Source organism: Microcoleus sp. AR_TQ3_B6, assembly GCF_036702785.1.
Classification (GTDB): Bacteria; Cyanobacteriota; Cyanobacteriia; order Cyanobacteriales; family Microcoleaceae; genus Microcoleus.
This window is the reverse complement of the sequence record NZ_JAUBVJ010000002.1, coordinates 205,288-251,193: the sequence shown is the minus strand read 5'-3', so window position 1 is coordinate 251,193 and position 45,906 is coordinate 205,288. Positions and strand designations below refer to the sequence as shown.

41 protein-coding genes and 1 riboswitch (1 of these 42 only partly in view) are annotated in these 45,906 nt (G+C 45.7%); of the genes, 19 read left to right on the top strand and 22 right to left on the bottom strand.

What is annotated here, in order from left to right; genetic code table 11:
- Positions 1-225: 225 nt before the first annotated feature.
- Positions 226-1,650, bottom strand: a complete 1,425-nt coding sequence (locus QUB56_RS02275; protein ID WP_332952774.1) for an NB-ARC domain-containing protein — start codon at positions 1,648-1,650, stop codon at positions 226-228.
- Positions 1,651-2,049: 399 nt separating this feature from the next.
- Here QUB56_RS02275 and QUB56_RS02270 point away from each other — a divergent pair, with 399 nt between their 5' ends.
- Both QUB56_RS02270 and QUB56_RS02265 read left to right on the top strand, forming a co-directional pair.
- On the top strand, positions 2,050-3,417 hold the full coding sequence (locus QUB56_RS02270; protein ID WP_332952772.1) for a peptidoglycan-binding protein: 1,368 nt from the start codon (positions 2,050-2,052) through the stop codon (positions 3,415-3,417).
- Positions 3,418-3,788: 371 nt separating this feature from the next.
- Complete coding sequence (locus QUB56_RS02265) at positions 3,789-4,043, top strand: hypothetical protein (RefSeq protein ID WP_332952770.1); 255 nt, start codon at positions 3,789-3,791, stop codon at positions 4,041-4,043.
- A 23-nt stretch (positions 4,044-4,066) separates the two neighbouring features.
- Here QUB56_RS02265 and QUB56_RS02260 read toward each other — a convergent pair whose 3' ends face one another.
- A complete protein-coding gene (locus tag QUB56_RS02260) occupies positions 4,067-4,195 on the bottom strand; it encodes a hypothetical protein (protein ID WP_332952768.1) in 129 nt (42 codons plus the stop codon).
- 192 nt (positions 4,196-4,387) lie between these two features.
- On the opposite strand from QUB56_RS02260, the gene QUB56_RS02255 reads away from it, so the two are divergent.
- Complete coding sequence (locus tag QUB56_RS02255) at positions 4,388-4,957, top strand: dihydrofolate reductase family protein (RefSeq protein WP_332952766.1); 570 nt, start codon at positions 4,388-4,390, stop codon at positions 4,955-4,957.
- A 3-nt stretch (positions 4,958-4,960) separates the two neighbouring features.
- Here QUB56_RS02255 and QUB56_RS02250 read toward each other — a convergent pair whose 3' ends face one another.
- The 8 genes from QUB56_RS02250 to QUB56_RS02215 all read right to left on the bottom strand — a co-directional run bounded on the left by QUB56_RS02250 (position 4,961) and on the right by QUB56_RS02215 (position 16,097).
- Positions 4,961-5,809, bottom strand: a complete 849-nt coding sequence (locus QUB56_RS02250) for an ABC transporter ATP-binding protein (protein ID WP_332952763.1) — start codon at positions 5,807-5,809, stop codon at positions 4,961-4,963.
- 101 nt (positions 5,810-5,910) lie between these two features.
- Positions 5,911-6,777 carry a methyltransferase domain-containing protein gene (locus tag QUB56_RS02245; RefSeq protein ID WP_332952762.1) on the bottom strand — a complete coding sequence of 289 codons (867 nt, stop codon included), beginning with the start codon at positions 6,775-6,777 and terminating at the stop codon, positions 5,911-5,913.
- 19 nt (positions 6,778-6,796) lie between these two features.
- Positions 6,797-7,237, bottom strand: coding sequence for a hypothetical protein (locus QUB56_RS02240; RefSeq protein ID WP_332952760.1), 441 nt, complete (start codon positions 7,235-7,237; stop codon positions 6,797-6,799).
- A gap of 157 nt (positions 7,238-7,394) precedes the next feature.
- Positions 7,395-7,539: riboswitch (cobalamin riboswitch) on the bottom strand.
- 463 nt (positions 7,540-8,002) lie between these two features.
- The gene (locus tag QUB56_RS02235) at positions 8,003-9,463 is read right to left on the bottom strand and encodes an ABC transporter substrate-binding protein (RefSeq protein WP_332952759.1); all 1,461 of its coding nucleotides are present in this window, start codon (positions 9,461-9,463) and stop codon (positions 8,003-8,005) included.
- Positions 9,464-9,666: 203 nt separating this feature from the next.
- Positions 9,667-11,214, bottom strand: coding sequence for a leucine-rich repeat domain-containing protein (locus tag QUB56_RS02230; RefSeq protein ID WP_332952758.1), 1,548 nt, complete (start codon positions 11,212-11,214; stop codon positions 9,667-9,669).
- 69 nt (positions 11,215-11,283) lie between these two features.
- On the bottom strand, positions 11,284-12,429 hold the full coding sequence (locus QUB56_RS02225) for a leucine-rich repeat domain-containing protein (protein ID WP_332952756.1): 1,146 nt from the start codon (positions 12,427-12,429) through the stop codon (positions 11,284-11,286).
- Between the two features lie 93 nt (positions 12,430-12,522).
- The gene (locus QUB56_RS02220) at positions 12,523-14,619 is read right to left on the bottom strand and encodes an SPFH domain-containing protein (RefSeq protein WP_332952755.1); all 2,097 of its coding nucleotides are present in this window, start codon (positions 14,617-14,619) and stop codon (positions 12,523-12,525) included.
- Between the two features lie 401 nt (positions 14,620-15,020).
- The gene (locus tag QUB56_RS02215; protein WP_332952753.1) at positions 15,021-16,097 is read right to left on the bottom strand and encodes a DUF2207 domain-containing protein; all 1,077 of its coding nucleotides are present in this window, start codon (positions 16,095-16,097) and stop codon (positions 15,021-15,023) included.
- Between the two features lie 153 nt (positions 16,098-16,250).
- Here QUB56_RS02215 and QUB56_RS02210 point away from each other — a divergent pair, with 153 nt between their 5' ends.
- Positions 16,251-16,985, top strand: a complete 735-nt coding sequence (locus tag QUB56_RS02210; RefSeq protein ID WP_332952751.1) for an IS1 family transposase — start codon at positions 16,251-16,253, stop codon at positions 16,983-16,985.
- A gap of 39 nt (positions 16,986-17,024) precedes the next feature.
- On the opposite strand, the gene QUB56_RS02205 is transcribed toward QUB56_RS02210, so the two are convergent.
- A complete protein-coding gene (locus QUB56_RS02205; RefSeq protein WP_332952749.1) occupies positions 17,025-17,498 on the bottom strand; it encodes a transposase in 474 nt (157 codons plus the stop codon).
- Between the two features lie 245 nt (positions 17,499-17,743).
- Between QUB56_RS02205 and QUB56_RS02200 the strand changes: the two genes are divergently transcribed.
- The 4 genes from QUB56_RS02200 to QUB56_RS02185 all read left to right on the top strand — a co-directional run bounded on the left by QUB56_RS02200 (position 17,744) and on the right by QUB56_RS02185 (position 23,037).
- A complete protein-coding gene (locus QUB56_RS02200) occupies positions 17,744-19,648 on the top strand; it encodes a serine/threonine-protein kinase (RefSeq protein ID WP_332952748.1) in 1,905 nt (634 codons plus the stop codon).
- Positions 19,649-19,728: 80 nt separating this feature from the next.
- Complete coding sequence (locus QUB56_RS02195; protein ID WP_332952746.1) at positions 19,729-19,998, top strand: hypothetical protein; 270 nt, start codon at positions 19,729-19,731, stop codon at positions 19,996-19,998.
- Between the two features lie 712 nt (positions 19,999-20,710).
- Positions 20,711-22,057 (top strand): EAL domain-containing response regulator, encoded by a 1,347-nt coding sequence (locus tag QUB56_RS02190; RefSeq protein WP_332952745.1) that lies wholly within the window; start codon positions 20,711-20,713, stop codon positions 22,055-22,057.
- Between the two features lie 314 nt (positions 22,058-22,371).
- Positions 22,372-23,037, top strand: coding sequence for a response regulator (locus QUB56_RS02185; protein ID WP_332952795.1), 666 nt, complete (start codon positions 22,372-22,374; stop codon positions 23,035-23,037).
- Between the two features lie 331 nt (positions 23,038-23,368).
- On the opposite strand, the gene QUB56_RS02180 is transcribed toward QUB56_RS02185, so the two are convergent.
- A complete protein-coding gene (locus tag QUB56_RS02180; RefSeq protein WP_332952743.1) occupies positions 23,369-24,085 on the bottom strand; it encodes a pentapeptide repeat-containing protein in 717 nt (238 codons plus the stop codon).
- 191 nt (positions 24,086-24,276) lie between these two features.
- Positions 24,277-25,476 carry a phosphoglycerate kinase gene (locus QUB56_RS02175; protein WP_332952741.1) on the bottom strand — a complete coding sequence of 400 codons (1,200 nt, stop codon included), beginning with the start codon at positions 25,474-25,476 and terminating at the stop codon, positions 24,277-24,279.
- A 184-nt stretch (positions 25,477-25,660) separates the two neighbouring features.
- On the opposite strand from QUB56_RS02175, the gene QUB56_RS02170 reads away from it, so the two are divergent.
- Entirely contained in the window at positions 25,661-26,074 is a 414-nt protein-coding gene (locus QUB56_RS02170; RefSeq protein WP_332952740.1) for a universal stress protein, read from the top strand.
- A gap of 224 nt (positions 26,075-26,298) precedes the next feature.
- Positions 26,299-27,153, top strand: coding sequence for a ribosome biogenesis GTPase YlqF (ylqF, locus tag QUB56_RS02165; protein ID WP_332952739.1), 855 nt, complete (start codon positions 26,299-26,301; stop codon positions 27,151-27,153).
- A 19-nt stretch (positions 27,154-27,172) separates the two neighbouring features.
- Here ylqF and QUB56_RS02160 read toward each other — a convergent pair whose 3' ends face one another.
- On the bottom strand, positions 27,173-27,988 hold the full coding sequence (locus QUB56_RS02160; protein WP_332952738.1) for an MOSC N-terminal beta barrel domain-containing protein: 816 nt from the start codon (positions 27,986-27,988) through the stop codon (positions 27,173-27,175).
- A gap of 989 nt (positions 27,989-28,977) precedes the next feature.
- Here QUB56_RS02160 and QUB56_RS02155 point away from each other — a divergent pair.
- A complete protein-coding gene (locus QUB56_RS02155; RefSeq protein WP_332952736.1) occupies positions 28,978-29,688 on the top strand; it encodes a carbonic anhydrase in 711 nt (236 codons plus the stop codon).
- A gap of 125 nt (positions 29,689-29,813) precedes the next feature.
- On the opposite strand, the gene QUB56_RS02150 is transcribed toward QUB56_RS02155, so the two are convergent.
- The gene (locus QUB56_RS02150; protein WP_332952734.1) at positions 29,814-31,001 is read right to left on the bottom strand and encodes a tetratricopeptide repeat protein; all 1,188 of its coding nucleotides are present in this window, start codon (positions 30,999-31,001) and stop codon (positions 29,814-29,816) included.
- Between the two features lie 298 nt (positions 31,002-31,299).
- On the opposite strand from QUB56_RS02150, the gene QUB56_RS02145 reads away from it, so the two are divergent.
- On the top strand, positions 31,300-31,569 hold the full coding sequence (locus QUB56_RS02145) for a GlsB/YeaQ/YmgE family stress response membrane protein (protein ID WP_332952733.1): 270 nt from the start codon (positions 31,300-31,302) through the stop codon (positions 31,567-31,569).
- A gap of 232 nt (positions 31,570-31,801) precedes the next feature.
- Here the strand turns inward: QUB56_RS02145 and sppA are convergent, their stop codons facing one another.
- From sppA to QUB56_RS02130, 3 genes are all read right to left on the bottom strand, one after another.
- Positions 31,802-33,619, bottom strand: a complete 1,818-nt coding sequence (sppA, locus tag QUB56_RS02140) for a signal peptide peptidase SppA (RefSeq protein WP_332952732.1) — start codon at positions 33,617-33,619, stop codon at positions 31,802-31,804.
- Positions 33,620-33,992: 373 nt separating this feature from the next.
- Positions 33,993-35,042, bottom strand: a complete 1,050-nt coding sequence (fni, locus tag QUB56_RS02135; protein ID WP_332952731.1) for a type 2 isopentenyl-diphosphate Delta-isomerase — start codon at positions 35,040-35,042, stop codon at positions 33,993-33,995.
- A gap of 243 nt (positions 35,043-35,285) precedes the next feature.
- Complete coding sequence (locus tag QUB56_RS02130; RefSeq protein ID WP_332952730.1) at positions 35,286-35,969, bottom strand: SDR family NAD(P)-dependent oxidoreductase; 684 nt, start codon at positions 35,967-35,969, stop codon at positions 35,286-35,288.
- Positions 35,970-36,048: 79 nt separating this feature from the next.
- On the opposite strand from QUB56_RS02130, the gene QUB56_RS02125 reads away from it, so the two are divergent.
- Positions 36,049-37,158: an S-(hydroxymethyl)glutathione dehydrogenase/class III alcohol dehydrogenase gene (locus QUB56_RS02125; protein WP_332952728.1), complete on the top strand. Its 1,110-nt coding sequence runs from the start codon at positions 36,049-36,051 to the stop codon at positions 37,156-37,158.
- A 195-nt stretch (positions 37,159-37,353) separates the two neighbouring features.
- Entirely contained in the window at positions 37,354-38,205 is an 852-nt protein-coding gene (fghA, locus tag QUB56_RS02120) for an S-formylglutathione hydrolase (protein ID WP_332952727.1), read from the top strand.
- 185 nt (positions 38,206-38,390) lie between these two features.
- On the opposite strand, the gene QUB56_RS02115 is transcribed toward fghA, so the two are convergent.
- Positions 38,391-39,305: a branched-chain amino acid transaminase gene (locus tag QUB56_RS02115; RefSeq protein ID WP_332952725.1), complete on the bottom strand. Its 915-nt coding sequence runs from the start codon at positions 39,303-39,305 to the stop codon at positions 38,391-38,393.
- A gap of 302 nt (positions 39,306-39,607) precedes the next feature.
- On the opposite strand from QUB56_RS02115, the gene QUB56_RS02110 reads away from it, so the two are divergent.
- Positions 39,608-39,976: a Lin0512 family protein gene (locus QUB56_RS02110; protein WP_332952723.1), complete on the top strand. Its 369-nt coding sequence runs from the start codon at positions 39,608-39,610 to the stop codon at positions 39,974-39,976.
- Between the two features lie 471 nt (positions 39,977-40,447).
- Here the strand turns inward: QUB56_RS02110 and QUB56_RS02105 are convergent, their stop codons facing one another.
- Together QUB56_RS02105 and QUB56_RS02100 are read right to left on the bottom strand one after the other, a co-directional pair.
- A complete protein-coding gene (locus QUB56_RS02105; RefSeq protein ID WP_332952721.1) occupies positions 40,448-41,248 on the bottom strand; it encodes a DUF4142 domain-containing protein in 801 nt (266 codons plus the stop codon).
- Positions 41,249-41,316: 68 nt separating this feature from the next.
- Positions 41,317-42,351, bottom strand: coding sequence for a hypothetical protein (locus QUB56_RS02100; RefSeq protein WP_332952720.1), 1,035 nt, complete (start codon positions 42,349-42,351; stop codon positions 41,317-41,319).
- A 537-nt stretch (positions 42,352-42,888) separates the two neighbouring features.
- On the opposite strand from QUB56_RS02100, the gene QUB56_RS02095 reads away from it, so the two are divergent.
- From QUB56_RS02095 to QUB56_RS02085, 3 genes are all read left to right on the top strand, one after another.
- Positions 42,889-43,089, top strand: a complete 201-nt coding sequence (locus QUB56_RS02095) for a hypothetical protein (protein WP_332952718.1) — start codon at positions 42,889-42,891, stop codon at positions 43,087-43,089.
- A 123-nt stretch (positions 43,090-43,212) separates the two neighbouring features.
- The gene (locus QUB56_RS02090) at positions 43,213-43,692 is read left to right on the top strand and encodes a YqhA family protein (RefSeq protein ID WP_332952717.1); all 480 of its coding nucleotides are present in this window, start codon (positions 43,213-43,215) and stop codon (positions 43,690-43,692) included.
- A gap of 201 nt (positions 43,693-43,893) precedes the next feature.
- Positions 43,894-44,136 carry a ChaB family protein gene (locus QUB56_RS02085; RefSeq protein WP_332952716.1) on the top strand — a complete coding sequence of 81 codons (243 nt, stop codon included), beginning with the start codon at positions 43,894-43,896 and terminating at the stop codon, positions 44,134-44,136.
- 705 nt (positions 44,137-44,841) lie between these two features.
- On the opposite strand, the gene QUB56_RS02080 is transcribed toward QUB56_RS02085, so the two are convergent.
- Entirely contained in the window at positions 44,842-45,510 is a 669-nt protein-coding gene (locus QUB56_RS02080; RefSeq protein WP_332952714.1) for a hypothetical protein, read from the bottom strand.
- Between the two features lie 248 nt (positions 45,511-45,758).
- Between QUB56_RS02080 and QUB56_RS02075 the strand changes: the two genes are divergently transcribed.
- A protein-coding gene (locus QUB56_RS02075) for an SAM-dependent methyltransferase (protein ID WP_332952713.1) crosses the window boundary here: on the top strand, positions 45,759-45,906 show its 5' end (the start). 572 nt of this gene lie beyond the right edge of the window; only the first 148 of its 720 coding nucleotides appear in the window; it begins with the start codon at positions 45,759-45,761; the stop codon falls past the right edge of the window.

Sequence of the window (45,906 nt, the reverse complement as noted above, 5' to 3'; positions counted from 1 at the left end):
CCCATCCCACAATAATAATTAAAATTGTAAGTTATTTAATTCGCGATCCTAAGAGCAATCAAAGCCTCTGATATCGGTTTTGAGATGACTGGATAAATTCAGCAGATTGACCGCAGCATAATCTGTCTCGCTTGCTGTTCGATCGCGCAACCAAACTGAAATATTGCCGAGGTGCTGTTTGAGTTGGGCGGCGGCGGTTTCAAAATAGGTTAAAAGGTGTTCAATTCAAGGATACAAAACAAGTTTAATTTGTGCGTCGCGGAGCGAGTTTTGGGTTGGGGATTCAATTAATACATGAGTTTTCAATAAGTTAAGTTTGTTTGTCATAATTTCTTGCTCAACAGTTTGCAGCAAGCGTTCTGTGAGATACTCGACGATCGCAGGCTGTAGCGTTAAACTTGTCGGTGCGGTATTGTCGGGCGATCGCCGATCTTCAATGAGCGATCGCTGGGCCAGCGACTCCAATGCTTCCATCAGTTGCCGTCCAGAAACTTTGGGCAAAATTTCTGATTTTAACTTCGCAGGAGTCGCTCCTTCTCTGTTAATGGCGAGCCAGTACATGATTTGTTGTTGCAGGGTAGACAAGCGCTCGAACTGGCGGTCGAGCAAATCCCAGAAATCGCTAAAAACAGTATTTCCTTGCACTAAAAATGCGTGAACGTCACCGCTAAAAAGTGTTTTAATAGTCGTTGCAGCAAGTTTGAGGGCGAGGGGATTGCCGCCAAAGTAGTTGACAAGATATTGACACTGCAATAGCGTTGCCTTTAATCCTTTAGCGGCGAGGATTTGCTGGCATACTGGCGGTGAAACTCCGAAGAGTTTAAGCGATCGCACTGGTAAATTTTCTCCCGATCGCACAGCAAACCCGCCCGGTTGTTCTCGTCCGGTTAAAATCAGACAACTTTGGTGCGGTTCGTCAGCAATGCGCGCCAATAACTGTCGGTAATCTTCATACCCTTGTTGATATTGTCCGCTGCGATTTCCTGCTTGCAAAATCGACTCCAGACTGTCGAAAATTAACAAACAGCGTTTTTGTCGCAACTGTTCCATGAGAGCATCAATAGAGTTATTGTTGGTGGCTGATAAATTAGTTAAAATCGGTAAAATATTGCTGAGGATAACATCTAAGGTTGGTGCTTGCTGCAAACTCCGCCAAATCACGAATTCAAACTGAGATTGAATTTGTTGAGCGAGTTTGACAGACAGAGAAGTTTTGCCGATACCGCCAAGTCCAAAAATACCGATCAGGCGGGTAGAATTGCTGCTAATCCAAGTTTCTAAAGTTTCTAGTTCCTGTTGCCGGTTGTAAAATTGGGAAACATCGATCGCTTCTCCCCAATCTTGAGTGCTGTTATCTCCTTCGCTAGCCAGCAAGATGGCCGCACTGCCATGCTGGTATCGGCGCAAGACTGCTTGAAGATTTTGCTTTGAGACTTTTTCCCCAAGAATTTGAGAGAGATTTCGCCACAAATGCGAACCGACGTGTTTGATATGATCGAGTTCGTAACCTAAGCGCGCGGCTATCTCTTGATAAGAGTGTCCCTCCCAGGTTTCCAGAAAGACGAGGGATTGAATGTCATTGAGTTTTTGCTTTTTGTTTGCGGATTGTAACAGACTATCAACTAGGGCGATCGCTTCTTCTGCTGTCATAGCGATTTTGATCTCTTAAGTAAATTTACTGAGGTTTCATGACTGCGGTTTGCTTTTCAGGAAAGAAAAGAAATTTACACAATTGAGCGAAATTAATAGGGTTACAAGCCCCAGGTACAGGCTGTGAAGTCAATTCCATTATCTAAATAAAATTTAACATCTAAAATCGATTGACTGCTAGCAGCCTTTAAAGGAATTTACGTAAGTTAACAAAAACTTGTCACTTTTTCTCACCGGCAAGGCGATCGAGAGTTGGTTATTCTTTGAGTTAAGGCAGAACACAACCTATTCAAACTGTTCAGGGTTAAACGGCAGATGTGCGGCATAAGCCGATGGGAAAGAGTATTGTACTGCAACTGTTAGCCGAAACTTTTGAGAAAGATTATTGGAGGTATATACATGGAATTGACCAAGGAACTTGCAAACGAATACCTCAGCCTCTGGGAAAAGTGTGAAATTAATCCAGACTATGCCAGCGATTTGAAGTGGTACATAGACAAGATTGAGAAGAATCAAACTGTTTACAAAACGGTGTCCAACAAGACGGGCATTCCTTGGTATGTAATTGGAGTCCTGCATGGTATGGAGGCTAGTTTTGATTTCAAGAGTCACCTTCATAACGGAGATCCCTTAACCGCACGCACTACCCGTGTACCCGCAGGTAGACCCGAACATGGCACCCCACCATTTTCTTGGGAAGACTCTGCTATTGACGCACTGGAATATGATAGTGCGCTAGGAATAAAGTTTTGGAACCTTCCTACATTATTTTGGTTTTTGGAAGGATTCAATGGTTGGGGCTACCGAGTGGGCAAAGGACGCGACACAACACCACCTTTTCGAAGTGCCTATATTTACTCTGGGACAAAATTTTACGAAAAAGGCAAATATACGGCAGACGGTAAATTCGATCCAGATGCTATTAGTGCTCAAGTTGGTTGTATGGCACAACTTAAAGAGCTAGAAAGCCGAAATCTGATCAGCTTATCACCATCAGGAAACGAAAAGCTTAATGAGAATGTCGTAGGTTCTGTTTCAGCTTGGCAACACATTCTCAATGGTTGTGGCTACCATCCTGTCCTTACTATTAATGGGAATATGGATGCGGCAACTATAGAGATGACCAAGAAGTTTCAGACAGATCTCAGTTTGCCGGTTTCAGGAACAGTTGATTTGGCAACTTGGCAGGCGGGTTTCAATCATAGGAAACTTCCTAGTTGGTCTAATTTAGTACCACCGCTTTCAAAGTTAAAGAATCCACTTCCCGGTACACCTCCAACTGACACAGGCTCTACTTTGTCTTTGGGCGGAATTACGATAAAACTTAACAGTTTCTATAGTAAAGCAAGTAACTACGATGCTGTCTACGATAATGTGATGAGTTGGTACGGGACAACAAGCAACGCATGTGTGGCTTTTGCATCTAGTGCACTTCGATTGTCTGGTTACAAAGTTCCCAAAACAGTTGACAGTCAGGGATTTGGTATCTCATTATGGACGGCTGCCTTCTCTCAATATCTCCAGAACCAAGGATGGACAAAATCAACTAATGCGAATGCGTTACAACCAGGAGACATTGTTTTTACTGATGACGGTGGCTTTGGTGATGGAATTCCTATGCATGTCTATGTCTTTTCTAAGTGGCATGATACGGCTAAGGAAGTTGCATGGGTAATTGACAATCAAGATTTTACACATCGTCGTAACATCTACGATGGTGGAGGGGGATTCAACTTCACACCCTTCGCATACTTTCTGCGTGCATGACAATCGAACTAGCAGATAATACAGGCTGGGCGTTACCCGCCCTACTTGTTTAGACATCTTATTATCGTTGTTTCAGCGCTGTCCCACCAACGATTTACCAGCCAAAATCTACTGCTGTAGGTTGTACTGGACTGATGCTCTAGAGATGTCGCTGGTTTCAGTCATTAGGGTTTAGCATTCATACTGCACGCTCATTGTTTTAGCTCACAATTATCTGACTGTTGTAGGGGCGAGCGCACCTCATCACTCGTTCATCTCCTCACCAAACAAGGGGAAATGAAGGTTACAAGTGCGATCGCTCTTTCCCCCCTAGTTCAGCAATAAATAAGTGATGACTTAGTTGAGTTTAAACCTTTTAGGGAGTTACTCAAATGACACATTCTTCTAGCGTTGAAACTAAACCAAATTCTTCGGAACATGGAAAGGAATTAGCAGAATTCCTTCAGGGAAATAATGGGAAATACTCGACCATGCGAGCCATGAGTTTTATTGCGCTGATTGCAGCGATTGTGTTTGGCGCAATAACAATAACTAGCGATGATGCTGATGGCAAAGAAATTACAATGGCTTTTTTAGTGGCAGCTTTTGCACCAAAAGCTGTTCAAAGATTTGCAGAACGTCCGTAAGTAAAGTTGAGTTAGATGGATGATTAAAGCAGCCGCAGCGCTTGTAAAATCTGTTGTTGCCATTGCTCAAAAGTGTGCATTTTTGAGTAATCGTCTTTCTCCACGATCGCCTTGATTTGCTCGATCGAGCTCGATCGCCACCAATACACCAAGCAGCTAGCTATTAGCCTGACGGTCGCACCTCGTCACTCGTTCATCTCCTCACCAAATAACGGGATATGAAGGTGAAGAGGGCGATCGCCATCTTTCACTTTTTTAAGTTATAGACAAGGCGCCCTTGAACGATATACAATAGAAAGGGTTGGGTCTTTTCATCCGTAAAGGCATTTGAGACGTTACTTTTAATGAAAACTCAATATTACACTTCCGCCAGCTTAGATGGTTTTATTGCTGATTCACACAACTCTCTCGATTGGTTGTTTCAGTTCGGCGAGGCGGGAGACAGCTATCCTAATTTCATCAGCGAAGTAGGGGCAATAGCAATGGGAGCAACTACTTATGAATGGATTCTGAACAATCAGATCGATGAAGGTGCCGATCGTCCCCAAGCATGGCCTTACGAACAACCGGCTTGGGTATTTACCTCTCGGATTATGGCTGCGATCGAGGGGGCAGATATTCGATTTGTGAAAGGGGATGTCTTACCTGTCCATCAAGAGATGGTGGCGGCCGCAGGAAATAAGAATATTTGGCTTGTAGGAGGTGGCGATCTGGTTGGTCAATTTTACGATCGCGGGTTGCTTGATGAAGTAATTGTGTCAATTGCATCGGTGACACTTGGTAGCGGAGCACCGTTGTTACCGCGCCGGATCGCCACACCCCCGCTAAGACTTTTATCCGCGAAGGTTTATGGAGAAGCCTTCGCCCAGTTGCGCTATCAAGTTCCTATCCGGGCCGATGAGACAACTGCTTAATCTTTAAATCAGCCGCCGCGCTTGTAAAATCTGTTGTTGCCATTGCTCAAAAGCGTGCATTTTTGAGCTATCATCTTTCTCCACGATCGCCTTCATTTGCTCCATAAGCTCGATCGCCAGCGGTACGCCAAGCTGCAATTGTTCCAAGACATCGCGCTGAGCAAAAACTGTTTCCGGTGTGCCTTCTAAAATCAATTTTCCTCGATCCATTACAAACACCCAATCTGCCCAGCGGTAGATGAAATCGAGGTCGTGACTTGCCAAAAGAATAGTGGTTCCGGCGCTGTGAATTTGTTGGAGTAAAGCGATCAGTTGTCGGGTGTGACGCGGATCGAGATAGGCGGTAGGTTCATCTAACAGCAGCAGTTTCGGCTTGAGAACCATGATATCGGCGATGGAAACCCGCTTTTTCTGCCCCAAGCTGAGATTGTGAATTGGTTCGCGGGCGAGTTCGCTGAGATCGAATTTGTCGATCGCCTGCTGTACCTGTTGAGCAATTTCGGATTCCCTCAAGCCTAAATTGTACAATCCATAGGAAATATCTTCTTCTACCGTCGCAGCTACTAATTGATGTTCGGGATTTTGAAAGACGAGTCCGATTTGTTGGCGCAGTTGCATCAAAGATTTGCGATCGTAGCAAAACGGTGCGCCTTCCCAGCGAATGATTCCCTGTTGCGGTTGATACAAGCCATTTGCTAACAGAAAAAAGGTAGTTTTGCCGCAGCCGTTTTGACCGATCAGCCCGCAGCGTTTCCCGGCGGGGACTTTGAGGTTTAGATCGTGAATTGCCAATCGGGAACCGCAGGGATAGGAGTAGGAAGTGCGATCGAATTCGAGAATCCATTGAGACATATTTGTTATTTGTTATAGCCTTCCAGGAAGAGCCTGGGAATAAATACCAGGAGGCTCTCCCTCCTACCGATTACCGATTACCAATTACCATTGTATTTGTGTCAGCCTTCATCGGATTTTGACAACTGCCAAAGTTGAAGTTCATAACAGAGATGTTGCTCAAAAAGTTGGCTCGCCTCCAATCCTTCAACCACCAGCTTCTTGAACCAGCGACGAAATATCCAGCGCAGGAATTTGTGGATTGGCGGAACTGCGATCGCAATTAAATCTGCAACATAGATCATCGTATTCAGTCCATACCTGCGGAAAGTATCGACATACAAATCGATAGTCGGCAAAATATGGGAGGAAATATCCTCAGTTTTTACTAAAGTGAATCCAGCCTGCTTTAACGCTGCATGAAGTTCTGTTACAACATGACAATTAGAGAACATTCCCTCTGTATAATTAGCATCAGAGCGCATCATATCGGCAAGCAGCACGTAGCCACCGTGATTGAGGATTTTGGCGGCACCGCTAGCAATATCAACAGCCGACATATACTGGCTACTTTCGCTAAAGAGAATAAGATCGTAGAAATGGGTTGCTTTGAAGTCTTCAAACCTGGTGAGGTGGAAGATTGCCCAATCGCCCGTACACTTAACAAAGCGCTGTTGTTGAAACGGATCGGGTGCGAGTCCTTCCACTGCAAAACCTCGATCGAGCAAATAAGCCGCATTCCCGCCAATCCCGCAGCCCACATCCAGTATGGTATGAGTGCCTTTGGGGATAGCATCCAACAGTTTTACAGTATAAGCTTGCTGAGCGCTGCGCAATCGGGCGATCGTTAGTTCCTCAGCGGGCACAGGTAGAGTTTCCCAATAGCCGTAGTGAAGGTAGGGCGAATCTGTCAGGCCCAAATAGTAATTAAGCGCTGCATTTTGGTAGCGAGTCACCTTAGAAATTTCGATTGATTTTGGCTGCGGCATTCGTAAAATTTAGTAAGTTTTAGGATTTCGGGCAGAGTTGAAATTCTTCCCAGCGCTTGCATACTTGTTCATAGCACTCAACGGTCGAAATTGCCAACTTTTGCAACAAATTGATATCAATCTGACCGTTAGCGATCGACAAAAATATAATAACTTCCTTTGGCTCGTAGCCAGCAATAATAGAGAGCAGATTTGAAACAGTATTTTCCTCTAGTTCTAGTTCTTGCAAATAAGCAGTTGCATGCAATTGGGAAATAAATTGCAGATCGTACTTAATAGTATCTACGCTCCAATTCACAGAACCATTAATGGGAGTATTGATTTTGCAAACAACCAAGCCTCGTCCTCGATGCAAAAAGCCATTCCAAGCAGTATATCCGATCGGCAAAATATTCTGGTGAATAAACAAATTTTGCCAGTAGCCAAAACTACCCTGCCAAACACTATCTTCAATTCGCATTTCTTTTCCATTAAAATAAGACAAGCTTCAGAACACAGATCGAATTAAATCAGCGTTCATCTGTGTTTATCTGCTAATATCTGCGGTAAAAAAAGCCCAATCCAATAATTAAAAAAATAATAAACTCACCATCATCCATACCTCGCAGATGAAAAACATGATTGTAAACAAATCGGCGGGCATCCTGACTCAGAGAAGCAATAATCTCATTACAGTTGCGGGACAGCGCCGGATTCGCACCGAACTTTCCCCCTTGCGTCTGATGACTGTTCCTCATCAGAGCCGATCGATATACGGGAATATTACCACTATTTGGGATATTTGACAAAAAACCGATCCGACATCTGCAACAATTCTTATGAGGAGTAGGGTTTAGGCATCCTGTCGGCCCAATACTTCCTTTTCTATTCTATATTGTGATTCGGTGGGTCGCCCGTCATCATAACAATTTTTCCATTGAGAAATTCATGCCTATCCTGAGAATTGACTTCAGCTTCTAGATCTTCTTCAGCCGTATAGGTTTTGGTTTCAACTGGCGCGATTATACACAACGCTCTCCTTTAATCTACTCATTTTAGTTTATAGTAAAAATTTTGCTAATTCAACAGAAAAGTAGATTTTAATCGTGCTAATAAACAGGCAAGATGCCTGTTCCACAAAGAGGGAATTTTCTTGTGGGGAGTAGGGGTTGGGCAGGAACTCCCACCCCTGAAAGGCTGATTGAGAATGGTGCTCTGGGCGTGAGTCCGATCGCACTTAACAAACTTACCGCAGAGGAACAAAGTTATAGCCAGTGCTTCCACCTTGTTTAACTTGCACTAAAATCGGCTTACCAGCCCGATCGCCCGTGGGCAAAAACTTCACATCCTCGCTCGATCCCGGTGTCGAAAAACTCGCATTTCTGAGTGCTTGTTGCAATCCTTCCCGCGTAGTGCTTTGCCGCAAGCCAGCGATGACAGCTTGAGTCGCGTCAAAACTCGTTGCTGTTCGCCAATTCACAATGCCTCCCCAACGCTGGCGGGCATTTTCTGGGAAAGGGCTGCCGGGATTGGTTTCAGGATGCCAGGGAACGGGCAAAACAAGCCCGTCAACATCTTTCTGTCCGTCTTTTACAGTTTGAAAGGTGTAGAGCGTAGTGCTGCCGTAGAGTGGCAATTTGCCTTGATTGATGCGTGCCAGAGAGATAGCGCGATCGATGCGATCGATGTGGGGTGCTAACATCAATCCTTGTGCACCTTTGCTGACAGCATCGGCGAGGGCATTTTCGGGATTAAAAGAGCTTAATGAAAAGTCGCAAACAGTGGGAACTAACTTACCTCCAGCAGCCGTAAGAGCTGCCACAAATTCATCTTTAAATGATATGTTATCCCGTGCTTCGGAGTCATAACAAATAGCAATATTAGTTTTGCCTGTTTTGACGGCATATTCTGCTAAGGGAGCCGCCATGACGCTAATATTGGGGATTGTCCGAAAGATGTAGCTGCCAAATCCTGATAGATTATTTGCAAAGCTCGTCGGTGTCACCATTACCAGTTTTTCTTGCTGATATATCGGAGCAGCTTCGAGAGATGCGTTGCTAGCATTGTGTCCAATTACTGCTAGTATAGTCGGATCCTTTGTCAATGTCTTTGCAACTTCTCTGACCACTTCTGGACTGTTGTCATCGTTGACAATTTCTACTTGCAGTTTGGCGCCGTTGAGGCCACCGCTAGTATTGATTTCATCCTGAGCTTGCGCGACACCTCGGAGGATTTCTTGGGCGACATTGGGGTTACTACCAATGGGGACGCTGACAGCAATTTTTAAGAAAGAACCTTTGCTGGCTGTGGCATTATTCAAATAGATAATGGTTTCTGGGTCGTTGCGATTCTGTTGCAGCGAAGCCTGAAAATTTTGGACAGCACCTTGGTAATCTCCCTTGGCAAAAGCTTGAACGCCGGCTTCTTTTGCTGCTGTGGTTTGGGATGTTAGCAATATCTGTTTTCCTAAACTGATGCGATTGGCGATCGTTCCCGATGGGCTCGCGCCCGATGGACTCGCGCCCGATGGACTCGCACCCGATGGACTCGCACCCGATGTAGGTGTAGGAGTAGAAGTAGATCTATCTGAACTTTTCGATGTCAATAAACCGGGAAGGAACTTGTACGCGCCAAAGGCAATTAAGCCGAGAGCAACAATAAAAAAGATGGGCGGGGGACTTTTTCTTTGGTTAGTATCTAGGGACATAATTTTTTCTCCTTATATAATTTATACAGACTCTACAGAAAAGCTGCTAACTACAATCAGTATTCAAGAGCTTTCTGTTAAAGTCAATTCATTAAATTCACTAATTAAGTTCATAAAAGTCATATTTGTATTTTTAGGGTCGGCAGGATGCCCAGTCCACAGGAGTTTCATCAAAACTGGCTGTTTGGCTGAACAGTCAATTTTTAGAATACAAAGGGTGTTTCCCAATCACAGATAGACTCTGGCTGGAGAGGGCAAGTTTTGGGTTCGATCGGATTTCCGCTGAGGTTCAGTACATCCAGGCTAGTCAAGGATTGTAACGGTTTGGTGTCAGTAATTTGATTGTCGTTGAGGAACATCCAAGTCAGTTTAGTCAAAGATTGCAAGGGCTTGATATCCGTGATTTTATTGTTGTTGAGCAAAAGCGCATTCAGATTAGTTAATGATTGCAATGGCGTAATGTCGATAATTTTATTGTTGTTGAGTTCGAGTTCGGTCAGCTTAGTCAAGGATTGTAATGGTTGGATGTCGCTGATTTGATTTGTGCCGAGGTTGAGTTCAGTCAGGTTAGTTAAAGATTGCAATGGTTTAATGTCGCTGATTTGGTTGTATCTAAGGTCGAGAACGGTCAGTTTAGTCAAGGATTGCAATGAGGAGATGTCGCTGATTTTATTGTTGCTCAAGTAGAGATTCGTCAGGTTAATCAAAGATTGCAACGGTTTTAGGTCGCTGATTTGATTGTCGAATAGACCGAGCGAAGTCAGGTTAGTTAAAGATTGCAAGGGTGTGATGTCGCTGATTTGATTACCGCTGAGCTCGAGTTCTGTGAGGCTCGAAAGTATCTGATTAGCCGCATCGCACTCATCAATGTCTGCTTGCTTCAACAGCACCTCAATAGTATGTTGAGCTTCTGGACTTAAAGAAGATTTTTCGCGACACAAATCACCAAATGTTCGTCCATTATATTCTGGTTGCTTTTGGGCGACTGACGGGGAAGGTTCATTCGTAGATAATCTTAGGAGGGGAACCGCATTTCCCCTGAGGTTGACCTCAGACAAGTTAGTCAAAGATTTTAAGGGTTGGATATCGCTGATTTGATTTTTGCTGAGGTCGATCAGAGTTAGGTTAGTCAAAGATTGCAATGGTTTGATGTCACTAATTTGATTGTTTTCAAGGTCTAGCAGACTCAGATTAGTCAAGAATTGTAATGGTTTGATGTCTCTAATTTTATTATTGCCCAAGAAGAGCACCATCAGGTTAGTCAAGGATTGCAATGGTTTGATTTCACTGATTTGATTGAGGTTGAGGGCAAGCACAGTCAGGTTAGTCAAGGATTGTAATGGTTTGATATCGGTAACTTGATTAGCGCTGAGGTAGAGATCTGTCAGGTTGGTCAAGAATTGCAACGATTGAATGTCGCTGATTTTATTGGCGGCGAGATTGAGCGCAGTCAGTTTAGTCAAGGATTGCAATGGTTTGATGTCGCTGATTTCATTTTCGCGGAGGTCGAGTTCCGTGATACTGGAAAGTCTTTGATTAGCTGCATCGCACTCTGTAGTCTCAGCTTGCTTCAACAGCACCTCAATAGTATGTTGAGTTTCTGGACTTAAAGAAGCTTTTTCGCGACACAAATCACCAAATGTTTTGTTTGCGGGTTGCGTTTCTGCTGCTAAAACTGAAAGTCCATTTCCCGATAATGCTAGGATGATGAGCGTACTACAAGTAACTGCGATCGACTTTTGTAAATTCATGTGTTTTTCTCCAACTATAAATGTCATATTTTTGTCGCTCTAACTTTCAGAAATGCCAACTTTTCGGATTTAAGGATAATTTAAGGGCTCCCAATTACATATCCCTTCCTGAAGAGGACAAGTTTTGGAAGACATCGGATTTCCGCTGAAGTAGAGATAACGAAGCTTAGTCAAAGATTGCAGGGGTTTGATATCGGTGATTTGATTTTTTTCTAGCTTGAGTGACATTAGGCTAGTTAAAGATTGTAATGGTTTAATATCGCTAATTTTATTGTTACTCATGAACAGATTAATTAGCTTGGTCAAGGATTGTAATGGTTGGATATCGCTGATTTGATTGTTTTCCAGGTCAAGGGTGAATACCTTGGTCAAGGATTGCAATGGTTTAAGATCGCTGATTTGATTGTTGTCTAGGTAAATTTCTGTCAAATTGGTTAAGGATTGCAATGATTGGATATCGCTGATTTTATTGCTACTGAGGGTAAGATTAGTCAGTTGGCTCAAGGATTGCAATGGTTTGATATCACTGATTTGATTATTTCTGAGGGTAAGATTAGTCAGCTTAATCAAGGATTGCAATGATTGGATGTCGCTGATTTTATTGTCACTGAGTACGAGATTAGTCAGGTTAGTCAAAGATTGCAATGATTTTATGTCGTTGATTTGATTGTTGCTTAGGTTGAGCTTAGTCAGTTTTGTCAAAGATTGTAAGGGTTTGATATCGCTGATTTTATTGGTATCTAGGTTAATTTGAGTCAGGTTAGCGAAGGATTGTAAGGCTTGAATGTCGCTGATTTGATTGTTTTGGAGTTCTAGCCGAACCATTCTAGTCAAGGATTGCAATGGTTTGATATCGGCGATCTGATTGTCGCTAAGGTCGAGCCAAGTCAGTCTAGTCAAGGATTGTAATGGTTTGACATCGGTGATTTCATTGCTACTGAGGACGAGATACGCAAAACTCGAAAGTTTCTGATTAGCTGCGTCACATTCAACAGTCCCTGCTTTTTCCAAAAGTGCTTCAACAGTATGTCTAGTTTCTGGATTCAAAGAAGCATACTCGCGACACCAATCACCAAATGTTTTGTTTGCGCTTTGCGTTTCTGCTGCTAAAACTGAAAGTCCATTTCCAGATGGTTCTAGACCGATCGCACTAAAAGCAACTACCACCATCAACATTGACAAATTCACGTATTTGTGTATAACCATAAACGTCATAATTTTGCACCTCTAATTCTCTGAACAGTAAAATCTTAGACAAAAAGCTTTAATAGAGAACAACATTCCTCTCTACAAACTGCACAAATCAACTCAAATATCGTCAAGAAAATCACCAAATTCCCAGTCAGTATCAATTTCATCAACAGCCACAGAATGAGCAACCGGTGAATGATTAGGAGACTCCGGCGACTCCACCGAATGTACTTTTGCTACTGGTGATTCGGCCACAGGTTCCACAACAACAGACTTAGATTTTTTGACATTAATTACAGGTGAATGTACTCCATTTTCTCCATTCTTACTGGTTTCATTCCGCAGCAACATTGCCATCAAACCGTCCAGCAAACCCCCACTACCGCCGTTACCGTTCACTGCGACATCGGGAACAACGCGAACGCTACCATCCGAAACCGCTTGCATCAGTTGCAACAGTGTGTAACTCTGCGTACCCAAAGCGTTGACACCAACTTGATAAGCATCAGCTTTTGCTTGTCCCATCAGCCGAATCCCTTCTGCTTCACCGCTAGCGTGTTCGATCGCAGCAGTTGCACTCAGTTGGGCAATTTTCACCCCTTGTTCTGCCGCCACCACCTGATTTTGAATGTTGGCGATCGCAGTTGCGCGCACCAATTCTTGACGCTGCGACTCTGAAATGCGCTGTACGTCGTAAGTTTTTTCTTGTTCCTGAGCAATTTTGCGATCGGTCAATGTTTGCATCAACTCTGGTGGTGGCGAAATCAAACCGATCAGCGTGTCCACAGCTTGCACGTCGTAGGCCCGCAGGGCTTGACGAACGTGTTCTGCAGCCTCTGCTTGGCGCTCGCTGCGCGCGATCAGGAAATCGAGTATTGTATATTCTTGAGAGGAATTGCGAAAATAATTGCCCACAATTGGACGCAGCACTTGGTCGATTAGATTTTGCATGGAACCTTGCCGCGAAATCACTCTCGGTGCATCCAAAGTACCGACATGAATAATCTGAAAAACTTCTAACTCAAACGTAAATCCGTCAAAAGAAAGCAATTTCAGAGCACTTAATTTGGAGTCGTAGCCGTGTTCTCCACTGAACCGCGATGTGAAGTTTAAAACAACATCGGTAGTAGGAACAAGTTCTACCTTCATCACTTTTGTATTGATCGGATGTTTGCCTGGATAAAGCGGTTCTACCCACACACCTTTATCGCCTTTGTTGACGAGATTGCCGTGGGTAAAAGCCACGCCGCTTACATCTTGGTGCGATTTTCCCACATAGGAAATTACTACGCCTACATAGCCGATCGGTACTTCCGTCATTTTTACCTGTTCTACTTGCACAAACCAGGGGTTCAGGTTCCAAGAACCAGATAGAATCACCTGTTCTTGCAAGCCCCTGCGCCCGCCACCCTTGATGAAAGATTGCGCTTTTTGGAAATTGTCGTGACCGGGAATTATCGGCCCGGCAATTTCACCTTCATCAATCGGAACGCCGTCTAGCACGTTCGCAATTCCCACGCGATCTGGAGCAAGTTTGTATAGTTGAAGTTGCGACGGCTGCATACCCTTTGCAGAGGCATTGGCAGAAGTAATCACCTCAAATACAGCGGTATTGATCCGATAAGTACCAGTGGTGATTATAGCTAGTTGCCGTCCTTTTTCTCCACCGCCTGTGAGAAACTTGCGGGCATTTTGAAAATTGTCGCAATCGACGACTTTGCCTAAAATGCGATCGGGAGGAATCGTGGCTCCGTCATTGGCAATAATTAAACCAATTTCATCTTGAGGAACCACAACAACTGGTTCTTTGCGAATGCTATATTGCCAGGGAAAATAACCAAAATGCCAGCCGGGAGCAAGGGTATCAGCTTGCAAACCTCCTTCGCCCTCGAGAGCAATTAATCTACTGGATGGCAATTTTTTGCTGGAGAATTTCTTAGTAACAATTCCCACTTCTCGTTCGCCGATCGCAATTAATCCCAAAGTCCAGCCAATCTTGGGTAGAAAGATGAAAACTAACAACATTGCTCCTACGGGATAGATCCAAATCGGAATGCTAAATCCTTCTGCTTGGGGTGGTTGAACTTCCTGGGCTTGCGGCGGCGGATTGCTTTGAGCGGAAGTTGGCGGGGCAAAAGCGCCTGCTGCTGCGATCGCGGTTGCGAAAGATACTGCTAATGGTAAAAGTTTGCGAAGCCAATGTGATTTAGTCATAGTTTTTAATCTGCTTTTAGCTAAAATTTACAGAAAACTTGTTAACTACAATCAGTATTCAAGAGAGTTATTTTAAAGTCAACTCATTAAATTCATTAATTAAGTTCATAAAAGTCATATTTATAAGAGGGTTTGTCATAAAGTGCGATCGTTTCATCTCAAAATGAGTGACTAAAATTTCCATCCAATATTTAAAAGCGCTCGTACAATCTGTAAGAAAGTACGATCGCCCCTTATTCCAATCCTGCCCGCTAAACTAACGAAAATACGAAAATTATCAACAAGAGTCCTGGACGCGCGGGTGCTCTGAAACCGGGTTTTTTTCGACAATACTTCGTTACAACCCACAGATTAAGTAAAAACCCGGTTTCTTTGGCTATGATGCGTAAGTCCAGTTGATATTAACCGCCACCACCGCCACCACCGCCACCACCGCCACCACCACCGCCGCCACCACCACCGCCACCGCCACCGCCACCGCCACCGCCACCGCCATCACTGTTATCGCTCAAGATTGGCATTACTTCTTCATACTTGTGACGGTAAGAGCAGTTTCGACAGTTGCAGGTAACTTCCTGCTTTCCTGCACTGGTATATGTAGGCTTCAACAAAACTTTATAAGTCCGTTTGAGCTTGAGTGTTTGGCACTGAGGGCAGCTTCGAGTCTTGATTTCATTGGTTGTCATTAACACAATCACTAAAATGGGAACAGACACCCAAAGAAGCCACATAAAGAAAATTCCAAAAGGCTCAGAGTCAAAAAAGACTTGTTCCTCCGAAGAAGATTGAGATTGATTGCCAATTTGTTGCCAGCGAGGTTGAGGTACATTGAGAATTTGCTGGGGAAATGCAATCTGCACTTCTAATTCTTGCTGCGGTTGAACAGGCTGACTTGCCACAAATTCAAATGTTTTAGGATCTACTTGACGAGGAACTGCTGGCGTACCAAAATTCCTAAAAAATAGAACTTTACCTGACAAAGCTTCTGGTAATTTTACTCTAACTTTTGCGCCATTAATCGGGGCTTTGCGACCTGATGAAATGGCTTTCCAATAAACTTGAGTATCCTGACCATCTAGTTGCAATCCACCTACAACTCGATATTTGATAACAAAAGTATGTGATTCTGGCGCTTTTAATTGATGTTGCCAGCGAATCCAAAGTTGATTGTTTTCATCAGTTCCAGTGCTACTAGGAATTATTTGATTATTTTCGGCAACAGTCACATCTTTGATTTCATCGACCTTATCCAAAGGAATGTAGCGATATCGTTCAGTGTTGTAGTCGGCTGTGAATACATATTTTTGCGTTTCGGTGACTAACATATCTCCGTTAGTCTGAACGTCGATTAGGACGTTGATGTTATCCCAGTAGAATGGTAGTGGTTGGGCCGCTGCATGAGTCACTGTTACCAACAATAGGCTTAATGAAGCCATTAACAAAAAAACTATTTTTTTGATGAGTCGTTTATTTATCATAGGATTTCCACAAGATAAGTGTTGACTACAATAATTCAACAGGTTTCTTGTGAAGTCAATTCATTAAATTCATTAATTATGGGTAGTGCTTTTTTGTAAAGGGCGGAGAAAAATAGTAAAATAGAGCGACGATCGTGAAAGAGGAATGATGGAATGAAATTGGATTTAAGTTGCCCAACGTGTGGATCTGACGACATCATGAAAAATGGGAGAACGCGCAGAGGGAAACAAAATCATAAATGTCGAGACTGTGGAAGACAGTTTGTGGAAGATCCACAGTGGAAACAAAAAGACAAAAACACCATCGGATTGGTAAAATTATTGTTACTGGAAAAAATCCCATTAGCCGGAATAGTAAGAGCAGTAGGTGTGTCAGCAAGCTGGCTCCAAAATTATGTCAACAAATATTATCAACAGGTAGAGCAGCAAGCAGAAGTAGTGCCAAAAGAAAAAGGGAAGCTGACGGTTCAAATGGACGAGTTGTGGTCATTTGTGGACAATAAAGGGAACAAGCAATGGGTCTGGCTCGCAATAGATGCTCGAACCAGAGAAATCATCGGATGTAAAATCGGAGACCGTTCGCGGACATCAGCCAAACAACTTTGGGATTCATTACCAGGGGTATATAAGCAATGCGCCAAGGTGTATACGGATATGTGGGAAGCCTATGAAAAGGTAGTGCCAAGCAAAAGGCATTTTGCAGTAGGAAAGGAGACGGGATTAACGAGTTATATTGAAAGACTCAACAACACGTTAAGACAGAGAATATCAAGGTTAGTGAGAAAGACATTATCATTCTCAAAGAAGCTAGAGAATCATATCGGGGCAATTTGGAACTTCATCCACGAATACAACCAACAAATCAGAAAAAAAATGGGGATTGCATAATAAGATAGATTGTTTTCCTCTGTCCTTTACAAAAAAGCACTACCGTCGATGCAAGTTGATGGGAATCGCCCCAATCTTGGGCAGTTTAATGTGCAAATTCGTCACCGGATTCTCTTTAAATTGAGGAAACAGCAACGACTTAAACTGCCCATACTTCTTGAATCTGGGGAAGCCGAACCCTCTCTCCTGAAAATATTCCCACCCTCTATGCAACTGCTTAATAGCATGCGGTCGAACTTGAGAAGGAACCTCACTCAACTTGGGAAATTCTTTCTTAGCTTTCGGCAAGTTGTTAAGCTGTTGAATTTCGCCCGGGAACTTCAGCTCCGAAGAAATGATGTACTCTTTCTCCAGAGAGCATCTGTCAATCGGACACTTACGACTGTCACACCAATCTTTTATCTCTCGAAGTGCATAGTTAAATGCGCCTCGACAGATTTCCATCCACTCAATGAGTTGTTGCTCTTGAGCGGAGTCTGGATAGATTCGGTAGCGGTGTGTAAGTGTCAGCATTCTACAGTGTTTACTGGTGAGTAGTGTAGCGTTAAATGTTAATTTAAGGGACATCGAGTCCCATAAAATTAACTTGGGGGAGTCCATGTATCCCACATCAAATCAGAGATTATGGTGTGGGTCTTATAGCTCCCCCCAACCCCCACGAAAAGATAAACACTGACACACTATGTCAAGATTAATTCAGCGATCGCCCAAAACTCCCAGTCTCAGTCAAGCGTGAAAATCCGACGCAGCAAGTTCCCATGAACAATCCCATCTACCCCGGCATAACTCTCAACCATCACTACCGCATCGTCCGCGAATTGGGACACGGAGGCTTCGGACGCACCTACCTAGCTGAAGACGCCCACCGATTTAACGAACCCTGCGTTTTAAAAGAATTTGCGCCCCAAGTACAGGGAAGTTACGCTTTACAAAAATCCGAGGAACTGTTCGAGCGGGAAGCGGGAGTGCTCTACAAGCTGCAACACAATCAAATCCCGCGCTTCCGCGAACTCTTCCGCGTCAGTATCAGCGATCGAGGCTACCTATTTCTCGTCCAAGACTACGTGCCCGGTCAAACCTACCGCTTTCTGCTCGACGCCCGCAAGCGTCAGGGTTTGCGGTTTATAGAAGCAGAAATCAATCAACTGCTAATCCAGATTTTGCCCGTGCTCGAATACATTCACTCTCTAGGAGTGCTTCACCGCGACATCTCCCCGGACAACCTGATTCTGCGGCTGTCTGACGGAATGCCAGTGCTCATCGACTTCGGCGGAGTAAAACAAGTCGCCGCCACCGTAGAGTCTCTTTTCGCTGAGGCTAACGGCACTCCCGCCCCCGCGACTCGCATCGGCAAGCTCGGCTACGCTCCCGTCGAACAGATGCAGATGGGCATCGTCTCTCCCCAAAGCGATTTGTACGCCCTGGCGGCCACGGTTTTAGTGTTGCTGACGGGGAAGGAACCGCATCAGTTGCTCGACACCCAGACGCTGCATTGGAACTGGCGGGCGGAATGTTCTCTGTCTCCGAATTTGTCCCTGGTGCTGGATAAAATGCTTGCTCAACAGCCGAGCCAGCGTTACTCCTCGGCTCGCGAGGTAATGCTCGCTCTCTCGGGGAATCCGCCTTTACAGCCACCTTTGCCGCCACCCCCGGATTTTGGGCCCACGCAGCCGCCGGATCTCTCGCCTATACCCGTGCCCGCCCCCGTGCCAAAACTGCCGGGAACTCCGGTGCGAATTGCTGCTATTGGCAATCAGCAAAAGATGCCTGCTTGGAAAATGGTTTTGTTTGTGGTGGCGGTGCTCTCAAGTATGGGGGGAATTGGCTGGTTGGCAGGCAATTCTTTGTTAAATCTGCAATCAAAAGTCCAGAAAGGTTCCCAGCCTGCTAGCCCGAAGCAGCAGCAAGAAGATGCTTTGCAAGATCGCTTTGTAAAGCTCAAAATTGACGATCGATTCTATAGCGGTTACGTCAACCTTGTGGACGAGACTTTCTATGCCAAATACCCCGAATTGGGCGGACGATTGTTAAAAGAAGGCGATGACGATCGCCAATGGCGCGAAAGATGGCAGAAAATCGGCGACGAGTTGCTCGACAAGCTGGAAAACCTCAGCAGCGACGCTAGAGCGCGGTTGGGTACTTACGACACCACCGATCTCGATCGCTGGAAAACAGAGGTTAACAAGCTGAATTTGAGCAGTCGGGCTTTGTACGATTTGGCTGATGCTAGGTTCTTTTATTGGTTTCCCGAACAGCCGCGCGATCGCAATCTCATCGGGAAGCCGATCGGACAAATTTGGCAAGCAATTACCGCTGATGCCCTCACATCTTTGCAAGCTGGAGCAACTGTCGAAAGCGTTGAATTTGGCCGCCGATCGAACACCAAAAGCCTCACAGGCAATCTCAAACCCGGAGAAGGGAAAGCTTACATTGCCCGGTTCGCTCAAAATCAAACTTTGCGCGTGAATTTGCAAGCACCGCGCCAATCTACTCTACTCTCAATTTATACTCCTGGGCGGACAAAGGGCGCGCGAGCTTTGCTGGAAGATGCAGAAGGGCTTAGTTGGTCTGGATTGCTGGATGATGCTGGTTATTATGAATTCGTGGTAGTTTCTCAAGCATCTGAGCCGATCGCTTACCAGTTGAATCTGACGGCCGAATAACTGCTATTGACGCTCTCGAGCCACCCGAGCAATAATAAGGTAATACCGATCGGGTAAGTTATCCTGTTCAAACAAAGAATATGCTGAGATTCGCGATCGTAGCTTTAGTGACTTTTGGATTAGTATTGGTGACTGCACTAGGTTTACATCCGGCCAACGCGACAGTCAGCACTCCCCAATTTTATGCTTGGAACTTTGCCTCTGTAGGCAGTAGCGAGCTTGTTTGTAAAAAGACGGTGGTAGTTCCGCAAGACCAGATAATTCCGTCATCATCAATGCAGGCTGTCAGTATCACTTCTGCCATTGTAGATTCCAAGTTTTGCGCCAATTCCACTAAGCCTGTGAATTAAGGCACATCCTAGTATGATTTCCGGTTATACAACCATAATTAAGTTCTCCGTCTGTCGATTTTAGATTTTAGATTTTAGATTTTAGATTGGCTTCACAGATGAATCTGGCACCGCGAACAATAGTCTAAAATTTTGCTCTCTCCACCACTGTTGTCCTTCGCAAGTATCCGTTTTTGGGCAGGAGCAGGATGCAGCGTCCTGAGGCATCCATCGACAGAAAACAAAAGTCCTAAGTACAAAGACTGCCTAATTATGAGTAATTAACCGGACATCAAATAAGAAATTGCCTGATATCAAATCCCTTAGCATCGGAATAGTAAATTCGAGTTCACTGTTGACGGTTGACTGTTGACTGTTCACGGCGTCAACAGTCAACCGTCAACATCACGGACGGTGTAACCGGAAATGATATGAGTGATTAGCGCCACCGACGCAGTAACAGTGTTGGTGGCATCTTTTTATGAGAAACCACGCTTATTTTGTAATAAAAATTTATCAAACAAGTCTCGCGCCGCAGTTTTCGGCTCTTGAAAGATATCGAAATGTTCCCAATTTTGGCAGTTCTTCTATTGTGACTTAAGAACCGACGGGAAATATTCAGCCATTTGGCTAATCATTTATTGGCTAATTGGCCCAATTACTACTTCCCTAGTTTGAGTATGCTAGAGTTAGTCAGGTTCAGATATATAGTGCCATCTGTTATCTAATTATCATGCTCAAAATTTTGGTGATTGAAGACGACGAATTAATCCGGGAAACTCTTCTGCAACTCCTGGAATCTCACAACTACCGGGTCATTTCAGCCGAGAACGGTCGAGTTGGTGTGCAGATGGCACTTTCGGAGATACCTGATTTAATTTTGTGCGATGTGCAGATGCCGGAACTCGACGGTTATGACGTGTTGCGGACTCTGCGGCAAAACTCGCTAGCTGCAACAATTCCATTTATTTTCCTGACGGCTCAAAGTGAGAAAACCGATTTTCGTAGGGGGATGGAATTAGGGGCCGACGATTACCTGACAAAGCCGTTTACCAAGGCTGAATTGCTAGGAGCCATTGCTTCTCGCGTCTTGAAACGGCAAACTATTACTCAACCGCTGACAGTGGCGCTTCGCCAAGCAGAAGCCAGACTCAAAGATTTAGTTAACGACTCGACCAAGGTTACGAGCCTCTCTCCTGAAAAGTTTGCTCTCGAAGCTTTGCTGCGCCACGCTTTGGCACAAGGTGAGTTTCAGGTATATTATCAGCCGCAGGTGAATATTGCCAACGGCCAAGTTATCGGCGCGGAAGCTTTAGTGCGGTGGCAAAATCCCGATCGAGGTATAATTTCTCCCGGAGAATTTATTCCCTTAGCAGAAGAAACAGGTTTAATTATTCAGATTGGCGAGTGGGTACTGCTTTCAGCTTGCGCTCAAGCCGCGAGTTGGGTGGCGGCGGGGTTTTCGCCTTTTAGAATATCAGTAAATTTGTCTGCCCGGCAGTTGTCGGACCCGGAACTCAAAGCGCGAATCGTGCAAATATTGGAAACTACAGGCTTGGAGCCTGCTAATTTAGAATTAGAAATGACCGAAAGCGCTTTGGTGGAAAATGCGACAGTAGCAGGCGCTACTTTAAACGAACTTAAAGCTCTAGGAATTCGGATTGCTATTGACGACTTCGGCACCGGTTACGCTACTTTAGGATATCTCAAGCAATTTGCTTTTGACAGTTTAAAGATCGATCGAATTTTCGTCCGCAATGCCAACGAAGATACTCAAAATGCTGCGATTACTACAGCAGTAATTTTACTGGGTCACAGTTTGAGTATGACAGTAATTGCTGAGGGAGTGGAAACAGAAGCCGAACTAGATTTTTTGAAACAACATCAGTGCGATATCATGCAGGGATATCTGTTCAGCCGCCCCGAACCAGCACCGATAATTGAAAGTATGTTGATTGCCGACCCGCATTTGTTAGCGCAGCCCCCAGCAGCCGCACCTGCTCGCGTTGTCCCTTTTTTACCTGAGTCCGAACCCGAAAAATCTAAAAACCTTTCCATGTCTGGTCTAGGAATACTGTAAGTGTCACCAAAATTTCTGTATAATAGAAAAAAATTCTTTCTTTTACCTTCAATTTGCTGCAGAAAAGTTGACGTTATATCATAAAAAGTTGTAGCTTTTTTGGAGAGAGGAATAAAAGAAGGAAATTTTAGCCCAACATTCCTTAACTTCTTCCCATTTTATGCGATCGGCGCTCGTAATTGGACTATTTGAGGAATTGTGGCGTCTTGAAATTGCGAGCTTTTATCAACTTGCAGCCGGTAAACTCATTGAAGTTCCTACTTTGGGAGCCGCAGTTTCAAGAACTGTCCAACTGGATTTGGTGCGAGCCTCTCATGGAAAGAATATTAGTAGTTGACGACGAAGCAGACTGTCAAACAGTCTTAGCAATGTACTTGGAAAGTCAAGGATATCGGGTTGAATGCGCTAATTCAGGGGTTGAGGCGCTCTCGATTTTTGAAAATGCCCCCCCAGATTTGGTCATTTCAGATGTCATGATGCCGGAAATGGACGGGTTTGAGTTTTGTCGCCGTTTGCGCACTACCCGTTTGGGACAGTTGGTGCCGTTTATATTTTTGTCAGGTCAAGGCGAGATTGAGTCAAAAGTGGAAGGTCACTCGATCGGCGCTGACGATTATCTGGTAAAACCTTTTCAGTCTGAAGAAATCTTAGCTAAGGTGAAGGCGCAGTTAGAGCGCTCTCACCGCATTCACGCCGAGATTGTGCGATTGCTTCAAACTTCTACCGCTAGGGCGGGGGAGCCAAAAGCTATGGCAGTATTGCCAGCACCTGCACCTTTGCCTTTAACACCAGCCGAGGAAAGAGTTTTTTGGGAAGTTATTCAGGGTTATACTAACAAACAAATTAGCGATCGGCTGTTTATTAGCCCCCGGACTGTACAAGCTCATTTAGGCAGCATTTTCAATAAATTACAGCTAGAAAATCGAGCCCAGCTTGTGAGATTTGCCCTAGAAAAGGGATACAAACCACCGCAAACTTAGCTCAGCTCTTAACCTAGGGTGCGCACCCAGTCAGTCGATTTTAGATTTTAGATTTTAGATTTTAGATTTTAGATTTACTCCACAGATTAATCTTGGAGCTTGAACTAAGGTCTAAAATTTTTATCTTTCCACGACAGTCGATTTGAGATTTGAGATTTGAGATTTACTCCAATTTTAGATTTACTCCACAGATTAATCTGGGGGCGTGAACTAGGGTCAAAAATTTTTATGTTTCCACGACAGAAGTCGGGGGCTTGTATCCGTTTTTGGGCGATGTCAAAAACTCCCGTAGCTGCCAAATTAATCGCGGCTGACGCACTCAGCAGGCAGATTATTCCAAATTCAAAACGCAATAAGGAAAATTAGTGATGACGCAAACCCCCGGTCCCAAATTCGTACCCCGCAAGTTGGCACGTTCCAAATCAGCCTGCCGCACGTTATTAGCTGCATCGATATTTGTACCGCTCAATTGAGCCTTAGGAAGCCTGGTATTTGAGAGAATAGCATTCTGCAAATTAGTATCGCGTATGTCAGCAAAAGACATATCCGCCCCGCTTAAATTGGCACGATTCAAATTAACTCTAAACAGCAGCGATCGCCTCAAATCGGCATTCGACAAATTAGCTTGCAGCAGATAAGCTTCGCCCAGATTCGCATTAAAAAGTTTAGCACCGCGCAAATCAGCATTGGTCAGATTCGCTCGCCCCAAAAAAGCATTAGACAAATCCGCATTCCGCAGATTAGCAGTGTCCAAGTCAGCACCGTACATCTCGGCGTTGACTAAATTAGCATTAGACAAATTAGAATCACTTAAATCCGCTTCCAACAAATTAGCTTCATAGAGATTTGCTCCGCTTAAATCAGCACCTCTTAAATTCGCTCTGTACAAGCTAGCCTTGAACAAATCAGCATTTCTCAAATCACAGCCCTCGCACTCTTTAGTTTCCAGCAATTGCCTAACATGATCTGGATTTTGAGCTTTAACGGGAGCTGCCAGCCCAAACAAAGCCAAACTTGCCGTTACAGTTGCCAAGAGTTTAAGTTTCACAAACAAACCTCACTGCTACTTCAAACAAATTATACTAGCAAACTGTAGACTTTAAACCGATATCCTACTCTCTTTTCTCTTGCTCTGCGTTCTCTGCGCCCTCTGCGGTAAATCTTCAAAAACATGATTCGCAGCCAAGGATTTAGACCTGCTTCCAGCAAGGCGGGCAAAGCCCGCCCTACTTAACTTAATTAAGCCTCATCCAAAGCCGCAACACCAGGCAATTCCTTACCTTCGAGCAGTTCCAAACTCGCACCGCCACCAGTGGAAATGTGGCTCATTTGTTCGCCTAAATTTAACTGTTCCACAGCCGCCACCGAGTCACCACCACCGATAATTGTGGTAGTACCAGTTTCAGTAAGTCCAGCCAAAGAACGAGCAATACCTTCAGTTCCCGCAGCAAACTTCTCCATCTCAAACACGCCCATCGGCCCGTTCCAGATTACAGTTTTGCAATCTGCCAAAGCATCTTGGAAAGTTTTTACTGAATCCGGGCCGATATCCAAACCCATCCAACCTTCCGGGATGCTTTCTACAGGAACAGTTTGAGTGTTAGCCTGCGCATCAAACTTATCAGCAACTACCACGTCAGTAGGTAACAGAAAAGTAACTCCCCGTTCCTTCGCCTTAGCTTCCAAGGACTTAGCCAATTCCAGCTTGTCATCTTCCACCAAAGACTTGCCAACGTTCAAGCCGCGAGCCTTGTAGAACGTGAAAACCATACCGCCGCCCAACAGTAGTTTGTCGCACTTTTCCAGCAGTTTTTCAATGACTCCAATCTTGCTAGAAACCTTAGAACCGCCGATAATAGCAGCCAAAGGACGCTGGGGATTGTCGATCGCACTGCCGAGATATTGCAGTTCCTTCTCCATCAAAAACCCAGCCACAGAAGGACTCAGATACTTAGTAACGCCCTCAGTAGAAGCGTGAGCCCGGTGAGCCGTACCAAAAGCATCATTAACATACAAATCGGCCACAGAAGCTAACTGCTTAGCAAATTCTGGGTCGTTTGCCTCCTCCTCAGGGTAGAAGCGCACATTTTCTAGCAAAAGCACATCGCCATCTTGCATCGCCGCGACTGTAGCAGCGACTTCATCGCCGATGCAGTCGTCAGTCTTTTTGACCTCTTTGCCCAACAATTCCGACAGCCGCACAGCAACGGGCGTTAAGCGCAACTTCTCCGTCACGCCCTTGGGGCGCCCGAAGTGGCTGCACAAAATGACCTTAGCACCCTTGGACGCTAAATCTTGAATTGTCGGCAGAGCAGCCCGGATGCGAGTATCATCGGTGATATTGCCGTTGTCGAGCGGCACGTTAAAGTCCGCCCGCACCAATACCCGTTTGCCCGATAAGTCCGATGCCGATAAATTTGCTACAGTTTTTTTGGTCACAGGATTAACCTCCTAATATGGGTGTTTTTGTCTAATTCCGTTGAAATGGCGGCACTGGTCACTTGCACTTGGGGCCTCGGACGCATTCAACCGCGTCCGTACAAAAAACGGAAGATGAAACAAACGGCACTGATTGGCTCAACGTAAACATTTTATCGGAGTCCGCGTCCGGGAGATGCGCACTATGTTCAAGACTGTCTTATTTCCTGTCGATCAAAGCCGAGAAGCCCGCGAAGCCGCGGAAAAGGTGATCAATATTGTGAAAACCTATGCTTCTCGTTTAGTTATTCTGTCGGTAGTCGAACCCCCAGCCGAGGAGGCCGACTCCCCGGCGCGAGAGGTGATGAGTTCCCCGGAAGCAGTCGCTAAACTGCTGTCTGAGGCCCAATCGATGTTTTCCCAGCAGGGAATCGAAGCTGAAATCATTGAGCGAGAAGGCAAACCGGCTTTCACGATTTGTGATGTGGCTGACGAAATTGGGGCCGATTTGATTGTGATGGGCTGTCGGGGGATGGGTTTAACCGATGATGGGGCGTCTGACAGCGTTACCAATCGGGTGATCAATCTGTCTCCTTGTTCAGTTTTGATTGTGCCTTAAGGAAGGAAGGAAGAAGGAAGAAGGAAGAAGGAAGAAGGAAGAAGGAAAACTCTTTCTTATTACTTATTTCTAGTAGTGTAAGTTAGATGCCCAACAGCTTACTTCTGCCATTTTCCTGATTCCCTCCTTCCTTCGTGCCCTTAAATCCGTTACACTCATCCGTTCCCTGATTATTTCTTGCTTCTTCCTTATTCCTTCTTCCTTATTCCTTCTTCCTTCCTATTATGAAAATTCAATGGTATCCCGGTCACATTGCCAAAGCTGAACGGGCATTAAAAGAACAGCTAAAGCGGGTAGATGTGGTTCTCGAAGTCCGAGATGCCCGCATTCCATTGGCTACTTACCACCCTCAAATGCCGAGTTGGGTGGGGGGGAAGGCGCGAGTATTGGTCATTAACCGCATGGATATGATTGCGCCTCGCGCGCGCGAGGCGTGGGAAACATGGTTTGAGGCCCAGGGGGAAACTGCCTATTTTACTAATGCCGAGCACGGTCAAGGAGTAGACGCTGTGGCGGATGCCGTGCAGAATGCTGGGGTGCAGCTAAATAAAAGAAGGTTCGATCGAGGTATGCTGCCCCGTCCAGTCCGTGCAGTGGTGATGGGCTTTCCAAATGTCGGAAAATCAGCTTTAATTAATCGGCTGTTAGGGCGGAGAGTGGTGGACAGTGCCCGCAGAGCTGGAGTAACTAAATCGCTCCGATGGATTCGCATTTCTGAGGAAATTGAATTATTAGACGCCCCCGGAGTCATCCCAACCCGAATTAACAATCAAGAAAATGCTATAAAATTAGCTATTTGCGAAGATATTGGCGAAGCAGCTTATGACAATCAGGTAGTAGCAGCAGCGATGGTAGATTTGCTCCAAGGGCTGGAGGCGGCTGATGACACGTTGATATCACTATCTGGTTTCAAATCCCGCTATAAATTAGATGCAGCCTCTAGTAATGGTGAAGATTATTTGCACGAGGTAGCAAAAGACAGGTATAAAGGAGATGTCGAACGAACGGCGCGGCAGATGTTAAACGATTTTAGAACGGGTGTGTTGGGTCAGCTTACTTTGGAGTTGCCGCCGACTTGATCGGACTCGTGCCATACAACTAATCAGGAAGGGTATTAAATAGGGATTTGCTGACGCCCAGAATTTGAACTTCATCTCCTATGTGTACAATTTTTTCTGCTGCTTGAGGTGGCACTCGCGTCTTAACTATCAGCCGACTAAAGTGATTAAAAGGCCCTCTCTTTACCAAGTCAGGCATGATTTGCTTCTGCTTGGCTGTTAGTATATTTTTTAAATTTGGATAAGTTTCTTGCGCTGCATAATTTCGCGTAGATAGGAGACACGGCTGACTGGGATTAATACCTTCAAATATTACAGTCCCTATTTTAAATCTGACGATTTCATCAGCTTGTGGGAAAAGTTGGTCTTCCCAAAAAGCAGGGACATCTCCTATTTCAATATTAGCTCGCAAGCGATGGCGCATCTCGTTAACGCAAACTCTCGGTAACCAAGATGCAACTTCGGCAATTGTTTCGGTACTGATAATGCTTGGCCCTGTTGCAGCGGTATCCTGGGGAAAACCTGTCAGCAAGTTTTCAATTAACTTGACGGGGAAACCGAAGTAGTTGCTCAACCAAGATTCTATTCGCGGGCGTTCTCTATCTACATGAAAAAAAAATTCTTGTTCGGTGTCTTGAATTTTCAGGCCGGCAATTCTCTTTTGGATATCAAATGATAAGCGCAGAAAATGAACTCCGCTGTTGCGCTTAGTGTTAACAAATTCTCCTGCTTCATCGCAGATTGCCAAAGAGCGATCGCCTTCTAGAGCTCCGCTGGCAAGAATAGTTGCTTGACTGACAGCTATGCCGTCTAGGGACTTGACCGGATAGATATGAATGCTGGCGACGTAAGACATTTCGATTTATTTATAAATAATTGTTGTTTTAGATAGATTCTAGCATCCTCTGCCGCCAGAAGGATGACCGCAGTTCGCTTTATCAAATAAAAAGGAGCCAGTTTTCTGAAGTTTAAATTTTGCCCGAGCTGCTTGTAAAGATAAAATAAAGAAGTCTGGCTGAGCTTCGGGTAGATATTATTCCATAAAATACAAACAATTGAACCGAGTTGCAAGCAGTCAATCGATTTTAGATTTTAGATTTTAGATTTTAGATTGACCCCACGGATAAATGCGGGGGCTTGAGGATTTTCGATTTGAGATTTTGGATTGATTCCACGGATAAATCACGTGGCGGGTACCACCTTTGAAATTCTTGGTCAACGACCCTGCTCTAAACATACGCTCGCTTAAGGGCTTTGATTTAAACCACAGTTGACAGTCATCCGTACCTGGGTACTGCGTTAACGCTAAGATTTTACAGACCTACTAAAAAGTACGAAGCTAGTTCCTCGACTCGCTTTATTTAGGATTAAACAGATTTATTGGGTTAAATCAGTGTTCTAAATATAGTACCGACTGTAAACTTTGGCGCAAGCTAGCATCACCCCTGTGAATTAGGCTCGAAAGAGCAAACATTATGCGTGAGCGGGTTGCTTCATTTTCCATGGTAATTGCCAAGAGTGAAAGTGCAGTCCATTGATTACACCGCATCTAGCAATCCCCGTATAATGGAAAGATTCACGGCGGTTGAAACCGCCCGGGCGATGCCCTGGCCTTCGACTACCCTCAGGAACCGCGTAGCCGAAGGGTCAATCGATTTTAGATTTGAGATTTGAGATTTTAGATTGACCCCACGGATAAATCCGGGGGCTTGAGGATTTTCGAAAATCGATTTGGGATTGATTCCACGGATAAATCACGTGGCGGGTACCACCTTTGAAATTCGCTTGTCATTTACCGGGCGGGCACTCTTTGACACCCTCGTTTCAAACTTACGGAGTTTTTTTATGACTGAAAGCGAAAGAACAGGCATGATTTCGCGGCGCAATTTAATGTTGAGGGCTGGTGCAGGGATTCTGGCGGCAAGCTTGGCACCTACGCTTTTACAAGCCCAAGACGCCAAGGCCGAGGCAATCTCTGGCATTTCTCCCAAGGGCGCTCTCAAGAAATTGATGGCGGGGAATCAACGCTACATTCAACAAAAGCGGACATTTCCCGACCAAGCTCGTGAGCGAGTTGTAGAAGTAGCAAACGGTCAACATCCGTTTGCAACCATCCTGGCTTGTTCTGATTCGCGGGTTACTCCCGAAATTATTTTCGACCAAGGATTGGGGGATTTATTTGATATCCGAGTAGCTGGAAATTTTCTCGACGATGTGGTTCTCGGTAATATGGAATATGCCGCACTAGAATTAGGCGTTCCGCTATTAGTAATTCTGGGTCACGAACGCTGCGGTGCTGTTAAAGCAGCTTTAGATGGCAAAGCTGTGCCTGGTCACATTAGCACTTTGGTGGCGGCGATTAAACCTGCAGTTGATGCGACAAAAAATCACGGGGGCGATGCCTGGGATAACGCAGTCCGAGCTAATGTGAAAATGAATGTAAATAAGTTAAAATCCTCGTCGCCTATTTTAGCTGCAGCCGTCAAAGCGCGCAAGCTTAAAGTTGTTGGTGCCCGCTACGATTTGGATAGTGGCAAAGTAGAAATAATTGCTTGATTTTGCGGGTAATTTTCAGAAGTTGTAAGGTAGTGCCAAGAGTGCCTACTCCTGGGGCATCGAGGGGCAACCATCGGGGATTGCCCCTACAAATTACTTGGTAATGAGAAAGTAGATATGCAAGTTTAGATTAAACCCATTTCTTGCAGTCCCCGGCGCAGGCGTTCTGCTTCAAATGGGCGGCGCTGTTCGTGAAGGGCGATCGCTCTTTTGAATTCTGCTAAACTTTCTGGCATTTTGCCAATTTTCAACAGCGCTACTGCCAAGTTTTGATGAGCTTCCGCGTGTTCTGGATTGATTTTAATGGCTTGTCGGTAATAGGCGATCGCATCTGCTAAATTTCCGGCTGCCTTCAGGGTAAGTCCCAAATTGTAGTGACCTGCTCCAAAATAGGGGTCAATTTTTAAAGCTGCTTTGTAAGCTTTTTCAGCAGATTTCAAATCTCCTTCATCTTTGAGCAAATTGCCCAAATTATTGTAAGCGCCCAACTTGAGCGCCGGGAGCACATCTGTATTAATTGCGGCTTGATAGTGTTCTTTTGCTTTAACAAATTGCTGCTGCTGGCTATAAGCAATTCCCAAATGATAGTTGAGTTCGTAAACAATAGCATCATCATTTTTGGCAGCAGTCAAGCCCCTGGTTAATAAATTAATTCCCCGACCAATTTGCCCGGTTTCTACATACAAAGCGCCTAATTTGCTACAAGCATAAGCATCGTTCGGATAATAAGCGAGATAGCGTTCCATTGCTGCTTGAGCTTTTTGGAATTTACCTTTGGCTGCGATCGCATCTTTTTGATAACCAGAGTGCCAAATCGCCACATCGGGGAGAGAAGCTATTTTCCATTTTGGTTCCCTGTGCAAAATCTCCGCCACGCTGTCGTCTACCATGGCGTGGTAAGGGCGAGAAAAGCGGATATCGAGGCGATTGCGAAACAAGCGCGACACTAGGGAATAGGGAGATTGAGAGGCACCGATTTCTTGACGGATGAGATTGATGAGCAGCAGCCGATCGCTCTCAATTGCCTGCTTTATTTGAGGTACAATCTCCGGTACCAAAACCTCATCGGCATCCAATACCAAAATCCAGTCGCCCTGGGCGTGCTTGAGACACTCGTTGCGCGCCGCTGCGAAGTCGTCGCACCATTCAAAGTCATAAACCCTCGCCCCGAATTCTCGGGCAATTTCACGAGTGCGATCGCGCGAGCCCGTATCCACCACCACCATTTCGTCAACAACACCCTTAACGCTGTCCAAAGTCCGCGACAGTGTTGCCTCTTCATTCTTCACGATCGTGCACAGAGTCAGATTCATCGGGCGCCCACTTTCCTCATTTCACAGAATTATTGTAATTTTTTTACCAGTAAAACACACAAAGTCCCAGAAAAAATTCTCCTATTTCCCTTTAGCCTTGAGCATAAGTACCTTTCTTTCCTTGAAAAAATGGGTTAACTCTTTTGACAGATTAAGAAGCCTCAAACTCCGACGATTCATGAGAAATCCTACCACTTTCGGTTCCTCCTTACGGTAGAGGTAAGGGCCGGATCGCGGTTGTTATTCTAAGAACATAAGACAAGGCACTAAGAAAGTTAAGCATTCAGGAGAAAAAGAAATGGGAATTATTGCTTGGATCGTTTTAGGACTGATTGCCGGTGCGATCGCCAAAGCCATTTATCCGGGACACCAAGGTGGCGGTTTTCTGGCCACAACAGGCTTAGGAATTGTGGGCGCGTTAGTGGGAGGTTATCTAGGTCAAGTCTTGCTAGGGACGAGCGGGGGAGCTTCCTTCGGAGCATTGACTCTACCCAGCATAGCTTTTGCAGTCGTAGGTGCAGTCGTGGTACTTTTCATCTGGGGATTGTTAACTCAGCGTGCTGCATAACAATTATTGCCAATTTGGAGCCGATAGACTTTTAGGGTATTCAGAAACCCGGTTTCTTGAAGAAACCGGGTTTATCATTTGTTTGTAGGCCCAGGCAGCCTACTCATACCAAATCCGCCTTAAAAACCCGATCGGACTCGGCGGTTGAAACCGCTCAACAGTCAAACTTTCCTCCGAAGAGAGGGGGACTGAAGAATAAAGGGGTAAAAATCCCGGATTGGGTATCAATTCCTTAATCAATCCGCAAATTGAAAGGCAAGCGAACATAAATCCCCTGCGGGTCGTTCATCGACTTAATGGCAGCCAATTCCTCCTGCATTTTCTTCACTTCAGCAGTTAGCGGGTCGAGTTTGGTGGCTGGTTTCAAAACGCGGACGCCTGAAAGTCTTGCCAAAATTTGCTCCTCGAGACTGCGGCGTTTTGGATATTCTTCCAATTGCCAATCGTCGCCAAGTTTCGCTTGCTTCGCCGCCTCTGCGACAGCATCTTCAAGGCCGCCAATTTGATCGACTAAACCCAACTGTTTGGCGGCCGTACCAGACCACACCCTGCCTTGAGCAATTTCTTGTACCTTGTTTTTCGGCAGTTTGCGGGAGTCGGCGACTTTAGTAATAAATCGATCGTAAATGCGATCGACTATCCTCTGAATATTCGCCAATTCTTGAGGATTTTTCGGACGGGAAACCGTGTTAGTATCCGCAAAGCGGGCGGTTTTCACAACGTCCCAAGTCAGGCCGTTGTTAGCAGCCAACTTTTCGGCGTTGAACAGCATTCCAAAAACGCCGATTGAACCAGTAATCGTATTGGGTTCGGCAAAAATGCGGTTGGAACCCATCGAAATCCAATAGCCGCCGGATGCTGCTAAATTGCCCATCGAAACGATAACTGGTTTCTTTTTCCCAGTCAGCATAACTTCGCGCCCAATGACTTCGGCCGCCGTGGCGCTGCCTCCGGGACTGTTGACGCGCAAAACTACTGCTTTTACGTCGTCATCTTCTCGGATTTTCCGCATTTCTTGAGCGATGCGATCGCCTCCTACTTCAGTCGGGCCTCCTTGGCCGTCTACAATTTCTCCCTCGGCGTAAAGTAGAGCAATTTGGTTTTTGTTGTTAGCGCGAGTTGATTTCTTATCTTCAGCAATTCTCGCGTAGTTTTTCAAACTAATTTGCTTGAAAGATTTGTTTTCGCGATCGCTCCCTGTGAGTTTTTTAAGTTCCGTCGCAATTTCGTCAAAGTATACAACTTTATCAACTAACTTGCTTTTGAGAGCTTCGTCAGCCATCAAAATTCCGCCCTTATCTGCAACCGCTTGCAGTTGCCCAACGGTCACTTTGCGGTTTGGTCCGACAGTTGTCAGGTATTCTCCCCACATATCTCCGAGCAACTTTTGAGTTTGCTGGCGATTTTCGGGACTCATTTTTGTGAGCAAAAACGGCTCGACGGCTGACTTGTATTTGCCGACGCGAGTCACTTGCACTCCCAGGCCGTATTTCTCCAAAGCACCGGTGAAAAACATTGCCTGACTGCTAAAACCGTTGATTTCTAGAGATCCGTAAGGATTGACAGCAATTGTATTGGCAACTGAACCGAGGTAATAATCTCGCTCATTCCAGTCCATTTGGTAAGCAAAAATGGGTTTTTTGGCATCTCGGAAACGCTGTAATGCCGATCGAACTTCTTTGAGATTGGCAAACCCGCTGCTGCTCGAATCCGAGCTGCCTTCGAGATAAATGCCAACGATTTTCGGGTCTTTTTTCGCAGATTCGATCGTGTCTAAAACAGTCCGCAGCGTCACTGTATCCCCGCTATCGTCCGAAAGCACATCTTGAATCGCTGCGCTAGTGCTGCGGATTGGTTTGCTGTCAGTGATATTTAAAGAAAGGTCTAATACCAATACAGACTTATCTTTTACTTGCGGACCTGATTCTTTAGACGATGCCGCGACAGCAATTAGCAGTACCAGTCCCCCCAATCCGATGCTGCCCAGCAGCAACAATCCTAGGAAGGTTCCCAGCAAACTTGCACAGGTATATTTTAGGAAATCTTTCATTAGAGAATTGGTAATTTGTAATTAGTCATTAGTCATTAGTTATTAGTCATTAGTTATTAGTTATTAGTCATTAGTTATTAGTCATTAGTTATATCACATCCGGTTAGAGCGGAATGATACCGAGCGTGCAAGCCTCCCCGCACGCGAGCGAGACGCTCGCACTGCACTCGGCAAAATATTATTCCGATGCCACCGGAAACGATATTATTGGTCATTCGTGCAAGTAGGATGTAGCAATTATCCGCTGTCGTTAGTTATTAGCTAATGACTAATGACTGCTGACTAATGACTGTTGACTGCTGACTAATGACTGCTGACTAATGACTGTTGACTGTTGGCTAATGACTGCTGACTAATGACTGCTGACTCACTTTTATCTTAACCTTTCCAACACCCCAGAATGTTTTAACTCATCCAAGTTAGCGCAGCCCGTACAGAACATGACGGTGGCGATTTCTGCAATTAAAACCTCAGCTAGGAGGGCTGCTGCTGATTCCGATGCCGCAGCAGCTTGTAGAAACGGCCGCGCCAGTCCCGCAATATCCGCGCCAAGGGCTAGAGCCTTCGCTGCATCCAATCCGTTTTGCAAGCCTCCAGAGGCAATCAGGGGAACATCCGGCGCTACGGCGCGGGTGCTGACAATGCACTCGGCTGTCGGTATTCCCCAGTCGGCAAAGGTTGCGCCTAACCTGCGCTGCTTGCTATCTTTAGCTCGCTCTCCTTCTATTTTGGCCCAAGAAGTGCCTCCGGCTCCGGCAATGTCGATCGCAGCTACCCCGGCGGCGAGCAATTTCTTTGCCATGTTTCCTGAAATACCGTTGCCGACTTCTTTAGCAATAACTGGTATTGGTAATCGATCGCACAATTTGGCAATTTTATCTAGCAGTCCTTTAAAGTTAGTATCGCCTTCGGTTTGAATGCACTCTTGCAGGGGATTGAGGTGCAAAATTAGGGCATCTGCTTCGAGAATATCAATAATTTTTTGGCACTCTTCCAAACCGTAATTGTAGTTTAATTGAACCGCTCCGATATTGGCAAATAGCAGAATATCTGGAGCGCGGCGCCGGACGGCAAATGTAGGCGCCAGTTGAGGATTTTCTACGGCGATTCGCTGGGAACCGACTCCCATTGCCAGTTTGTATTCTTGAGCGACATCGGCGAGGCGATAATTGATTGTCTGGGCTAATTCTGTGCCACCGGTCATCGAGGAAATTAGCAGGGGAACGGCTAGTTTTTTGCCCAGGAATGTGGAGGTTAAATCGATTTCGGTGCGATCGAGTTCTGGCAAACAGCAGTGAGCAAAACGGTAGCGTTCTAGTCCGCTGGTAGTTTCGCGAAATTGTACGTCTTCTTCGAGGCAGATCCGCAGGTGGTCTGCTTTGCGGGTTTCGATTTGCGAGGGCGAGGTTAGCGGCGAGTTCACTGTGGCTATTTGGGGAAAGAGTTTTGAGTTGCGAATATAGCAATTTTATTTCATTTTTGAGATTTTTTATGAACCGCAGAGAGCGCTGAGGGCACAGAGGAGAAGAAAAGAGAGATGTTGGCAAATCCTGCAAGGGTTGCTATTTTAAGCTATCCCGCAGATAAGTTGTATTTTTCGGGCGGGTGCGACACCCCCCACAAGATTTTCATCCAACTTGACTATAAAATTTAGATGCGCCTCTGTTTATCCCGGAACACTTACCGGCATTCCGTTATCTGAAGGTTTTAAGTTCAGTAAAAAAGGAACTGCTTTTTGCACCCATGCTTTAGGCGACGGGTAATTTGCCGCATCTTCGCCGAAACAAATTTCCAGCATATCTGTGTGGATTATCCCCGGACTCAAAGGAACCGCTGCCATTCCTTCGGGCAATTCTTGAGCAAGCGATTGCGTAAGTCCTTCTATTGCCCACTTAGAAGCGCAATAGGGCGCGACTTCCGGCGAAGTTGACCTTCCCCACACAGAACTAAAGTTGACAATTATGCCGCTTTTTCGAGCAATCATTGCCGGGACAAAGTGGCGAATTACATTAGCTGTACCTTTAATATTAACATCAATTATCTGCGAAAATTCTTCGTTACTCACCTTCCACAGAGGCGCGAGATTGTTGGCTAAAGCTGCGTTATTAATCAGCAAATCTGGCGCCGAATAATTTGCCAGCACTTCTGTGGCCCAAGCTTTTACTTGCTTGTCGTTGGCGACATCCAAACAAGTAAAATGGTGGGGCGTACTATATTTTTGTTTGAGCTTTTCCACCCCTTCGGAAGAACGGGCGCATCCCAAAACTGTATGTCCCAATTCAATAAAGCTTTCGGTCATGGCAAGACCAAGACCGCGACTCACCCCGGTAATTACAATTAATTTTGTCATTAATTTGCTTAATTTTGACATTTAAGTAATACAATACATCTTGACGGGTCAATTGACAAATGAATCGCAGGGGGAAAGCATGAAAGTAAAAGCAGCAGTTGCTCGCAGTGCCGCCAAACCTTTGAGCATTGAAACGGTTGACCTAGATGGGCCGAGGGCTGGAGAGGTGTTGGTGGAAATTAAAGCCACCGGTGTTTGTCACACTGACGCTTACACTCTTTCCGGCGCCGATCCCGAAGGTTTGTTTCCTGCTATCTTAGGTCACGAGGGAGCCGGGATTGTCGCAGAAGTTGGGGCGGGAGTAACGAGCGTCAAAGTGGGCGATCGGGTAATTCCTCTCTACATTCCCGAATGCCGCAACTGCGAATATTGTTTGAGCCGCAAAACAAATCTCTGTCAAGCAATTCGCGTGACTCAAGGCCAGGGAGTGATGCCCGACGGCACGAGCAGGTTTTCCATAGACGGGCAGAAACTTTATCATTACATGGGAACTTCTACCTTCGCTAATTATACAGTATTGCCGGAAATTGCAGTAGCAAAAATTCGCGAAGATGCTCCTTTTGATAAAGTTTGTTTGATCGGCTGCGGCGTAACAACTGGCATCGGCGCTGTCATAAATACGGCGAAAGTAGAGCCTGGTTCTAATGTGGTAGTTTTCGGTTTGGGCGGCGTGGGTTTGAATGTAATTCAAGCGGCTCGCATGGTGGGAGCTAACATGATTGTCGGCGTAGACTTGAATCCCGATAAGCGAGAGATGGCCCAAAAATTCGGCATGACTCACTTTGTCAATCCCCGCGAAGTGGAAGGCGATTTAGTGCCTTATTTGGTAGATTTAACCAAAGGCGGAGCTGATTACAGTTTTGAATGTATCGGCAACATTAATGTGATGCGGCAAGCTTTGGAATGCTGCCACAAAGGTTGGGGCGTGAGCGTAATTGTCGGGGTAGCGGGAGCCGGTCAAGAAATTAGCACCCGCCCGTTTCAGCTAGTAACTGGCAGGGTTTGGAAAGGGACTGCTTTTGGCGGCGCGAAAGGCAGAACTGATGTTCCTAAGATTGTTGATTGGTACATGGACGGTAAAATTGATATTGACAGTCTGGTAACTCAGGTAATGCCGATCGACAAAATTAATGAAGCCTTTGATTTGATGCATAAAGGCCAATCAATTCGCACTGTTTTGACGTTTTGAGTTTTTGAAGTCAGAGGTTCGGCAACGAGCTATGTACGGGATGTTAAAAATGTAACGGATTTTAACTTCCAGGCAGAGCCTGGGCAACCCAGATGCTTTGGCTCTGCCTCGCTTGGCAAAATGGAGGCAGAGCCTCCGGATATGCGTTACCAGGCAGAGCCTGGTAACGAGATAAATTACCAATTACCAATCACCATGTCCACATCCCTTAAACTGGAAAAACAATATAAAAGTTTCGGCGGAAAACTCGGATTTTACAGCCATCAATCCTCAACCTGCAACAGCGAGATGAAATTCGCTGTTTATCAGCCGCCGCAAGCTTTATCTCAACCCGTACCAGTTTTGTATTTTCTATCAGGTTTAACCTGCACAGAAGAGAACTTTATGGCAAAAGCGGGAGCGCAACAATTTGCGGCAAAATACGGGTTAATGCTGGTTGCGCCCGACACTAGCCCCCGAAATACTGGTATTCCTGGGGAAGATGACGATTGGGATTTAGGTAGTGGTGCGGGTTTTTATGTTGATGCGACAGCCGCACCTTGGAATGCTCACTATCGAATGTACAGTTATGCGGTTGAGGAATTACCGAATTTAATCGCCGAAAATTTTCCTGCGCTACCGGAAAAACAGGGAATTTTCGGTCATTCCATGGGCGGACACGGGGCTTTAATTTGTGCTTTGAAAAATGGATCTCGCTATCTTTCAGTTTCCGCTTTTGCGCCTATTTCCGCGCCAATGAGCTGCCCTTGGGGACAAAAAGCTTTTGCAAACTACCTGGGCAGCGACAAAGAGATTTGGAGGGCTTGGGATGCTAGCGAATTGGTGCTTGAGGTGCAATACAACCGTCCGATTCTGATTGACTGCGGCACGGCTGATTCGTTTCTTGGTGACGGGCAGTTGTTGCCGGAAGTGTTGGCGGAGGCTTGTGCAAAAGCGGGACAGCCGCTAACTTTAAGGATGCAAAAAGGTTACGATCACAGCTATTATTTTATAGCGAGTTTTATGGAAGATCACATTCGGCATCACGCGGCTGTTTTGTGCGGGTAGTTCCTAGCAGGAAGCAGGCAAGATGCCTGCTCCACAACAACTGGTTCTTAGGTTCTGCCTGGGAACCGATATTCAGAGGCTCTGCCTCGAAATGTGGAGGCAGAGCCTCCTGATATGCTTTACCAGGCTCTGCCTGGTAACGAGTGCACGAGTGAACTCGCTTCTACGTGCACAGGTATTTTGGGTTAATTAAGATTAATCGGAAATACCCATTCTTTATAATTGCTGTCGCGATTTTCGATAATCTCCGTCAGTTTGTCCAAAATCTTTTCGGTGATGGGTCGGTTTTTGGGCAAGTGATAGTTTTCCACTCGCTTAATTGGGGTAATTTTGGCTGCGGTTCCGCAGAGGAAAATCTCGTCTGCAATCAACAGTTCTGATTTGTCAACTGGTCTTTCTATGACTTCAATTCCTAAGTCTCGGGCGATTGTGATTACGCTGTCTCTGGTAATTCCTTCGAGAATATCTTGCTCGAAACCGGGAGTAACTAATTTCCCGTTTCTGGCGACAAATATGTTCATTCCTGAAGCTTCGCTGACTTTTCCCTGAGTGTTCATCATAATTGCTTCGTCGAAGCCGGATTCTACTGCTTCGGTTTTGGCTAAAGCTGAGGTGATGTAGGCACCGCTAATTTTACCTCTTAAGGGCAAACTGCGGTCTTCTTGGCGGTACCAAGAGCTAATTCTACAGTTGACTCCTTCTTTGGGCAAATAGTCTGAAAGTTCTAATCCGTAGACAAAAAAGTCTGTGTCTACGTTGTGCACTCTGGGGGCTATTCCTAAACTGGATGTGTAGATAAAAGGGCGGATATAAAAGGATTTTGTGGGCTGGTTTTTCTTGACAAAATCAATGATTATTTGTTGTATTTTGCTGGCTGGGAAATCGCAGTGCAGGAAGCTGGCACTTTGACTTAATCTTTGACAGTGGCGGTCTAATCTAAATAGCAAGGTTCGATCGGCATTTTGGGGGTCGGGAATTCCCCGCAACCCGCCTAAAACTCCGGTTCCGTAGTGCAGTGCGTGGGTGGCTATGGAAATTTTGGCGTCTGTAAAGGGGAGAAATTGGTTTTGAAAGTAGGCAATTGGCAGAAAACTATCCATGATTCAAGCTGGCGATGAGTAATGAGTCCGCGAGGAATGGTGAATTTGGTTATATTACCATAAGTTATACCCTTTTAGATTTGAGATTGAAGAATTGAAGAATTGGAAATGACTGATTGGATATAAGTTGGGAGCGCGCCGAGTTGCATTGTTTTTTTAACTGGGATTATTATCTGGTTATATCAATTTATAAAATAATATCAAGAGCGGTCTGTTTGGTTGATAATTGTTTTGGGAAAAAGTGCGATCCTCTTCGAGGGCTTCGCTAACGACTACAAACAAAAATCACCTAAGGGGCAACTATGGCACGTAAATGTTTCATCATTGAAATGGGGATGGGTATAGACCAGCACGGGCAGGAACCGACTGTAGCCTGTGCAAGGGCTGTACGGAATGCGATCGCCCACAATGCTTTGCTGGGTATCTGGGAAGTGGCAGGTTTGAGCGACCCCAATCAGATGATTGTTGAGGTTAAGGTTGCCGTTCCTTACCCGGAACAAGTGCGCGCCGAGGAGGTGTTGGCGGTACTCCCTTTCGGCACCAAAACTCTGATTGTGGAGCAAGGGGGCATGATTGTGGCAGGAAGGGCGATCGCCTCTCTGAATGATAAAAATGATGAAATGCTAATCGCTGTGGCGGCTGTGAGTGTTTTTGTGGAAACTGAGGACTAATTAATTTTGTATTGTTTGAATAAATCTGCGGTGAAGTTCGATCGCCCGATCGCGAAAACAAGCAAGGGCGATCGGGCGATCGAACGCCTCTGTGTTAAAAAATGATTAATTTAGACTAATTGGTAGGGTGCCCCGGAGAGATTGCATGAAATACCGTAGAAAAGCTGAGGCTCTGAGGCACCCTAGAATAGGTCTGTTGCACGCTAAGATTTATTTGCGCCTACCTACTTAATTTTGAACTTTTAATTAATAATTTTTAATTTCTCAGGCGACCAGGTATGTAAGCAAGCCAGCAAAACCCTACAATTAACAACAGCCACGTCACTGTAATATTACTGCCCAACAAGTTGCGGATAAAATCTTCCATTGTTCTCAAAAATTACAAGGTTTAAAAGAATTTATTAGTGTTCCCTCTCCGAGTACAAGAGGTAGAGTCCGATCGGGTTTTAGGCGATCGGACTCTACTTCATATTATGGCTGGCTGGTATCTGCCAACATTTGGTTAACCATTTCCAAGTGCGCCTGCAGCTTCGGCAACTTCTGGGTGGCCCAAGCCTTCAACTGGGGATCTTGTCCCTGTTGAGATTGTGCCTGAAACAGAGCAATAGCCTGATTGTGGCTGTCAATCATAGCCTGTTTGTAAGCAGTGTCAAAACTTGTACCGGAGAGTCCCGCAAGTCGATCGATCAAAGCTGTGTTCTGGGTACTCATCTCGGTTGGCAGTTCTACCTTTTTTTGCATTGCTAACTGCATCAGCTCTTGATTTGCCCGAGTGTGGTCCTCAACCATTTCTTGCCCGTACTGTTTCACACCAGCACTAGAACCGCGCTGCACTGCCAATCTGCCGAGTTCCACTTCCATCATACTAAGTTGACCTGCTTGCATGACAAAGGTTCTGTCTCTGCTGCTGAGAGAATTAGGCGAAGTTTGGCCACCTGCTGGACTGTTGGGAGAACGGCCGGGATTGTTGTTGCTCGGAGTAGTTGGACTGTTGGGAGAACGGCCGGGATTGTTGTTGCTGGGGGTAGTTGGACTGTTGGGAGAACGGCCGGGATTGTTGTTGCTCGGCTCGGTAGCAGGAGAGCGTGGAGCAGTACGATCGTCGGTAGCGTTATCAGCAAGCTCAAAAACCCGATCGCCCGACTGGTTGAAGCCGTGAGTCTGGCGGTTTAATTCTGCCAATCCCGGCACAGCTATCAAGGAACTAACGCCGGCAATTCCGGCAACCGTAACCAATTGTTTGAACAAACTTTTGCGATTTAGTGAAGTCATGAATTTCTAAGCCTGTAAGTTTTCAAGAGTAAGTGAAGGGAAGCTATCCCGAGCAGGAATCGCCCGAACTAGTCAGGGGAGGGTGTACCGCCTTTCCGAAACAAGTTGATCAAACCAAACGCGCCCAAAGCACCCAGCCACCCGAAATTGTTGGGGCGATCCTCCCGAGCACTCAAAACTCCAGAACTCGTATCAGCCGGCGCCGATGTCGTACCTGTCGTACCAGTTGTACCCGTTGTACCCGTGCCTGTTGTACCAGTTGTACCCGTTGCGCCGGTGCCAGTCGTACCAGTTGTACCCGTTGCGCCGGTGCCAGTCGTACCAGTTGTACCCGTTGCGCCGGTGCCAGTCGTACCGCTGGTACCGCTTGTACCCGTGCCAGTCGTACCGCTGGTACCGCTTGTACCCGTGCCAGTCGTACCGCTGGTACCGCTTGTGCCGGTGCCAGTCGTACCAGTTGTACCGCTGGTACCCGTGCCAGTCGTACCGCTGGTACCGCTTGTACCCGTGCCAGTCGTACCGCTGGTACCCGTGCCAGTCGTACCGCTGGTACCGCTTGTGCCGGTGCCAGTCGTACCCGTTGTACCGCTGGTACCCGTGCCAGTCGTACCGCTTGTACCCGTTGTGCCCGTGCCGGTGCCAGTCGTACCGCTTGTACCCGTTGTGCCCGTGCCGGTGCCAGTCGTACCGCTTGTACCCGTGCCCGTACCTGTCGTACCGGTTGTACCCGTTGTGCCGGTGCCTGTCGTACCAGTTGTACCGCTTGTACCCGTGCCGGTGCCTGTCGTACCGGTTGTATCCGTACCAGTTGTACCCGTACCGCTTGTGCCTGTACCGCTTGTACCCGTTGTGCCCGTGCCGGTGCCAGTCGTACCGCTTGTACCCGTACCAGTTGTACCCGTACCGCTTGTGCCTGTACCGCTTGTACCCGTACCGCTTGTGCCAGCAGCGCCGCCAACACCGCCGCCTGCACCGCCACCTGCACCCCCGCCTGCACCGCCGGCTCCCGACTGGGCTGAAGCAGGCACTGCTAAGGAAACCGTTGCTAAACCTAAAGAACAAGCGCTTGCTAAAACAACTTTCAACAATTTAGAAGATTTCATGGTAATTTTTGCTTTTACGTAGAGTGCTGCGATCGCTTGTGATGCCAAAACCGCAGGGTCAAATTGACAGCGTAACGTGCGACTTTTCTAACCTTTGCTGCAGGATAATGAAAGTAAGCGAGCAAATTTAGTTCCCTTACCTCGATTATTTTTCCCCGATTAATTACACCGCAGCGTTAATAGTTTATAAACTATTACGTATCGTTCAATTTCGCCATTCATCTTTAGGAATATTTGGTAAAAGGGCGTTTTATTTCAGGTGGTGGATGATATTTGATTGGGCGGCCTACTACCTAAATCAAAACTTGCGCACGGGGGATATAAACCGGGTTGATCTGAAAAATTTTTGGTTGAGTAAGGAGACATATACGAATCACCGAGTTTCTGAGACAAGCGCCCGGATATTCCTAAAAATTTTCCCCGGCGGCTGGTGCTTTGAGGCAGAAATTCTTGATTTTCTCACCGTCAATTTTGGCTTAGCGCTCCGCCAGATGAGTTAGTTTAATATTTTTTTGAGCGCTATTTTTCCTTAACTTCGTGCTGGCAATTGGGGCACTCGCAGAATACCGCTTAAACTTTTCCCGGAAACTACATTCTCTCAAAACGCGCGATCGACCGCTCATAGTCCCAGAGGGTGTAGAACCCCCCAACAGCAAGGCTTTTGACGCTCGCGACTTGCGTAAAACAGGAAGGCGAACTGATGGCTATCCGACTCGAACCCGCGCGACATTAAATTAACCAGCGGCGGCGCACTCGTCAGAATAACTTGTGAGTGCGATCGGGCAAACTCTGATATAGTAAAGCCAAAGGTATGCCAGAGAGCGCTTGTTCTCTAACACATTTCCCAAGGGGACCTCAAATATGCTGCATCGAATTCTTGCCAGAAGTCGCTATCTAATGTTAATCGCTGTATTAGGTTCTTTTGCAGCGTCTGTGACGCTTTTGATCTACGGTGCCCTGGAAACCGTCATTACCATCGGCCACACAGCTACAGTACCGATATCCAGCGAAAACTCGAAAAAACTTATTCTGTCTTGCATCGAAGTAGTAGATCTGTTTCTCCTCGCCACAGTATTTTACATTACTGCACTCGGACTGTACGAGCTGTTTATTGACGAGCGCATCAAAGTACCATACTGGCTGGAGATTCACAGCATCGACGACCTGAAAACCAAACTCACCAGCGTCATTGTAGTAGTGTTGAGTGTATTGTTTCTCTCGGAGGTAGTTCGGTGGAACGGCGGGACGAACATCCTTCCCTTGGGAACGGGTATCGCTTTAGTAATCGCTGCGCTGACGTATTTTCTAAGTTCGCAGGTGAAAAAGCCGAAGTCAGATTAATGGCTGTTTGAGGCGGTAAATTAGCCAAATCCGGCTGAACCAGCAACGGCCATCACATTGCCTTATCTCGTCACAATAAATTTAATATTACATCTGTCTTCGGACTGATAAGAAGGCCATCTTAAACTTGCTTTTAGAGAGATGAAGGTAGTTGCTGGGAGTATATAAGATAGAACTTGTGTTTAATAATTGGAAACCATTATGCCAGAACAACAATTTGACACCTTACCTTCAGAAGCACAAGAACTGCCCCAAGGAGCGCAGCAAATTTTTCAGGCTGCTTTTAAAAGCGCTAGCGAAGATGGAATGAGCGAAGATGCTGCTACTAGGGTTGCTTGGAACAGCGTAAAATCTGAATATGTTCAAGGCGAAGGTGGCACGTGGCATCACAAGGGCGACGATACTAACCAAACCAACAAATCTATACAGTCTGGTGGCAATTAAGTAGGTGGTTACAATAAACAGTACATGGAAAGGGCGGGTGAGAGCAGTCATATAGTGGCTTCAATAAAAGTGATTTTTAGTTAAACCCGCTCCTCCAAAATACTGTGTTTTTTTGGCACCTACTTAGTCATCACTCATCAGTCGTATCATGTCCGCTAAAATAACGGTGATCGGGTTATTAGTAAGGACTAAAGTCCTCACTAATAACCAATTTGATAGATGTTGTTCGAGCGGACCTAATATCATCAGTCATTCGCCCGCTACTGATGACCGAGCACAAAAACGGATACTTGCCAACGACAGGAGTCCCCAGCGGCCCAAAATTTTATACTCTTGTTCTAGGTTCGAGATTTATCTGTGAAGTTCATCTAAAATCCTTCGACCCTCGCGCTAACGCCGAAATCTCAAATCTCAAATCTCAAATCGACTGACTGATCGGTAATGATTTAGGGGGGTAACGGTCGGATTCAGTGCTGTTCATGATTTAAATGCTGGTGTAGTCTAAAATCGATAATCCCAAATCTCAAATCGACTGACTGATCGGTAATGATTTAGGGGGGTAACGGTCGGATTCGGCGCTGTTCATGATTTAAATGGTGTAGTTTAAAATCTAAAATCTAAAATCTAAAATCGACTGACTGAATGATGGATAAGAATTTAGGTTTAGAGGTGTCGGATTCGGTGCAGTTGGTGATTTAAATGCTGCTATTGAGGAGTTAAGGCAGCGTAGTTAATCGAGTGTCGCATATCCCATTGCAATTCGGCTAAAACGAGCAAGCTAAGTACCATTATTGATCCCGTAAATAGGAAAGACCAGCCGCCAGTGTAAGGCAAAATAAAAATCGCCGACAGGTGAAACAAACTTGCTGCTAAAAGCGCGCGCGATTCCCTACGGGATAGCTTCGCTTCACGCACTGCGAATCCAGTCCCCAAATACCCAATGCCGCTGATTCCCAACCACAGGGGACAGAGATTCGCCAACACTTTTTCCCAACAAAAAAAAATGCCCAAATCGGTCAGCAGCAATCCTAATAACATTAGTATTACCCAACCGTAAAGCACCCAAGTCAGGCGTTCTATTTTGACCCAAGAGTATGTCATGCTTACCATTGCTGCTGTACCTCCAAGGCCCAGCACTGACCACAAACCTGCTTGCAACATCCAACTCACAGGAAAAAACTGTGCTGTGCCGAACATGGGTATTAACAGCAAGCTCCACAGCAGGCAAGCTCGATCGAGACAAGTATAAAATTTTGAATAAAATCGATCTTTGCCAAGGGGAAACTGAACCTGCCAAAGCCCTTCTAACTCCTGAACGTCCATGTTAAGCGGTTTGCGGCGCAGAAGCGGAACAGAATAATTAAAAAAGGTCATATCTGACACTATTAAAATTTACAATTAGTTGCTTGTATAGGATCTCAACAGCAATCACTCTAATTGCAATCTGTCAATCGGATTAATCTGGTTAATTTTATTATATGTCCGCAGTAATAGTGACTCGATCGCAGCAGGTAAAACAGGAAGAGATTGATTTCACAAGTCGATCAAATAGCTCTTGCGACAGATGGCTGCCATATTACTGATTGGATATTTTAAAAATAGTCAACTTTGTTACAGAATTTATGCTCACTTCATCCCATCCTCTGAAACAGGTATTCCACTGCCCGGAAGAATCGGATTTTTACGCGCACTGCTTGGAAAGTTTAGTGTTAAATGCCAGGGGCCCTTCTCGACTTATCGTAGAGTTTGGTTCAGGAGAGGGAAGTCCAG

Bases quoted from the DNA above. Each gene is read 5' to 3' on its own strand.
- QUB56_RS02275 (WP_332952774.1), bottom strand. From the start codon at position 1,650: ATGACAGCAGAAGAAGCGATCGCCCTAGTTGATAGTCTGTTACAATCC.
- QUB56_RS02270 (WP_332952772.1), top strand. From the start codon at position 2,050: ATGGAATTGACCAAGGAACTTGCAAACGAATACCTCAGCCTCTGGGAA.
- QUB56_RS02265 (WP_332952770.1), top strand. From the start codon at position 3,789: ATGACACATTCTTCTAGCGTTGAAACTAAACCAAATTCTTCGGAACAT.
- QUB56_RS02255 (WP_332952766.1), top strand. From the start codon at position 4,388: ATGAAAACTCAATATTACACTTCCGCCAGCTTAGATGGTTTTATTGCT.
- QUB56_RS02250 (WP_332952763.1), bottom strand. From the start codon at position 5,809: ATGTCTCAATGGATTCTCGAATTCGATCGCACTTCCTACTCCTATCCC.
- QUB56_RS02245 (WP_332952762.1), bottom strand. From the start codon at position 6,777: ATGCCGCAGCCAAAATCAATCGAAATTTCTAAGGTGACTCGCTACCAA.
- QUB56_RS02240 (WP_332952760.1), bottom strand. From the start codon at position 7,237: ATGCGAATTGAAGATAGTGTTTGGCAGGGTAGTTTTGGCTACTGGCAA.
- QUB56_RS02235 (WP_332952759.1), bottom strand. From the start codon at position 9,463: ATGTCCCTAGATACTAACCAAAGAAAAAGTCCCCCGCCCATCTTTTTT.
- QUB56_RS02230 (WP_332952758.1), bottom strand. From the start codon at position 11,214: ATGAATTTACAAAAGTCGATCGCAGTTACTTGTAGTACGCTCATCATC.
- QUB56_RS02225 (WP_332952756.1), bottom strand. From the start codon at position 12,429: ATGACGTTTATGGTTATACACAAATACGTGAATTTGTCAATGTTGATG.
- QUB56_RS02220 (WP_332952755.1), bottom strand. From the start codon at position 14,619: ATGACTAAATCACATTGGCTTCGCAAACTTTTACCATTAGCAGTATCT.
- QUB56_RS02215 (WP_332952753.1), bottom strand. From the start codon at position 16,097: ATGATAAATAAACGACTCATCAAAAAAATAGTTTTTTTGTTAATGGCT.
- QUB56_RS02210 (WP_332952751.1), top strand. From the start codon at position 16,251: ATGAAATTGGATTTAAGTTGCCCAACGTGTGGATCTGACGACATCATG.
- QUB56_RS02205 (WP_332952749.1), bottom strand. From the start codon at position 17,498: ATGCTGACACTTACACACCGCTACCGAATCTATCCAGACTCCGCTCAA.
- QUB56_RS02200 (WP_332952748.1), top strand. From the start codon at position 17,744: ATGAACAATCCCATCTACCCCGGCATAACTCTCAACCATCACTACCGC.
- QUB56_RS02195 (WP_332952746.1), top strand. From the start codon at position 19,729: ATGCTGAGATTCGCGATCGTAGCTTTAGTGACTTTTGGATTAGTATTG.
- QUB56_RS02190 (WP_332952745.1), top strand. From the start codon at position 20,711: ATGCTCAAAATTTTGGTGATTGAAGACGACGAATTAATCCGGGAAACT.
- QUB56_RS02185 (WP_332952795.1), top strand. From the start codon at position 22,372: ATGGAAAGAATATTAGTAGTTGACGACGAAGCAGACTGTCAAACAGTC.
- QUB56_RS02170 (WP_332952740.1), top strand. From the start codon at position 25,661: ATGTTCAAGACTGTCTTATTTCCTGTCGATCAAAGCCGAGAAGCCCGC.
- ylqF (WP_332952739.1), top strand. From the start codon at position 26,299: ATGAAAATTCAATGGTATCCCGGTCACATTGCCAAAGCTGAACGGGCA.
- QUB56_RS02160 (WP_332952738.1), bottom strand. From the start codon at position 27,988: ATGTCTTACGTCGCCAGCATTCATATCTATCCGGTCAAGTCCCTAGAC.
- QUB56_RS02155 (WP_332952736.1), top strand. From the start codon at position 28,978: ATGACTGAAAGCGAAAGAACAGGCATGATTTCGCGGCGCAATTTAATG.
- QUB56_RS02150 (WP_332952734.1), bottom strand. From the start codon at position 31,001: ATGAATCTGACTCTGTGCACGATCGTGAAGAATGAAGAGGCAACACTG.
- QUB56_RS02145 (WP_332952733.1), top strand. From the start codon at position 31,300: ATGGGAATTATTGCTTGGATCGTTTTAGGACTGATTGCCGGTGCGATC.
- sppA (WP_332952732.1), bottom strand. From the start codon at position 33,619: ATGAAAGATTTCCTAAAATATACCTGTGCAAGTTTGCTGGGAACCTTC.
- QUB56_RS02130 (WP_332952730.1), bottom strand. From the start codon at position 35,969: ATGACAAAATTAATTGTAATTACCGGGGTGAGTCGCGGTCTTGGTCTT.
- QUB56_RS02125 (WP_332952728.1), top strand. From the start codon at position 36,049: ATGAAAGTAAAAGCAGCAGTTGCTCGCAGTGCCGCCAAACCTTTGAGC.
- fghA (WP_332952727.1), top strand. From the start codon at position 37,354: ATGTCCACATCCCTTAAACTGGAAAAACAATATAAAAGTTTCGGCGGA.
- QUB56_RS02115 (WP_332952725.1), bottom strand. From the start codon at position 39,305: ATGGATAGTTTTCTGCCAATTGCCTACTTTCAAAACCAATTTCTCCCC.
- QUB56_RS02110 (WP_332952723.1), top strand. From the start codon at position 39,608: ATGGCACGTAAATGTTTCATCATTGAAATGGGGATGGGTATAGACCAG.
- QUB56_RS02105 (WP_332952721.1), bottom strand. From the start codon at position 41,248: ATGACTTCACTAAATCGCAAAAGTTTGTTCAAACAATTGGTTACGGTT.
- QUB56_RS02100 (WP_332952720.1), bottom strand. From the start codon at position 42,351: ATGAAATCTTCTAAATTGTTGAAAGTTGTTTTAGCAAGCGCTTGTTCT.
- QUB56_RS02090 (WP_332952717.1), top strand. From the start codon at position 43,213: ATGCTGCATCGAATTCTTGCCAGAAGTCGCTATCTAATGTTAATCGCT.
- QUB56_RS02085 (WP_332952716.1), top strand. From the start codon at position 43,894: ATGCCAGAACAACAATTTGACACCTTACCTTCAGAAGCACAAGAACTG.
- QUB56_RS02080 (WP_332952714.1), bottom strand. From the start codon at position 45,510: ATGACCTTTTTTAATTATTCTGTTCCGCTTCTGCGCCGCAAACCGCTT.